This is a genomic window from Actomonas spartinae (assembly GCF_051209155.1).
Taxonomy (GTDB): domain Bacteria; phylum Verrucomicrobiota; class Verrucomicrobiia; order Opitutales; family Opitutaceae; genus Actomonas.
The window spans coordinates 1050388-1107675 of the sequence record NZ_JBPJGB010000002.1; the positions used below are offsets into that span (position 1 = coordinate 1050388).

48 protein-coding genes (2 of these 48 cut by a window edge) are annotated in these 57288 nt (G+C 64.6%); 12 read left to right on the forward strand and 36 right to left on the reverse strand.

The window, feature by feature from the left end; translation table 11 throughout:
* Together AC0MRV_RS11965 and rpiB are read right to left on the reverse strand one after the other, a co-directional pair.
* Positions 1–309: the 5' portion of an alpha/beta hydrolase gene (locus tag AC0MRV_RS11965; protein ID WP_472764705.1), read on the reverse strand. Its footprint begins 327 nt before the window's first position; the window shows 309 of its 636 coding nt (coding positions 1–309); it begins with the start codon at positions 307–309; its stop codon lies beyond the left edge, outside the window.
* 75 nt (positions 310–384) lie between these two features.
* A complete protein-coding gene (rpiB, locus tag AC0MRV_RS11970) occupies positions 385–825 on the reverse strand; it encodes a ribose 5-phosphate isomerase B (protein ID WP_472764706.1) in 441 nt (146 codons plus the stop codon).
* Positions 826–1078: 253 nt separating this feature from the next.
* Here rpiB and AC0MRV_RS11975 point away from each other — a divergent pair, with 253 nt between their 5' ends.
* From AC0MRV_RS11975 to AC0MRV_RS11985, 3 genes are read left to right on the forward strand one after another with little or no spacing between them, the layout of a single operon-like run.
* Positions 1079–3364 (forward strand): hypothetical protein, encoded by a 2286-nt coding sequence (locus AC0MRV_RS11975; protein WP_472764707.1) that lies wholly within the window; start codon positions 1079–1081, stop codon positions 3362–3364.
* Between the two features lie 52 nt (positions 3365–3416).
* Positions 3417–4025 (forward strand): DUF1684 domain-containing protein, encoded by a 609-nt coding sequence (locus tag AC0MRV_RS11980; RefSeq protein WP_472764708.1) that lies wholly within the window; start codon positions 3417–3419, stop codon positions 4023–4025.
* A gap of 1 nt (position 4026) precedes the next feature.
* Positions 4027–4980, forward strand: coding sequence for a hypothetical protein (locus AC0MRV_RS11985; protein WP_472764709.1), 954 nt, complete (start codon positions 4027–4029; stop codon positions 4978–4980).
* Between the two features lie 12 nt (positions 4981–4992).
* On the opposite strand, the gene AC0MRV_RS11990 is transcribed toward AC0MRV_RS11985, so the two are convergent.
* The 4 genes from AC0MRV_RS11990 to AC0MRV_RS12005 all read right to left on the reverse strand — a co-directional run bounded on the left by AC0MRV_RS11990 (position 4993) and on the right by AC0MRV_RS12005 (position 11183).
* The gene (locus tag AC0MRV_RS11990) at positions 4993–5679 is read right to left on the reverse strand and encodes an HAD family hydrolase (protein WP_472764710.1); all 687 of its coding nucleotides are present in this window, start codon (positions 5677–5679) and stop codon (positions 4993–4995) included.
* Positions 5676–7076, reverse strand: coding sequence for a dihydrolipoyl dehydrogenase (gene lpdA, locus AC0MRV_RS11995; RefSeq protein WP_472764711.1), 1401 nt, complete (start codon positions 7074–7076; stop codon positions 5676–5678). The genes AC0MRV_RS11990 and lpdA overlap by 4 nt, the downstream gene beginning before the upstream one ends.
* A 91-nt stretch (positions 7077–7167) precedes the next feature.
* Positions 7168–8415, reverse strand: a complete 1248-nt coding sequence (gene odhB / locus AC0MRV_RS12000) for a 2-oxoglutarate dehydrogenase complex dihydrolipoyllysine-residue succinyltransferase (protein ID WP_472764712.1) — start codon at positions 8413–8415, stop codon at positions 7168–7170.
* A gap of 17 nt (positions 8416–8432) precedes the next feature.
* A complete protein-coding gene (locus AC0MRV_RS12005) occupies positions 8433–11183 on the reverse strand; it encodes a 2-oxoglutarate dehydrogenase E1 component (RefSeq protein WP_472764713.1) in 2751 nt (916 codons plus the stop codon).
* Positions 11184–11397: 214 nt separating this feature from the next.
* On the opposite strand from AC0MRV_RS12005, the gene AC0MRV_RS12010 reads away from it, so the two are divergent.
* Both AC0MRV_RS12010 and AC0MRV_RS12015 read left to right on the forward strand, forming a co-directional pair.
* Positions 11398–11631, forward strand: coding sequence for a hypothetical protein (locus AC0MRV_RS12010; RefSeq protein ID WP_472764714.1), 234 nt, complete (start codon positions 11398–11400; stop codon positions 11629–11631).
* Positions 11632–11641: 10 nt separating this feature from the next.
* Positions 11642–12049: a translation initiation factor gene (locus AC0MRV_RS12015; RefSeq protein ID WP_472764715.1), complete on the forward strand. Its 408-nt coding sequence runs from the start codon at positions 11642–11644 to the stop codon at positions 12047–12049.
* Between the two features lie 9 nt (positions 12050–12058).
* Here the strand turns inward: AC0MRV_RS12015 and AC0MRV_RS12020 are convergent, their stop codons facing one another.
* The 6 genes from AC0MRV_RS12020 to AC0MRV_RS12045 all read right to left on the reverse strand — a co-directional run bounded on the left by AC0MRV_RS12020 (position 12059) and on the right by AC0MRV_RS12045 (position 18613).
* Positions 12059–12916 carry an SDR family oxidoreductase gene (locus AC0MRV_RS12020; RefSeq protein WP_472764716.1) on the reverse strand — a complete coding sequence of 286 codons (858 nt, stop codon included), beginning with the start codon at positions 12914–12916 and terminating at the stop codon, positions 12059–12061.
* A 31-nt stretch (positions 12917–12947) separates the two neighbouring features.
* Positions 12948–13826, reverse strand: a complete 879-nt coding sequence (gene metF, locus AC0MRV_RS12025) for a methylenetetrahydrofolate reductase [NAD(P)H] (protein ID WP_472764717.1) — start codon at positions 13824–13826, stop codon at positions 12948–12950.
* A gap of 224 nt (positions 13827–14050) precedes the next feature.
* A complete protein-coding gene (locus AC0MRV_RS12030; protein WP_472764718.1) occupies positions 14051–15196 on the reverse strand; it encodes a DUF4340 domain-containing protein in 1146 nt (381 codons plus the stop codon).
* Between the two features lie 46 nt (positions 15197–15242).
* The gene (locus AC0MRV_RS12035) at positions 15243–17120 is read right to left on the reverse strand and encodes a GldG family protein (RefSeq protein ID WP_472764719.1); all 1878 of its coding nucleotides are present in this window, start codon (positions 17118–17120) and stop codon (positions 15243–15245) included.
* A 19-nt stretch (positions 17121–17139) separates the two neighbouring features.
* The gene (locus AC0MRV_RS12040; protein ID WP_472764720.1) at positions 17140–17862 is read right to left on the reverse strand and encodes an ABC transporter permease; all 723 of its coding nucleotides are present in this window, start codon (positions 17860–17862) and stop codon (positions 17140–17142) included.
* 31 nt (positions 17863–17893) lie between these two features.
* Positions 17894–18613: an ABC transporter ATP-binding protein gene (locus AC0MRV_RS12045; RefSeq protein ID WP_472764721.1), complete on the reverse strand. Its 720-nt coding sequence runs from the start codon at positions 18611–18613 to the stop codon at positions 17894–17896.
* A gap of 267 nt (positions 18614–18880) precedes the next feature.
* On the opposite strand from AC0MRV_RS12045, the gene AC0MRV_RS12050 reads away from it, so the two are divergent.
* The gene (locus AC0MRV_RS12050) at positions 18881–20206 is read left to right on the forward strand and encodes an LTA synthase family protein (RefSeq protein ID WP_472764722.1); all 1326 of its coding nucleotides are present in this window, start codon (positions 18881–18883) and stop codon (positions 20204–20206) included.
* On the forward strand, positions 20203–21729 hold the full coding sequence (locus AC0MRV_RS12055) for a hypothetical protein (protein WP_472764723.1): 1527 nt from the start codon (positions 20203–20205) through the stop codon (positions 21727–21729). Before AC0MRV_RS12050 ends, AC0MRV_RS12055 begins: the two co-directional genes overlap by 4 nt.
* Here the strand turns inward: AC0MRV_RS12055 and AC0MRV_RS12060 are convergent.
* The 6 genes from AC0MRV_RS12060 to AC0MRV_RS12085 are packed head-to-tail and all read right to left on the reverse strand — an operon-like array spanning position 21684 to position 27066.
* Positions 21684–22109, reverse strand: a complete 426-nt coding sequence (locus AC0MRV_RS12060) for a GtrA family protein (RefSeq protein ID WP_472764724.1) — start codon at positions 22107–22109, stop codon at positions 21684–21686. The two genes, AC0MRV_RS12055 and AC0MRV_RS12060, sit on opposite strands and share 46 nt — an antisense overlap.
* Complete coding sequence (gene msrB / locus AC0MRV_RS12065; RefSeq protein ID WP_472764725.1) at positions 22090–22599, reverse strand: peptide-methionine (R)-S-oxide reductase MsrB; 510 nt, start codon at positions 22597–22599, stop codon at positions 22090–22092. The genes AC0MRV_RS12060 and msrB overlap by 20 nt, the downstream gene beginning before the upstream one ends.
* The gene (gene rlmN, locus AC0MRV_RS12070) at positions 22596–23711 is read right to left on the reverse strand and encodes a dual-specificity RNA methyltransferase RlmN (protein ID WP_472764726.1); all 1116 of its coding nucleotides are present in this window, start codon (positions 23709–23711) and stop codon (positions 22596–22598) included. The genes msrB and rlmN overlap by 4 nt, the downstream gene beginning before the upstream one ends.
* A 56-nt stretch (positions 23712–23767) precedes the next feature.
* Positions 23768–24088 (reverse strand): lipid-A-disaccharide synthase N-terminal domain-containing protein, encoded by a 321-nt coding sequence (locus AC0MRV_RS12075; RefSeq protein ID WP_472764727.1) that lies wholly within the window; start codon positions 24086–24088, stop codon positions 23768–23770.
* Complete coding sequence (locus tag AC0MRV_RS12080; RefSeq protein WP_472764728.1) at positions 24063–25568, reverse strand: glycosyltransferase; 1506 nt, start codon at positions 25566–25568, stop codon at positions 24063–24065. The genes AC0MRV_RS12075 and AC0MRV_RS12080 overlap by 26 nt, the downstream gene beginning before the upstream one ends.
* Entirely contained in the window at positions 25558–27066 is a 1509-nt protein-coding gene (locus tag AC0MRV_RS12085) for an ArnT family glycosyltransferase (RefSeq protein ID WP_472764729.1), read from the reverse strand. The genes AC0MRV_RS12080 and AC0MRV_RS12085 overlap by 11 nt, the downstream gene beginning before the upstream one ends.
* A 358-nt stretch (positions 27067–27424) precedes the next feature.
* Here AC0MRV_RS12085 and AC0MRV_RS12090 point away from each other — a divergent pair, with 358 nt between their 5' ends.
* From AC0MRV_RS12090 to AC0MRV_RS12100, 3 genes are all read left to right on the forward strand, one after another.
* The gene (locus tag AC0MRV_RS12090; RefSeq protein ID WP_472764730.1) at positions 27425–28138 is read left to right on the forward strand and encodes a response regulator transcription factor; all 714 of its coding nucleotides are present in this window, start codon (positions 27425–27427) and stop codon (positions 28136–28138) included.
* Positions 28139–28190: 52 nt separating this feature from the next.
* On the forward strand, positions 28191–29513 hold the full coding sequence (locus AC0MRV_RS12095; protein WP_472764731.1) for a sensor histidine kinase: 1323 nt from the start codon (positions 28191–28193) through the stop codon (positions 29511–29513).
* Between the two features lie 150 nt (positions 29514–29663).
* Complete coding sequence (locus tag AC0MRV_RS12100; RefSeq protein ID WP_472764732.1) at positions 29664–30785, forward strand: LptF/LptG family permease; 1122 nt, start codon at positions 29664–29666, stop codon at positions 30783–30785.
* Between the two features lie 19 nt (positions 30786–30804).
* Here AC0MRV_RS12100 and AC0MRV_RS12105 read toward each other — a convergent pair whose 3' ends face one another.
* The 15 genes from AC0MRV_RS12105 to dnaE form a co-directional block, all read right to left on the reverse strand.
* A complete protein-coding gene (locus AC0MRV_RS12105; RefSeq protein ID WP_472764733.1) occupies positions 30805–31290 on the reverse strand; it encodes a thioredoxin family protein in 486 nt (161 codons plus the stop codon).
* A gap of 185 nt (positions 31291–31475) precedes the next feature.
* Positions 31476–32255: a class I SAM-dependent methyltransferase gene (locus tag AC0MRV_RS12110; protein WP_472764734.1), complete on the reverse strand. Its 780-nt coding sequence runs from the start codon at positions 32253–32255 to the stop codon at positions 31476–31478.
* 133 nt (positions 32256–32388) lie between these two features.
* Complete coding sequence (locus AC0MRV_RS12115; RefSeq protein ID WP_472764735.1) at positions 32389–33522, reverse strand: RsmB/NOP family class I SAM-dependent RNA methyltransferase; 1134 nt, start codon at positions 33520–33522, stop codon at positions 32389–32391.
* A gap of 35 nt (positions 33523–33557) precedes the next feature.
* A complete protein-coding gene (locus AC0MRV_RS12120; protein WP_472764736.1) occupies positions 33558–35444 on the reverse strand; it encodes a S9 family peptidase in 1887 nt (628 codons plus the stop codon).
* A gap of 145 nt (positions 35445–35589) precedes the next feature.
* Positions 35590–37698 carry a response regulator gene (locus tag AC0MRV_RS12125; protein ID WP_472764737.1) on the reverse strand — a complete coding sequence of 703 codons (2109 nt, stop codon included), beginning with the start codon at positions 37696–37698 and terminating at the stop codon, positions 35590–35592.
* Complete coding sequence (locus tag AC0MRV_RS12130; RefSeq protein WP_472764738.1) at positions 37695–39863, reverse strand: response regulator; 2169 nt, start codon at positions 39861–39863, stop codon at positions 37695–37697. The genes AC0MRV_RS12125 and AC0MRV_RS12130 overlap by 4 nt, the downstream gene beginning before the upstream one ends.
* Positions 39860–41548, reverse strand: a complete 1689-nt coding sequence (locus tag AC0MRV_RS12135) for an ATP-binding protein (RefSeq protein ID WP_472764739.1) — start codon at positions 41546–41548, stop codon at positions 39860–39862. Before AC0MRV_RS12135 ends, AC0MRV_RS12130 begins: the two co-directional genes overlap by 4 nt.
* Positions 41545–42117, reverse strand: a complete 573-nt coding sequence (locus AC0MRV_RS12140) for a YfiR family protein (RefSeq protein ID WP_472764740.1) — start codon at positions 42115–42117, stop codon at positions 41545–41547. The genes AC0MRV_RS12135 and AC0MRV_RS12140 overlap by 4 nt, the downstream gene beginning before the upstream one ends.
* A 6-nt stretch (positions 42118–42123) precedes the next feature.
* Entirely contained in the window at positions 42124–44214 is a 2091-nt protein-coding gene (locus tag AC0MRV_RS12145) for a TonB-dependent receptor plug domain-containing protein (protein WP_472764741.1), read from the reverse strand.
* Positions 44215–44440: 226 nt separating this feature from the next.
* Positions 44441–45997: a methyl-accepting chemotaxis protein gene (locus AC0MRV_RS12150; RefSeq protein ID WP_472764742.1), complete on the reverse strand. Its 1557-nt coding sequence runs from the start codon at positions 45995–45997 to the stop codon at positions 44441–44443.
* 22 nt (positions 45998–46019) lie between these two features.
* Positions 46020–46427 carry a hypothetical protein gene (locus tag AC0MRV_RS12155; protein WP_472764743.1) on the reverse strand — a complete coding sequence of 136 codons (408 nt, stop codon included), beginning with the start codon at positions 46425–46427 and terminating at the stop codon, positions 46020–46022.
* A 22-nt stretch (positions 46428–46449) separates the two neighbouring features.
* The gene (locus AC0MRV_RS12160; RefSeq protein WP_472764744.1) at positions 46450–47658 is read right to left on the reverse strand and encodes a hypothetical protein; all 1209 of its coding nucleotides are present in this window, start codon (positions 47656–47658) and stop codon (positions 46450–46452) included.
* A gap of 299 nt (positions 47659–47957) precedes the next feature.
* Entirely contained in the window at positions 47958–48377 is a 420-nt protein-coding gene (locus AC0MRV_RS12165) for a hypothetical protein (protein ID WP_472764745.1), read from the reverse strand.
* Positions 48378–48419: 42 nt separating this feature from the next.
* Positions 48420–49610, reverse strand: coding sequence for a hypothetical protein (locus tag AC0MRV_RS12170; RefSeq protein WP_472764746.1), 1191 nt, complete (start codon positions 49608–49610; stop codon positions 48420–48422).
* A 205-nt stretch (positions 49611–49815) separates the two neighbouring features.
* Complete coding sequence (gene dnaE / locus AC0MRV_RS12175; protein ID WP_472764747.1) at positions 49816–53460, reverse strand: DNA polymerase III subunit alpha; 3645 nt, start codon at positions 53458–53460, stop codon at positions 49816–49818.
* A gap of 158 nt (positions 53461–53618) precedes the next feature.
* Here dnaE and rpsU point away from each other — a divergent pair, with 158 nt between their 5' ends.
* On the forward strand, positions 53619–53816 hold the full coding sequence (gene rpsU, locus AC0MRV_RS12180; RefSeq protein ID WP_221029862.1) for a 30S ribosomal protein S21: 198 nt from the start codon (positions 53619–53621) through the stop codon (positions 53814–53816).
* 240 nt (positions 53817–54056) lie between these two features.
* Positions 54057–54941 (forward strand): sugar phosphate isomerase/epimerase family protein, encoded by an 885-nt coding sequence (locus AC0MRV_RS12185; protein WP_472764748.1) that lies wholly within the window; start codon positions 54057–54059, stop codon positions 54939–54941.
* A 144-nt stretch (positions 54942–55085) separates the two neighbouring features.
* Here the strand turns inward: AC0MRV_RS12185 and AC0MRV_RS12190 are convergent, their stop codons facing one another.
* The 3 genes in view from AC0MRV_RS12190 to AC0MRV_RS12200 are tightly spaced (each overlapping or abutting the next) and all read right to left on the reverse strand, a layout consistent with a single transcriptional unit that may run on beyond the window.
* Complete coding sequence (locus tag AC0MRV_RS12190; protein ID WP_472764749.1) at positions 55086–55517, reverse strand: DUF420 domain-containing protein; 432 nt, start codon at positions 55515–55517, stop codon at positions 55086–55088.
* A complete protein-coding gene (gene cyoE / locus AC0MRV_RS12195; protein WP_472764750.1) occupies positions 55514–56422 on the reverse strand; it encodes a heme o synthase in 909 nt (302 codons plus the stop codon). The genes AC0MRV_RS12190 and cyoE overlap by 4 nt, the downstream gene beginning before the upstream one ends.
* Positions 56419–57288 carry the 3' portion of a COX15/CtaA family protein gene (locus AC0MRV_RS12200; RefSeq protein WP_472764751.1) on the reverse strand. It continues 90 nt past the right edge of the window, so the window shows 870 of its 960 coding nt (coding positions 91–960); its start codon lies off the right edge, out of view; its stop codon occupies positions 56419–56421. The genes cyoE and AC0MRV_RS12200 overlap by 4 nt, the downstream gene beginning before the upstream one ends.

Sequence of the window (57288 nt, forward strand, 5' to 3'; positions counted from 1 at the left end):
GCGGTCGATGCCGAGTTCGTCGCAGGCGGAGCTGAGGAAGGTCGCGAGTTCGCCGGTGCGGGTGCGCACGTCGTCGAGATCGAACACGCCCTCGGCGAACCGACGGAAAAAGCGATTGGCGCCGCGTTCGGAAACGTTGCCCCGCGGACTCAGCAGGGTGGAGCCAGGCGAGAGGCGCTGGGCGAGGGAAACGAGATCCTGTTCATTGCCGCCGGTGCCGTGCAGCAACAGCAGCGGAGGCGCCCCGGGATCGGATCCCGGGAGGTGGAGGTAGTGGTGTCCGGCGAGCCGGGCGGTCGTCGTTTTCATGCAACAGCTTAATAAGCGTTGCCGGTTGCGCAAGGGGGCCAGCGCGGTGACGCCGCCGGGGCAGGCCAGCGCACCTCAAGCGTCTATCTTTTCGATGCGCTTGGTGTGGCGGCCGCCTTCAAATTCGGTGGCGAGCCAGACCTTCACGATGTGCAGCGCCTCTTCGATCGTGACGGTGCGTTCACCGAGGGAGAGCACGTTGCCGTCATTGTGGGAGCGATTCCAAATGGCGACCTGCTCGTTCCAGCAGAGGCCGCAGCGCACACCTTTGACGCGGTTGGCGACGATGGCTTCGCCGTTGCCGGAGCCGCCCAGCACGATGCCTCGTTGGTATTCCCCGCGGGCGACGGCTTCGGCGACGGGGCGGATCCAGTCGGGATAATCGCAGGAGTCGGCGGAGTAGGTGCCCATGTCCTTCACCGTGTGGCCCTCGGCGAGGAGCATTTCGATGATCTTGCCCTTGTAGGCAAAACCGGCGTGGTCGGATCCAATGGCGATGGTGAAGGTTTGGGACATGGCGGAGGAGAGGAGAAACCACGAAAATCGCTAAAGACACGAAAAAACATGCTGCGGGGGGAGGGCTGGACCCAGGAGTTGGGCGCGGTCTGGACAAGTAGGGTGGTTTGGGATCGCGCGATGGACGCGATGGGTCAGCATGGCGCGATGTCGGCATAATTGGTTCCGGAAGCGGGGCCTATGGCGGCAGTTTTCTTCCTTCCTCAACATGTTGGCCGTCCCCCTGCGGCGCTTCGTATCCCACCCCGTTGCCATGAAATACTTCCGCTCGAACCTCCGTGCAGCGAGCCTTGTCGCTTGTTTGCTCGTATCGCTCCCTGCCCGCGCCGCGACGGGTGACGACATTCTGGCCCGGGAGGATCTCACGGCCTACCACGGCTGGATCAAATACCTGCAGTTTGAAGCGGGCGTGGCGGCGGAACGCTTCGGCGCCGATAGCCCGAAGATCGCGGAACGTCAGGCGCGGCTGGAGGAGTGGACCCAACGCATCCTGGCCAACCCGCGGGTGCTCAGTGAGCTGCGGGGAGTGCAGGAGTGGGCCTATCTTTCGCCGGCAGATGGCTCGGGGCAGCCTTTTCAGATCAACATCCCGACCGACTACGACCCGGCGCAGCCGGCTCCGGTGTCGATCTACCTGCACGGTTTTGCGGGCAACCACCTGGAGCATGCGTCCGGCTGGCCTGAGCAGACCGAGTGGTTCAACCTGTCCGTGTTGGGCCGGGCGCGCGGCGGGCGCTACCTCGGCCTTTCGGAAGCCGATGTGCGCGGCGTGCTCGACTATGTCGAAGCCCACTGGGCAATCGATCCGGATCGCGTTCACCTCAATGGCGGCAGCATGGGCGGCGGCGGCACGTTCTGGCTGGGGGCACGGTATCCGCATCGCTTTGCCACGGGCCGGCCGACCTGCGGCTACGCGCTGGATCGTCCGCTCGGCAACCTGCTGACGCTGCCGCTGTATGCGACCCACAGCCAGGACGATCCGGTCGTGCCGGTGCTGGCCTCGCGCGGCCCGCTGGCCTGGTTGCGCGAGCGCGGCGGTCTGGTGGTGGCGGATGAGACCAACGGTCTCGGACACGCGGCCTGGGATTATGCCGCGGGCAATGCTCGCAGCGACGCGTGGTTCCGCGGCAAGCTGCGGCCGGATTCCCGCACGGTGCGACACATCGACTACACCGCGATCGACGGCATCGCCATGCGGGGCTGGTGGGGTGAGGTCGTCGAATGGGGACCGTCGGCGCGCCCGGCGCGCTTCGTCTTGCGAGCAGGAACGGCCAACGACGTGCACGCAGAACTCTTCAACGTAAGCCGGCTGGCTTTGCGCATCGACGAGTCGCCGATCGATCCGACGAAACCGCTGACGCTGTCGGTCAACGGAGGCATTCCCTTCGAGGTGCGGGCTCCAGTGCCGGCGCGGCTGGTGCTGGCCGAGGGCGAAGCTGGGTGGCAGGTGCAGACCTCCGCCCCCGTGTTGCCCTACCGGTTGCACACCCCGGGCGGCATCAACCAACTCTTCAGCGGCGAGCCTCTGCTCATCGTGTATGGAACCGGTGGAGACGAAGCCACCAATGCCGCGATGAAGGCGGCGGCCGAGGTGGCGCGCGGCAACGCCTCTGGCGCGTGGACAAGCCCCAGCGGTGGCGAGGGTGTTGATGGCATCTCCCATACCCAATTGCTTTATGGTCTGCTGCGCACCAAGGCCGACACGGAGATCACGGCGGCGGACCTCGTGGGCAATCACCTCATTTTGATCGGGACGGCGGCGCAAAACGCGGTGGTCGAGGCGCTGGCGGATCGCTTCCCGGTCACCGTTGGCAGCGACGCGATCACCTTCAGCGATGGGCTGAAGGTGCCGGCCGCCGGCGCGGTCACGGGCCTGCTGCACTACCATCCGGATGCGACGGATCGCCTGGTCTTCTGGGTCGCGGCGGCGACGGCCGACGGGTATGCGACCGACTCGCCCCTGACCGCCATCATGGCCGGGCAGGGGGGCTTTCCCCGCAACATCGGTTCCGGGGTGGATTGCCTGGTGCTGAACCAGGCGCAGACCCAGGTCGTCGTGGCGCGCAGCTTCGACAGCCGCTGGCAGTGGTCGTCGGAGCGGGCGACCTCGCCGCTGTTGCCGGTCGGCGGGCTGAGTGGCACCGAGCTGGCCGATGCCAAGGCCGACGCGCTGCGCCGGGCGGTCGGGGCGGATTTCGGCGTCGCGAGCCGCAGCCAGGACGAAGTGGCCCAGCCCTATGCGCCCGGCCTTACCCGGGTGAGCGATCTGGCGGCGATCGATTATGCCGAGCCGATTGGCGTGATCACCGTCACCGGTGAGCGGATACGCGAGATGCAAGCCCGCCTGCGGGGTGCGCCGGTGTCGCTGCGCCCAGTGGAAGCCTGGCGCGATGTCGAGGACGGCCGGACCTACCGGATTGCGGTCGGCAGCGAGGAGCTGTGGGCCGTCATGGGCGCCACGATGGCCGAGGTGCTCGATTTTCAGTGCACCGACCTGACCACCAGTGATGCGTTGGAACGCTTCCTGGTCACGAACTGAGCCGGTTGCACCACCCGTTGACCCGAGCGCGCCGACCGTCTGATTTGATCGCATGAACCGCCGCCGTCTCCTCCGCCTGACCGTCTTCTTTGCGCTTCTTGTCGTGGGCTTGCAGGCCCAGGAAGCTTGGACGGCGGAGGGGGTCCTGGCAGCGCGGGCGGAGAAGGATGCATGGATGCGGGATGATCCGCAGTCGCCGTTCAACAACGAGAAGCATGTGGTGGCGTTTACGCCGCTGCTGTATTTCGCGCCCGACGCGTCTTGGGTCTTCCAAAGCAGGTTGCACCTCTATGCCGAACCGGAGCCAATCGTGATCTTCGACACCAAGGGCCGGGAGCGGAAGGGCGAGTTGTTCGGTTTTCTGATCTTCGAGCGTGAGGGGCGGAGTCACAAGGTGCGGGTCTATCGCATGCCCTTCGGCGAAGCGTTTTACTACGGCATCTGGTTTACCGATCGCACCACCGGCGATACGACCTACGAAGTCGGGCGTTACCTCGACTTCGAGCTCTCCGCGGACCCGGGGCACGTTTACACGGTGGACTTCAACGCCGCCTACAACCCCTACTGCGCCTACACGCCGGTCTACGGCTGCGCGATCCCGCGCGAAGAAGACTTCCTCGATCTGGCGATCGAAGCGGGCGAGAAGCGCTGGCACGACTGAAATGAATCGAAACGTCCACAATTTCCTCCGCCTCGTATGTTTGTGCGCGGCGATGGGAAGTATCGTCTGGGCGGGAGACTGGCGGCCGTTGCCATTGGGCACACTGCGGGCACAGGCAGACGTCGTGGTGGTGGGGACTTGTGAAATGGAGGAGGATCGCGGCGTCGTTCGCGTCGCCCGATGGTTGAAAGGAACCGGTGAGGACACCTTGGTGGTCGAGTCCTCCGATGCCGGCAGTTCGGCCAATCTCACACCGCTTTCCGGCGTCGGGGTATTTTTCCTGAACCAACGTCCATCCGGACGCTTTGTGATGTTTCATCCCGATTGTATCCAGACCATGGATGCCGAGAGAGCGCTGCGGGAGGTGGAGATGATGGAGCGCGATCTGACACCGTGGCTGGCCGTCCGGCCGGCGGATCCGGAGGTGATCGGCATCATCATGCGGGCGTTCTCCAGCCTGCGCATCGAGTGTGATGCTTCACCTGCATTGGCCAGTTGGCTGCAACGTCGCCCGCGATTCCTGGAGGCCGTAACTCCGTGGTCGGCGCGTCGCGCGTCATCGCTGACCTTTGTGCGGGTGCGACCGCACGACTACCAGTGTCTCGAAGCTTTGAACCTGGGGCCGATCGAGGGCCAAATTCGCGACGCGGTTTCAGGTTACACCCGGTCATATGGCCACACCCTGGCGGACCGCTTCACGATCTCCATTGACTTCGTGACGGTGGAACGGGCGGCGGAAATCGAGCGGGAGGAGGCAATCGACTACCTGCGTCAATGCGTTGCACGGGGCGACAGCGAGTGCTTGGAGCTGGCGCTTGAAGCGGCTTCGATCGTCGGAGATCGGGAATTCGCGGATTGGCTGGAGGAGGTCGACTCACGCCGTGCGGCCGGTGCCGAGGATCACCGGTTCTGGATCGAACGGTTCCGTTTCTGGACGGAGCGGGAATCGCCGTAGCGGCGGACCGCGTCAACCCAGCGTCCGCCAGAACGAGACGGCGTCGGCCAGGTCCTCCAGCACCGCGTCGGGCTGGTGAACGGCAAGCTCGTCACGCGAGTGGTGGCCCGTGCAGACGGCGAGGGTGCGGGCGCCGATGACTTTGCCGCAGGCGATGTCGTGCGGGGTGTCGCCGATGATCCAGACGTTCTCCGGCGCGAAACTGATGCCGGTGTGGGCGGTGGCGCGGTGCAGGGCGTGGGGACCTAGGTCGTTGCGCAGGGCGCTGTCGTCGGCGAAGGCGCCGAAGGGAAAGAAACGCCAGAGATCGAAGTGGCCGAGTTTGGTCGCGGCGCCGCGTTCCAGGTTCCCGGTGAGCAGGCCCTGATGCACGTCGTCCCGCTGCGCGACCGCGGTCAGGATTTCGATGATCCCCGGCAGCACGCGGGTCGTGCGGGCGAGTTCCTCCGGCAGGCGGATGATGTAGGCATCGAGCAGGCGCGAGACGTGCGCAGGGGTGTGCTCGATGCTGTATTTCTCGAAAATCTTCTGCGCGATCCAGCGATCGGTGCGACCGGCCCAATCGATGGTGGAAAGGTCGGCGGGCGCGTCGTGTAGGAATTCGGCGGATACGGCGCGTTCGAGCGCGCGCATGCCCGCGCCACCGGAGGCGAGCAGGGTGCCGTCGATGTCCCAGAGGAGCAGCTTGGGCGGGCTCAAAGGGCGTGAATCGCGCTTTTGCTGACAGCCAGCGCCGCCTCTTTCACGGCCTCACTCATGGTCGGGTGGGCGTGGATGGTGCGGGCGAGGTCCTCCGCGCTGCCGCCGTATTCCATGTGGGTGACTACTTCGCTGATGAGTTCGCCGGCGTTTTTGCCGAGGATCTGCGCGCCGAGTATTTTGTCGGTCTCGGCGTCGGCGATGATCTTCACGAAACCGTCCGCGCCGTCGTTGGCGTGGGCGCGGGCATTGGCGGCGAAGTTGAACTTGCCGACGTTGACCTTGCGGCCCGCGGCCTTGGCGGCGTCCTCGCCGAGACCGACGGTGGCGATCTCGGGATCGGTGTAGATGATGGCCGGCATGAGGTCCCAATTGATGTGACCCGCTTTGCCGGCGATCCACTCGGCGACGGCGGCGCCGTCTTCCTCGGCCTTGTGGGCCAGCATGGGCCCGTCGATCACGTCGCCGATGGCGTAGATGTTGGCGGCGGTGGTCTTCAGTTTCGCGTCGACCTTGATGCGTTTCTTGTCGGTGAGCTCGACGCCGGCTTTATCGAGGCCGAGCCCGTCGGCGTAGGGGCGGCGGCCGACGGAAACGAGGACCTTGTCGGCGGGAAACTCAAGGGTCTTGCCGTCACGCTCGGCGGTGAGGATGCCGTCCTTGAAGCCGGTGACTTTGGCGTTCACCTCGATCTTGAGGCCCTGCTTTTGCAGGATGCGGGTGAAGTTGCGCACGACGTCCTTGTCGGCGGCACCGGCGATCTGCGGGAGAAACTCGACCACGGTGACCTCGGAACCGAGGCGCGCCCAGACGGATCCCAGTTCAAGGCCGATGGCGCCGCCGCCGACCACGACGAGCTTTTTGGGCACCTCGGTGAAGGCGATGGCGTGATCGGAGGAGACCACGGTTTCGCCGTCGAATTTGAGGAAGGGCAGTTCGACCGGGGCGGAGCCGGTGGCGATGACGATATGCTTGGCGGTGAGTTTGGTGACGGAACCGGGGTCATCGACCCCGGCTACAGCGACGGTGGTGGCGTTCTCGAAGGTGGCGGTGCCATTGATGACGGTGACCTTACGCGCCTTGGCGAGGCCGGCGAGACCACCGGTCATCTTGGCGACAATGTCTTCCTTCTTTTTCAGCATCGCGCCGACATCCATCGACATGCCGTCGATCTTGATGCCGTGCTCGGCGGCGTGGTGCAGATTGAAGGCGAAGTGCTCGGAGGAGGCGAGCAGCGCCTTGCTGGGAATGCAGCCGACGTTGAGGCAGGTGCCGCCGAGGGTCTGACGTTTTTCAACGAGGCCGACCTTGAGGCCGAGTTGGGCTGCGCGGAAGGCGCAGACGTAACCACCGGGACCGGCGCCGATGACGAGGAGATCGAAGGACTGGGAAGACATGTTTTTAAACCGCGAAGATCGCGAAGAAGCGCGAAGGGTTGGCGCAGCAGGATCACTCTTCGCGAGCCTTCGCGCCCTTCGCGGTTGATGATTAGAGATCCAGCAGGAGGCGGGCGGGGTCTTCGATGATTTGTTTCACCTTCACGAGGAAGGTGACGGCTTCTTTGCCGTCGACGAGGCGGTGGTCGTAGCTGAGGGCCAGATACATCATCGGGCGGATGACGACCTGACCGTCGACTGCAACCGGGCGGTCGTTGATGGCGTGGAGGCCGAGGATGGCGCTCTGCGGCGCGTTCAGGATCGGCGTCGAGAGCATGCTGCCGAAGATGCCGCCGTTGGTGATGGTGAAGACGCCGCCTTCGAGATCGGCCAGGGTGATCTTGCCGTCGCGGGCGCGCTTGGCGACGTCGGCGATGCCGGACTCGATGCCGGCGAGCGAAAGGCTGTCGCAGTCGCGGATGACCGGAACCATGAGGCCCTTGTCGGTGGAGACGGCCACGCCGATGTCGTAGTAGTGGTTCTGAACGATCTCGTTGCCCTGAATGATGGCATTGACGCCGGGGACTTCCTTCAGCGCGTGCACGACGGCTTTGGTGAAGAACGACATGAAGCCGAGCTTGAAGCCGTTCTTCTTCACGAAGACGTCCTGATACTTTTTGCGCAGTTCCATCACCGCGCTCATGTCGACCTCGTTGAAGGTCGTGAGCATGGCGGCCTGGTGCTGGGCCTGGACGAGGCGCTCGGCAATCTTGGCCCGCAGGGGGGACATCTTCTTGCGCGTCTGGCGTTCGCTGCTGGAGCTGGCGGACGGGATCGAGGGCTTGCTCGGTTCCTTGGCGGGCGCGGGGGCAGGCTTCTTCTCGGTCGACTCGGATTTTTTGGGCGAGGAGTCCGCGGCCTTGGCGGCGGCGAGCATGTCGCCCTTGGTCACGCGGCCACCTTTGCCGGTGCCGGCCACGTCGGCCGGGTCGATGCCGGTTTCTTCCGCCACGCGGCGAACGGCTGGGGAAATGGCGTCGGACTTTTCGGCATCGCTGCCGGCGGTCGCCGTTTCCTCGGCGCCGGAGTCCTGTGCCTGCGGCGCGTCGGCCTTGGGAGGCGCGTCGCCGGCTTCGATCACGGCCACGACATCGCCGATGGCGACCTCGTCACCTTCAGCGACTTTGAGGCTGATGACGCCATCGGCCTCGGCCGTGCCTTCCTGGGTGATCTTGTCGGTTTCCAGTTCGAACAGGGCTTGGCCGGATTTGACCGTGTCGCCGTCGGCGACGTGCCACTTGGCGAGCACGCCGGAACTGATGGATTCGCCGAGGGACGGTATTTTGACTTCGGTGCTCATGTGGAGAAGAGAGGGAGTTAGAGGCTGAAAGCTTCCATGAGAAGCTGGGCGAGTTCGGCTTTGTGCTGGGCGATGGTGCCCACGGCCGGAGAGGCGGCGGCGTCGCGACCGGCGAACACGGCCTGACGGCCGAAGACGTCCTGCAGTTGCGGCGCGATGAAGGACCAGGCGCCCATGTTGGCGGGTTCTTCCTGGCACCAGACGAGCTTGGCGTCGGCGTGTTTGGCCGCGAGCTCACCGAGCACGTCGGTGTGCAAGGGATACAACTGCTCGACGCGCACAATGGTGGTGTTGGTGATCTCTTTCTCGCGGCGGTAGGCGTCGAGGTCGTAGTAGACTTTGCCCGAGCAGAGGATGAGCCGCTCCGTCTTCTCGGCCGGGGTTGGGTCGAACATGATCTCCTGGAAGGCGGTGCCTTCGAGGAAGTCCTCGACTTTGGAGACCGCCGCCGGGTGGCGCAGGAGCGACTTGGGCGACATCACCACGAGGGGCTTGCGGAAGTCGCGGTGCATCTGGCGGCGCAGCACGTGGAAGAAGTTCGCCGGGGTGGTGATATTGGCGACCTGGATGTTGTCCTCGGCGCAGAGCTGGAGGAAACGCTCGAGGCGGGCGGAGGAGTGCTCCGGGCCCTGGCCTTCGTAGCCGTGGGGCAGCAGTAACACGATTCCGGATACGCGTTGCCACTTCGATTCGGAGGAGGCGATGAACTGGTCGATCACGACCTGGGCGCCGTTGGCGAAATCGCCGAACTGGGCCTCCCATTGGCAGAGCATGTCCGGGTAGTCCAAGGAGTAACCGTAGTCGAAACCGAGCACGGCCGCCTCGGAGAGCAGGGAGTTGTAGACGCAGAGTTTGGCCTGGCCTTCGCAGACGTGGTCGAGGGGCGCGTAGCGTTCGCGGGTCTCGGCGTCGTAGAGATAGGCGTGGCGCTGGCTGAAGGTGCCGCGGCGGCAGTCCTGCCCGGAGAGGCGCACGGGGGTGCCCTCGGCGAGCAGGGTGCCCCAGGCGAGGGATTCGGCGTAGGACCACTCGATCGGGCCGCCTTCGCTGAAGGCCTTGGCCCGGTTGTCGAGCAGGCGCCGGATCTTGTTGTTCACATGAAAGTCCGGCGGGGTGGTGGTGAGGGCGTCGGACACGCGTTGGAGCGCGTCGGCATTGACGCCGGTCGGCACGATGGCGTGGCTGTAGCCGGGCTGGAAAATGGCGGTGGAGCCACGGAACTGGTCCTGTTCCTCCTTGCGCGCAACGCGGGCGGCGTCGCTTTCCTTGGCCTTCTCGAACGCGGCCTCCATCGCGTCGGTGTATTCCTGCACGATGGCGTCGGCCTTCTCCTGGGTGATGGTGCCTTCCTCGATGAGTTTGCGGGTGTAGATCTTGGAGACGAACTCGTGCGCGCGAATCGTCTTATACATCAGCGGCTGGGTGAAGGCCGGCTCGTCGGACTCGTTGTGGCCGTGGCGGCGGTAGCAGACCATGTCGATGACGACGTCGCGCTGGAACTTCACCCGGAACTCGAGGGCGAGTTGCGTCACGTAGCAGACGGCCTCGGGGTCGTCGCCGTTCACGTGGAAGACGGGCGCCTCGATGAGCTTGGCGACGTCGGTGCAGTAGCGGGTCGAACGGGCGTCGGCCGGATTGGTGGTGAAGCCGATCTGGTTGTTGATGACGAAGTGCACGGTGCCACCGGTGCGGTAGCCGGGCAGTTGCGAGAAGTTGAGCGTCTCGGCCACCACGCCCTGGCCGGCGAAGGCGGCGTCGCCGTGAATGAGCAACGGGCACACGCGGCGACGTTCGAGGTCCTGGCGGATGCGCTGGCGGGCGCGGGCCTTGCCCTCGACGATCGGGTTGACGATTTCGAGGTGGGACGGGTTGGCGGCGAGGCGCACCTCGACGTCGCCCCCGGTCTTGGTGGGTAAAACGGCCTCGTAACCGAGGTGGTATTTCACGTCGCCGTCGCCCGCCACGGTGTCGGGGATGTAGTTCTCCGAGAATTGGTCGAAGAGGACGTCGAAGGGCTTGCGCAGGATGTTGGCGAGGACGTTCAGGCGGCCGCGGTGAGCCATGCCCATGACGACTTCCTGCACGCCGAGCTCGGGGCATTTTTCGAGGAAGGAATCGAGCGCTGCGATCAGGGTTTCGCCGCCTTCGAGGGCGAAGCGTTTTTGGCCGACGAATTTGCGGTGCAGGAACTGTTCGAAGATCTCGGCCTTGTGGACGCGGCGCAGAATCTGGGTCTTGCGGAAGGTGTCGAAGGACGGCTGGTTGTTGCAGGCCTCCATCTGGGCTTGGAGCCAGTCGCGCGCCTCCATGTCGCCCACGTGCATGTATTCGACGCCAATGGTGCCGCTGAAGGTCTGGTGCAACGACGATACGATGTCGCGCAGCTTCATCTGACCGCCGCCCTTGTAGCGGGTGAGGGTGTAGGACTCGTCGAGGTCGGCCTCGGTGAACTCAAAGGCCTCGAGGGCGAGCTTCGGGTGAGGAGCCGGTGGCGGATTGAGCGGATCGAGGTGCGCCTGGAGGTGACCGTGGGACCGGTGCGCATTGATCATGCGGATGGCCATGACCTGCTTGCGGCTGTCGACCACGTGCACGCCGGCGGACGTCGCGGCGGCGGTGGTGAGCGGACCGCCGGTGTGGCCCAGCGAGAAACCTTGGAAGAAGGCGCGCCAGGTGGCGTCGACCGAATCGGGATTCTCCAGCCATTGCGCGTAGAGGGTCTCAAAGACCTCGGCATTGGCGCCGGTGGAAAGGGAAGAGGGATTCATGATGCGTTGCGCAGAAAAGGAAACCGCGAGACGTCGGAGGACGCTGGTCGCGGTTCGGCGTTTGAAAGATGCTCGAATATAAGGATTTGGTGCCGAGGGCAAAGGATCGGCCCGCTTTTCTCAAGCGTGATCCCGATTCGCAGCCGGGGGTTGCGTGCAAGTTTGAGAAGAGCTTACTCGGAGCAGGAACGGCATTAATATCCCTATTCGACCCATGCAGAACGAAATAAAGACCTCCCTGACGACCCTGATGGGCGCCATTCAGCGTAGCGACGGCGCGGTGATTGCCGCCGAAACGATCCGCTTGGACGACCTTCTGGCGCAGGGGCGGGAGACGCTGCCGCCGCGCTTGGTGCACTTTTTGCAGAACCGCAGTTACGCCAAGGCGGTGATGTTCCTCGACGGCGAGGGCGACATCCCGGCGGGGGTGTGCGGCGGCAAACACTGAGACCTTGGCCATGGCGAAGGATAAACGCATTTCGACCGACGGTGGATCCGACCTCGGGCAAAACCCGTTTGGCGCTCTCGGGGGCCTCGGTGATCTGCCGACCGGCCCGAGCGCTGCGGCGCCAAGTCCGGCACCAGTGGCGAAGACTTCCCAACGGGGTCAACCCAACAGGAATCGCGGTCGGGTTGAGATTCGTCGTCTAACCGGCGGCAAGGGCGGCAAGACCGTCACGGCGGTGTCTGGTTTCGTTGGCATCGGCGAGCCCGAGAAACAGCAGCTCGCGAAACGCATGCAGAAGGTCTGCGGCTGTGGCGGCACGGTGAAGGCCGGTGTCATCGAAATCCAAGGCGACAAGCGTGAACAGGTCGGCGAGATCCTGCGCGAAGCCGGTTTCCGACCAGTGATGGCAGGGGGCTGAAGCAGCCTTCTACCGACGGGGCGCCGCGGCCCGACGGGCGACGCGGTGGAAGTGCCAGCGCAGAATGGGGGCGATCAGGCTGTGGCCCCAGGCGAGGGCGGAGAGGGGAAAGCCGGGCGTGATGCTGAAGCGGCCGGCCGCCACTTGGCGCAGGATGTGTTCGGCGACGGCATCGGCTGACCAAAGACCGGCACCGGCGGTGATGGCTTTGGTTTCGGGCGGCTTGGTGGCGTTTTCGGCGGCGAGCTGCGGCGTGTCGGTGTCCGGTGGATACGCGATGTGGATGCCAACCCCAGTGCCGCGGTATTCCGCCTCCAATGATTCGGCCAGGCCGCGCAGGGCGAACTTGGACGCACCGTAGGCGCTGTAGCCGAAGAGGCCGAACAGGCCGGTGCCGGAGGAGATCAGCACCACCTTGCCCCGGCCGCGGGCCCGCATGGCGGGCAACACGGTTTTAGCCGCATAGAGCGAACCGAAATAATTCACCGCCATCAGTTGCTCGAACTGGTCCACCGGAGTCGCCTCAAAGGTTTGGGCGACGGCTTGGCCGGCCGAGGTGATGAGAAGGTCGACGGGACCGTGCGCGGCCATGGCGTCGACCAGTGCGGTTTCGACCTCGGCCTGTTGAGTCACGTCGGTCGAGCGCACGAACACCGACGGCAGCGCAGGGAGCTCGTCCTGAAGGTCGGCCGCGACGGCTCGCAGTTTGGCGTCGTCGCGGGCCAGCAGCGTCAGGCGCGCGCCCTGCCGGGCGAGACGCCGGGCCAGGGCCAGCCCAATGCCACTCGAACCGCCGGTGATGACGGCGTGTTGGCTTCGAGGCGTCGAGGGGGGGGCTGCGGCGGCGGGGTCGATGACGCCACGCAAACCGAAAACCGGCGCGGAGGGAAGACCGGGTTCAAGCCGCGAGGCCGGCGGCGAGGGCGAGGGCGGGACGGGCGCGGTTGAGGATGTAGAGGTGGTAACCCGGTGCGCCTTGGGCCACGAGATCGCGGATCTGATCCAACGCCCAGTCGATGCCGATAACCTCGACCACATCCGGATCGGCGGAGGCGACTTCAAGGCGACGGTTAAGCGCGGTGGCCAAGCTGGTGCCGGAGAGTTCGACGATGCGCTTGATTTGTTTGATCGAGAGCACGGGCATGATTCCGGGCACGATCGGGACGGTGATGCCGTGCGCGCGGCACTTTTCGACGAAGCGGAAGTAGATGGCGTTGTCGAAAAAGAGTTGGGTCGTCACGAAGTCGGCGCCGGCGTCGACCTTGCGCTTCAAGTTGTCGAGGTCGGCGTCGAGGGACGTTGCCTCGGGGTGCTTTTCGGGATAGCCGCCGACACCCAGGCAGAAGTCGGGGTGGCGATCCTTGAGCAGGGTCACGAGTTCGTTGGCGTAGCGCAGGCCGTCTGCCGCGGGCGTGAAGGTGGTCTCCCCTTTGGGCGGATCGCCGCGCAGGGTCATGATGTTGCGAAAACCGTCGGCATGGAGGCGATCGGCGTGCGCCTCCAGCTCGGCGCGGCTGTGGCCGACGCAGGTGAGGTGCGGCATGACGGTGAAGCCGAGGTCGTCCTTGAGCATGGCCGACACTTGGGCGGTCCGATCCCGGGTGCTGCCGCCCGCGCCGTAGGTCACGGAGACAAAATCCCAGTCGATCGTCCGCAGTGCTTCGGCGGTGGCGCGCAGGGCGGAGACCCCATCGTCACTCTTGGGCGGGAAAAATTCGAGCGAACGAAGGGGGCGATCGGCCGAAAAGAGGGAGGAGATTGCTCGGTCCTGGGTCATTACGGATCATCATATCGGCATGTAATGATACGAACTCAAGCGGTAACTTCACCCGAATCTGTTTAGGTAATTTGTAACCCAATAGGTGACAAATCCGAGCGCGCGTGGGCCGTGTTGCCATCGTAAAGTGGGGTCGTGGCGTGGGTTAAAAGTGTAACCTATTAGGTTACAATCGGGCGAAAAAGCGAAGGGGCTGGCGACGGCGAAACCCGAGGGAGAGAGGGCTAGGGGGCGTTTGGCGCGGGTGCAGCGGGGGGCGGCGCGGTGTCTTCGAAGAGGGCCTCGCGGTTCGCGGGGAGGCTGGTGTAGCTGTAGTCGGAGATCTTGAAGGAGAGGGTGTCGTTGAAGGTTGCGAGCGGCGCGAGGCTGGCGGGGCCAGTGACTTGGGCGTAGGTCGGACCGGCGGGGACGGTTTCGGTCAGGTCTTCGAGGACTTCGTCGGCGGATTCCGGCGTGGTGGCGCTTGCGGCTTCTGCCACCATTTCGGCGGCGGCGGCGGCGGGGTTGGCGGGCTCGGGAGCTTTGACGACGGTCTGCTCCGGGCGTCGGCCGATGGTGATGGTGAACTCCTCGCCGGCGAAGGTCTTGAAACTGAGGGTGCGGCTGTGGGCGGCGGCGTCGGTGGCGTCGGCCGAGCCGGCGGGTTCGGCTTCGGTGAAACGAAGGCTCGAGGCGGTGGAGAGCAGAGTGGAGATGGCGCCGGCCTTGACCTGTTTACCGGCCGGGAGATCGGCGGCAACCCAATCGGCGGTGGCGGATTCCCGGGTGAGGGTGAGCGGTGCTTCCGATGCGTCGGCGAACGTGAGGGTCATTGCCGCAATGTCGTCGCGGCCGGCGGCGACGAGTTTGGACTCGGTCCAGTTCTTCGGTGTGGTGTCGACGTAGCCGTTGAAGTCGGCGAGGTAGGCGGGGGCGTCGTCGGCATCCCCAAACCGCAGGTAACGGCCACCACGATCGGCGTTTTTGCCGAGGTCGAGCGACCACGTTTCGCCGCTGGTCGTGGTGAGATCGATCTCGACCGTGCCGAGTTCGAGGCGGGCGGCACGGGTCGGGTCGCGGGTGACGACGCGCTGGATTTTGGCCTCGGTCAGGCTCTGCACGAAGGTGCGAAGCTTGGTCACATTGGCGGGCAGGTCGTGGTAGTTGCTGACGCGCCACGTGTCGGCGTCGGCGGAGCGAGTAATGGTGACGCTGTTGCCATTCTGGGCGAGCGTGAGCGACTTAATGGCGTTGGCCAGGTCGGTGGTGAGCAGCGGCTGGTCGACGCGAGGGTCGGCGTCGGGCGGTGGCGTCGGACGATTGAGGAAGGCGGCGACGCCGGCGAGGGCGGCAAGGACGATGACGGCGAGGGTGAGGTTTTTGAGATTCATGTCCGAACGTGGAGACTCGGGTTGAAGGTCAAAGCGAGGGCCGGACTCAGTGGCGGCGGCGGCGGACTTGGTTGAACCAGATGCCGAAGCCGGCGAGCAGGAGCGGGGCGGTGAAGAGGTTGATGAAGATCAGCGAGTGTTTGAGCGAATCGATGTCCTCACGCAGGGCGCGGCGGATGTCGCGGCGCTCGCGGCGCATTTCGGCCTCCTGGGCTTGGTATTCGGCGATGCTGGCGGCGACCTCGGGCGAGGCGACGAGCATGCCGTTGTCGCCGACCTGCGACTGCAGTTGGGAGAGCTGGGCTTGCACTTCGCTGAGTCGGCCTTCGAGCGCGTCGAGTTGTTCCTGGTAGCGCTTTTGGGCAGCAGCTTCCATCTCACGCACGACGGTGAAGGGATGTTGCGAACTGCCCTTGGTGCGGATGGAGATGAGGTCCTGCGAGCCGGCGAGGAACTCAACCATGTTGGAGGCGAAGGCGAGGTTGTCGTTGATGGGCTCGGCAGCCTGCATGCCGAAGAGGTTGATGCGGCGCACGGAGTAGTCGTCCATGAGCCAGTCGGCGTCGGCGATGACGACGAGGGTGCCGGAACCGGAGGTCAATGGCGTCGCGGTGGCGACGGGCGGAGCCGGATTTTCATCGTCGCCTTCTGATGCCGGTGGGCCGTCGGGGAACGCGGTCTGGAAGGTGCCCGTGACCATGGCGGCGAGGGTTTGCCGTCCGGAGATCGAGACTTCGCCGGCGATGTTGGCGCCGCCGCCGAACTGGAGGGCGGAGGGCGGAATGTCGCCGGCTTCCTCGGAGGTCTGGATGAGCGGGGTGAACTCCAAGTCGCTGCCCGTGGCGAGGGCGAGGTGGCCGCTCTCGATGAGCACCATGCTGTTGAGCTGGGCGGTGGGCATGACCTCGGCGTTGAAGGCCTCGTGCGGCAACTGCATCCAGTGGGGGAAGGTGGAGATCTGGCCCATGCCGGTCTGGACCTGGGCGGCGTATTGGAGGTCGCCGGTGATGCTGCCGCTTACGTAGGTGATGCCGTAGGCGTCGAGCAGGGTGGGGAGATCGGAGCTGACGTTGGGGGCGCCGCCGCCCATCATCATCATCTGTGGGTTGGCCTGGCGCTTGAAGTGTTCGTTGGACGGGTCGAGGGCGAGGAAGACGGGCGTGCCGCCGAGCAGGGCCTGGTCGATGGCGTATTGAAGTTGTGGTGACAGGCCTTGCGGGTGGGCGATGACGAGCACGTCGAGGTTGGCGGGCAGCGCGGCGGCGGTGGCCTCGACGGGCACGATTTCAAAGGTGCGTTCCCACTCGCCGATGATGAACTGGTCGGGCGGCGGCCGCTGACCCATCTGCTGCATCATCGGGTTGAAGGGCGGGGACTGCAGTGGCAGCGAGCTGATGAGACCGAGGCGGCGTTTGTCGAAAACCTGCACGCTGTAGATGAGCTGCGAGAGATCGTATTCGAGGAACTGTTCACGACGTGGGTTGAAGGCGGGCATCGCCTCGGTTAGATCGGCCTGGGTCGCGGCGAGGCCGAAGTAGATCTGGGTGCCGCTGCCGGGGAAAACCTGCGGCTGCAGGCCGGCGCGGGCGGCGGCCTCCTCTTCGGGCGTATCCGGCTCGGGGTTGATGATGTTGAGGACGAGTTTGCCGCGGGCGGCGCGCTCATATTGACGCAACATCTCCTCGACGCGGGCGGCGTAGTTCTTGTAGTCGATGCGGACGCCCTCGGCGTTGCGGGTGTAGTAGAAGTCGAGGGTGACCGGCTCCTCAATTTTGGAGAGCAAGGACTTGGTGCCGGGGGAGAGGGTGTAGATGTTTTCGGCCGTGGCGTCGGCGCGGAAGGGCAGCTGCGACGCGAGGTAGTTGACGAGCACGAGGCCGACGAAGAGCAGGCCGATGGCGGTGACTTTGGCGCTGGGTTTCATGGCGGTGGGGCGATGCGGTTCAGCGTTCGAGGGCGACCACGTTGAGGAACAACGTGAAGCCGGAGAGGGAGAGGAAAAAGATCACGTCGGACGGATCGACGATGCCCTTGGTGAAGGGGTCGAAGTGGGTGATGAAGGAGAAGTTCGCGATCACGTCGGCGATGGCGACGGGCAGAAAGCTCTCCATCAAATCGCTGAAGATGCTCCAACCGAGCAGCAGCAGCACGAAGCAAACCGCGACGCTGAGCACGAAGGAGATGACTTGGTTTTTGGTGAGCGCTGAAGTGAGCGAGCAGACGCCGAGGTAGGCGCCCGCCATGAGCATGCTGCCCAGGTAACTCACCAGGATGACGCCCCAGTCGGGATCACCGAGGTAACCAACGGTGAGGGCCATCGGGAAGGACAGCGCGATGGCGGCGCAGAGGAAGGCCCAGGCGGCGAGGTATTTGCCGAGCACGGCCTCGAAGGTGGTGATGGGGAGCGTGAACAGCAGCTCGACGGTGCCGGTGCGTTTTTCCTCGGACCACAGGCGCATGCCGGCGGCGGGCACGAGGAAGAGGAAGAGCCACGGATGGAAGGTGAAGAAGCGTTCCAAGCTGGCCTCGCCGGCGTCGAAGATTTGGCCGACGAAAAACGCCAGACCAACGGAGGCGAGGAGGAACACGATGAGGAACACGTAGGCCACCGGGGAGCGGAAGTAGCCGAGGAACTCGCGTTTGAAGATGGGAATGACCTGCTGCATGGCGGGGGAAATCCTAAAGGGTTGGCGGGTCTCAGACGTCGGACTTGGTGAGGCTGGCGAAGATTTCGTCGAGACGGGCGCCGGGTTGGCGGGCCTGGAACTCGGCGGGGGTTTCGTCGACCACCACGCGGCCCTCGGAGATGAGGATGATGCGATTACAGATGGCGCCGACCTCCTCGAGGATGTGGGTCGAGAGCACGACGGCCTTTTCGGTGGCGAGCTCCTTGATGAGGGCGCGGACCTCGTTCTTTTGGTTGGGGTCGAGGCCGTCGGTCGGCTCGTCGAGAATGAGCACGGCGGGGTCGTGCAGGAGCGCTTGAGCGAAGCCGACTCGCTGCTTGTAGCCTTTGGACAGGGTTTCGATGGTCTGGTGACGCACCGACTCGAGGTGGGTGAGGCGGATGGACCGTTCCACCGGCGCGCTGCGTTGGGGACCGCGGAAGCCGCGGGCCTCGGCAATGAAGGTGAGGAACTCCTGCACGGTCATTTCGCCGTAGCTGGGGGCGCTCTCCGGCAGGTAGCCGACTTGGCGCTTCACGGCGACGGGGTCCTTCGTCACGTCGTGGCCGCCAACGATGGCGGTGCCGGCGGTGGGGCGCAGGAACCCCGTGATCATCTTCATGGTCGTCGACTTGCCGGCGCCGTTGGGGCCGAGGAAGCCGAGGATGTCACCGCGTTCGACGCGAAAACTCACGTCCACGACGGCGGGCTTGTTGCCATAGGTTTTGCTGAGACCTTTGACGTCAATCATGGGGATTTGAAAAGGGAACGAGGATGGGGAACAAACGCCGGCCGGGCGCGACTTCAAGAATCTACCCGCAACCTTTCGAAAATGTAATGGTTTCGCCGGTCGCCGATGGCGGACTCGGTGGATCGGCCTGTCGTGGAATTTGCGTTGCCCCCACCGGCACGTTCCCGAGCCTGCTGCACCAGAAATGTCTCACTTCGCTTTCGCATGTATTGAATGGGCTGCGACGCCACGCACGGTTGCGGCGAAAGTGCGAAACGGAGGAGGCGCGTGAAAGGTCCGGCGAATAATCCGCGATGGCCGGGCAACCTCGGCCTCGGGCTGTGGGTGGTGGCGGCGGTGTTGGTGGGCGTGACGACCTGGCCCCGCCAGGACTGGTTGTTGCTGCGCAATCGATTCATCAACTCGCAGGCGGTGGAGCGCCTGGGCTATGGCGGGTATTTTCTCTACGACCTCGTCGACACGAGCACACGGCTGTGGCGCCGGTCGCGTTTGGACCATGTGGATCCGGCGCCCTACCGCGCCTATCTGGCGGAGCGGGCGGCGACGCGGCCGGAGCCGGACCCGACGTGCCCGCGCAAGCACGTCATTTACCTGCAACTCGAATCGATGGATGGTCTGATGATCGGTGGACGCAAAGCGGGGCAACCGGTGATGCCTTTCCTGGAAAGTCTGGCGCATGACAACGTCTGGTTTGCCAACGCGATCGACAACACTGCCAGCGGTCGCACGACGGACGGCGAATTTCTGGTGCTCACCTCGACGGTCCCCTTGCCGCGTCCGCCGGTCTACGTGACGCAACACCTCGACCGGATCGCCTCGTTGCCGCGCGTCCTGGGCGCGGCGGGTTACCACACGATGTCGTTGCATGGTTTCAATCGCGTCTTCTGGCATCGAGGCGAAGCGCACGCGGCGCTCGGCTACGACGAGATGGTGTTCGAGGACGACCTGGACCTGGGCGACGAGATTGGCTGGGGTTGGTCCGACAAGGCCATCCTTGGGGAGGCGGCGCGACGGGTGATCGCGGCGGATGCGGCGGGCACGCCGCTGTTCCTGCACGTCATCACGCTGACCAATCATCATCCCTACACCTACGTGGCGAAGTCGCAGGGGGTGCAGCCAGGGCGGATCGAAGCCGAGTTTCTGCGCTCGGCGCGTTATGTGGATGATGCGTTGAAACAGTTTTTTGGTGAGCTGAGCGCCGCCGGGGTTCTGGACGACTGCCTCATCGCGATCTATGGCGACCATGACAGCGCGATCGACGACGAGTTGATGGTCTACCTCGACCACTACGAGCCGCGGGCGCTCGACGATACGGTGCCGCTGGTGATGGTCGGATTCGATCGGCCGGCGCAACGGGTCAACGGCATGGCGGGGTTGCAGGATGTGCCGGTGATGATGCTGGAGGAGCTGGGGCTGCCGGTGCCCTTCACCTTTACGGGCAATGGCTGGGGACAATGGGGGCGGACGGTCGGCGCCCAGCATGGCGCGGTCGAGAATGCCGCCGACGGAACCTGGCAGGCATGGGAGTCGGGCGTGAATCAGGACACGCTGACGCGCCTCGTGATCAACCACTCGGAGAAGCTGCACGAATGAGGACCCGGCGAATGCTCTCGTGGTGGTGGCTGCTCCTCGTGGGGCTGGGCGGGATGGCCGCGGGCGGGTGGGCGCAAAGCGATGCGCCGATGCGGGCGGCGGACCTGCGGTTTGATTTTTCCCGTGGTCCGGTGGACTCGCCGCGCTCGGCGGCGATCAATGGCGCGCATTACGCGGTGGAGGCGGAGGCGAGCTATGACCCGACGATCCAGCGCCTCACCGTCACCGGCGCCTATGAAGTGAACGAACCTTTGGTGGAGGGGGCGCTGCTGTCGTATCAGGTTTATGACGACAAGGGGGAGCTGCTGCGCTTGGACGGCGCCCGCCTGCAGTGGGACGAATCGCGCCTGCGGGCCGAGTTTGAGCTCATCCTCATAATGCTGGACGAACAGCCGGCCCGCCGGGCGCTGCGGGTGCAGTTCAACGCCGTGGTGGAGGGGGAGTATTGGTATGGCGATCGATTCCCGGAGGTGCCGTTTGCGGCGATCGAACTGGTCAACCTGCCCATGCGGGATCACTACCGGCCGGGCTGGACATGGATCCCGGGCATCCTGCCGGCGCAGAGTCGTGGCCGGATTCCGGTGTCGTGGGAGATCGGATACCGTGACGAGGAGCACAGCGGCTACGTCGCCTCGATGGATTTGGTCAACCCGGCACGGACGGATCGGGTCGACTCGCGGCGCGTGCCTTTTGGCGAGCTGAGCCAGGGCAGGGGCAGGGTCATGGTGTGGCTCCCGCTCGAACCACTCGAGGTCGGCGTGGTTGAGATGCGGCCGGGATTGGTGTGGGAGAACGTGCGTTGGTATGACGCGGAGGATTGGTTCAACTACCAAACGGTGCGGGTCGTGCCCCCTTTGTATTACTTGAGTGGGGTGATGGGCTTGGCCCTGGGTTTGGGACTGGGCTGGGCCTGGTTGGCGCGGCGGCGCGGGGCACTGGTGCGGGGAAGCGGGCGGGTCTTGGTGGTCGGCGCGTTGATCTGGCTGGTGGCCAATCTGGTCGTGTCGGGCTACGTGATGGTCCTGGTTCTTTTGGCGGCGGTGGCGGCGGTGCGAATGGTGGAGTGGCGGCGCGCGGGCATGGCCACCTACGCCGTCGTTTGGCTCATGCTGGCCTTCCTGGAATATTACTGGGGCTGGATGAACAGTGTGCTCAACGTGCGAGCGGGGGCCACGGTGTTCGCGATGGCCGTTTGGGCGATCGCGCTGCTGCCGCTGGTGTTCATGCGCCGCAAGTGGCTGCGTCGCAGTTTGGGGTTTGCGGTGGTGGCGAGCTGGACCCTGGCGTCGACTGGCTCCGTGATCTACTACCAGTTTTTTCAGGATTTCCCGTCGGTGGAGAATCTGCTCTATGCTGGCCAAGTCGGAGAGCTGGGCGATTCGATCACCAGTCTCGTGGAGCAGCGGCACCTCATTCCGCTCTTGGTGATGAGTTTCGCGATGCTGGTGTGGTGGCTGCCAGGATTGGGTCCGCTCCCTCAGCGAAAAACCCAGATCGAGAACGCGAAGTATTTGGCGAAGTAGACCGCTGCCGACACCACGGCGATGGCGACGAGGTAGTGGATGCCGAGCGGCCCGATGGCCCACGAGTAGAGCGCGAGTTCGATGATCCGGAACGAGATGGCGGCAATCAGAAAACGCATGGCTTGGCGGGCGGGTTCGCCGGTGCGGCCGGCCGGGAAGACCAAGCGGCGGTTGGCGATGAAGTTACCGGCCATGACGAGCATGATCATGACGCCGTAGGCGAGGCGTTCATCGAACTGCGCCCATTCGTGGAGCGCGAAAACGCCGAAGGTGAGCGCCACGTAACCGGCGAGACCGACGGCGAGGAAGATCCACCAGCCGCGCCAGGATCGGTTGGTCGCGGGCGCCTCCTGCGGCGGCTCAGTCGGCGTCGGCGTCATCGTCGGGGATGAAGCGCAGTGACGTGGCGTTGATGCAGTAGCGCTGGTCGGTCGGGGTGGGAAAGCCTTCGCCTTCGAAGAGATGGCCGAGGTGGCCGTGGCAGCGCGCGCAAACGACCTCGACGCGCTCCATGCCGAGCGACGAATCGCGGTGCAAGGTGACGGCATCGGAATCGGCCGGATCAAAGAAGGCCGGCCAGCCGCAGCGGGCGTCGAACTTGGTTTCGGAGGTGAAGAGCGTGGCGCCGCAGCCGGTGCAAACGTAGGTGCCGGAGCCCTCGTGTTTGAAGCGTTCGTAGGCAGCGCCGAACGGGCGATCGGTGCCGGCCTCACGCAGGACGTGAAACTGGGTCGGCGTAAGACGTTCGCGCCATTCGGCGTCGGAGAGCTGGGTGAAATCGGTCATGGCGGGTGGGGAGACGGTATCGTTCGCGGCGCGTGCGGTGCAGGCGAGGACAAGGAGCAGGAGGACGGAAACGCGGCGGCTCATGACGAGGCGAGTTCGCGTTCCTTTTCGGTCTTGAGGCGGAGCTGGCCGCAGGCGGCCTCGATGTCGTGGCCCTTTTCGCGTCGCAGCGTGACGGATACACGGACCGCCCGGAGGATGTTGGCAAAGGCCTCCTGGCGGGCGATCGAGGGGCGTTTCCACGGCAGGCCCTCAACGGTGTTGTAAGGGATGAGGTTTACGTGCGCGTGCAGGTCGATGGCGATGTCGCGCAGCTTCTCGGCCTGTTCGAGGGCGTCGTTGATGTCCTCGATGAGGATGAACTCCAGCGTGACCATGCGGCCGTGTTTTTCGCTGAAGGTCTTCACCGCGGGCAGAAGCTTGGCCAGCGGGTAGGCTTTGTTGATCGGCATGATCTGGCTGCGCACCTCATCGGTGGCGCCGTGCAGCGAGATGGCGAGGCGCAGGCCGAGCGGGGAGTCGGCGAGTTTCAGGATGTTGGGCACCAGTCCGCTGGTGGAGAGGGTGATGCGGCGGGCGCCGAAACCGAGGCCCCACTCGGCGTTGACGATGGTGAGGGCGGTGTGGATGGCCTCAAAATTGGCCAGCGGCTCGCCCATGCCCATGACCACGATGTTGTCGAAGGACGCCAGTTCCTGGCGGGCCCGAGGCGTGCGGGCGTCCTCACGGTAGCACACGTGGAGCAACTGGGCGACGATCTCCCCGGCGTCGAGGTCGCGCTTGAGGCCCATCAGACCGGAAGCGCAGAATTTGCAGCCCATGGCACAACCGACCTGGGTGGAGATGCAGATGGTCTTGCGCGAATGTTCGAGGCCGACGCCCTCCTGCGGCGCGCGGATGATTACGGTCTCGATGAGGGAGCGGTCGCCGAGTTCGAGCAGGAGTTTGTCCGTGACGTCCAGCGACTGCTTGCCGTGGATCAGGGCGAGCGGTAGGAGTTCAAACGTTTCCGCCAACCACGCGCGCAGGGACTTGGAGAGGTTGGTCATCTCGTCCCAAGAGCGGGCGCGCTTCTTGTAGAGCCAGTCGAGGATCTGCTTGGCGCGGTAGGCCGGTTCGCCGTGTTCGCGCAGCCGCGCGGTGAGGGACTCGAGGGTCTCTCCGGTGAGCGGCGGTTTGGCGGGCGTGTATTTCATACGGACAACGGGCGGTCTGATTCCGTCCGACGTCCGACCCGGTGGCAAGAGCGCTCCTAGTTCGGCGCGGCAGCCGGCCGCAGGGAGCGGCGGTGGCGGTGGTCGAGCAGGAGATTGTAGGAGGCGATGAACGACGGCATGAGGTTGGAAAGGATGCCGACCGAGTCATTCTTGCCCCAAATAAAATAGGTAAGCAGGCAGACGCTGCCGAAGAGGCTCATATACCAGAACAGGCGCGGAAAGGTCGGCTTGCCCTCGAGGGTGGAGCCGACCAATTGCACGATCCATCGACCGGCAAACAGACCGACGCCGAGGTAGCCGACGAGTTTCCAGGGCGTGACCACCCAGCTGTTAATGGTGAACAACACTTCGTGCATGGGAAACAACGGGAGGGCGCAGGGCGAGTTGGCGGCGCAGTAGCCAGGATACGCCGACGAGATCGTGGATGCCGACGAGTCCGCGCTGCCAATTGGTGTATTTGGAAACCCCGGCGCTGCGCGGACGATGATTGACGGGCACTTCCTCCAGCGTGAGGCCGGCCTGGCGGAAGAAAGCCGGCAGGTAGCGGTGCAGGCCTTGGAAGGGCGGCAGCAGGTTGGTGGCGTCGCGGTGGAAGAGCTTCAGGGAGCAACCCGTATCGCGCACCCCATCGTGGAGGAAGAGTCGACGGACCCGATTGGCGAAGCGCGAGGCGGCCCGCCGGCTCCACGTGTCGCGCCGGTTGGCGCGGAATCCGCAAATGACGTCGGCCGTGCCTTTCCGCCATGCCTCGAGCAGGCCGGGGATGTCGGCGGGATCGTTCTGCCCGTCGCCGTCCATCAACACACAAAACTCGCCGTGGGCGTGACGCAGGCCAGTGAGGATGGCCGCGCTCTGACCCTCGTTGAGGGGATGGCAGAGGCCGACTACGGCGGGGTGGGTGCGGATGCGTTCCCAAGTTCCGTCGCGGCTGCCGTCGTCGACCGCGACGATCTCCGCGTCGGGGAGTGCGGAACGGATCTCCGCCAGCACTTCCTCGACGTTGGACTCCTCGTTGTAGAATGGAACGATGACGGAGATGAGGGGCCGCCGGGAGTTTTCGCGGTCGCGGAGGTAGACCGTCCGGTCGATGCAATTGACCCGGCCATGCAGGTAGGCGGCGGAGATTGGCTTGGCCGTGGTGATGTTCGACAGCGAATCGGAAGCGGCGGCGAATCGCGCGGTCAGCGACCAGGTCAGGTGGGCTGTAATCCACACGATGAGCCCGGACGCGATCACGTCACTGAGGAAGTGTCCGCCCTGCATGATGCGAACGACGCCGATGGCCAGTCCCGCCGTCGTGCCAACCCAAAGCGCGGCGATGGCCAGGCGGCGATGGCGCTGCCGTAGGAAAAAATACGGTGCGGCGAGAAAGAAGCCCATCGAGGCATGGCCCGAGGGAAACGATCGGCCGCGATCACCCGCGCCCGCCTGGCCCGGGGGCTGGTAAGCCACGGAGCCGTCGAATTCGACGATATCGCGAGGCCGCGGTCGATCGAAGTTCTGCTTGAATACGCTGTTCACCAACACCCCCGGGCCGAGGGCCATGGTGGCAAACAGGAACCATCCGATGCGGCGGTAGCGGCGGAGGCGGGCCCACACCGTGGCAAAGATCGCAACGAACAACCCCGCGATAGCCAGCGTGAGCGCAGGTAGCGGACCGCAGTGATAGGCCAGTTGAACCCAAAAGTTGGCGTCCCAATGCCATCCCGTGACGGGGTCGAAGAACTGGCGCGAAACCGCGAGTTCCCAGTCGGGAAACAGGCGGATCAGCACAATCGCGAGTAACGCGGTCGCCAGCCCGATATCGATATATCGAGAGAGGCGGTCAGTCGTCATGGGACGCGAAGGAGAAGTGGCGGCCGAGGTGGAGCTCATAAACGCGTTCGCGGCCCGCCCCCAAAGGGACGCGCACAGTCTGCAAGGGCTCGACGGCGGCAAAGGCCGCGCGGAGTTCGGTCGGGAGTGCCGGGGCGCGTGCGTCGACCTGATGCACGATCAGAGCGTTCGTCCCGGCATGCTCCTCCAGCCCGCCCCAGACTTCATATTGCGAGTCGATCCGCCCGGGAGCACTGGGCCAGCGCATCACCGACGGATTACCGGCCAAGTGAAATGCCAGTTGGCTGGTCACGTAGCGATGGCCCACGGTCAAAACGAACACGGGCTGAGCGGAACCTGCGCGCTGCAGGCTCAGGTTCGAATCGACTTCCGCGGCGAGGGACTCCCAGCCGCGCAGCCGGGCGGTGAGATCAAGCTTGGTGCCGGCAAGGCCCAGGGGTTGGACGGCGAGCGGATACGCGCTGGCGATCACCGTCAGCGTGGCCGAGACGCCCACGCCCGCTTTGAGCCAGCGGCCGATCCGGAGTCGGCGGTGCCCGTGCGATCCGGGCAGTGACCAATGCACGGCCAGCAGGATGAGCGGGGGCAGAAAAACCAGCGGCCAGTTGAGGTTCACGCGCTGGCGCAACGCCATGCCGGCCATCGCGAGGATCGCGGGGACGCTGAACCAGAAAAGGAGACGCTCGGCGGCCGTGAGTTCGCGGCGCAGCATCCGTCGCACGGCCGCCGTGGCGGCGAAAACGGCGATGAGCCCGATCAGGAAACCGGTGAGCGCGACTTCACCGACGACGAAGGCCGCGACCCGTCCCACCGCTTCGATCCAGGAAAACGGCGCGCCCTCAAAATGGTGCGCGGTGTGATGGATCATGATCCATCCATGGTGGGCGTTCCATACCAGCAACGGCACGAGGCTGACGGCGCCGAGGCCGACGATGCCCCAGAAACCGGGTTGCCGCAGGCGGTGGCGATGTTCCGGGCTGGTCGCCAGATGGAGGGCGGCCAGCAGGGGAAACACGGCCATCATCTGTTTGGTGAGGAGGCCGAGGCCCAGGCAGACGGCGAGGGCGAGGCCCCATCGCCGGCGGGATGATTTTTCCCCGGCGCCGAGCCACCGCGAAAAACACCACAAGCCGGCGCTCCAACAGAACAGGAGCGGCGCATCGATCGTGAAAATGAGGTTTTGGGCCAAGGCCGCTGGCGCGAGCGCCACGGCAGCCACAAACCAGGCGCCGGTGTGCGCGCCAAACAGGTCTCGCGCCAGCCGGTAGCCGAAGAACAGCGAGCCGGTGTTGAGCACCACGGCGAGCGTGCGAATCGTTTCGGGGTGGTGCCCGCCGAGCGCGGTGGCGGCGGCGATGAGCCACGCCACCATGGGCGGTTTGCTGTAGTAGCCCCAGGCGGGTTCACGGCTCCAATCCCAGTAATAGGCCTCGTCGCCCACCAGGCCAAGGGGCACCCACCACAGGTAGGCGAGGCGGAAGGCGGCGACCAGTAGCAAGAATGTGAATACAACACGGTCCGTGCGGTTGTCCGGTCCGGTTGCCGGTGACACGGTCATGGCCGGCGCGTGCGCGACAGCCCCGGCGCGAGCACCTGCGATCGGGCCAGTCTCGTGCGGCCGCGAAGCCGACGGTTCAGATATCAATGCCGCGTCCCTTGGTTAAACCACACCGGCCCAGCCTACGCCGGCAGGCGTGAACGGATCGTGAGCCGAACGTTAAAGAAACGCCAAATCACGCCAGCGTCCGCATTGCGACTTTCCTGCAACGCGCTGGTTGAAATGGCGGCGGGTTTCGTGCAGCAAGGTCGGACGCTGCGCGGACGATGGCGTGGTTCCGCCCCGTGCGCTTCTTCGGATGATCGACGCTCCCCACACTCCCGTTCTCCTGGTGGAGGACAATTTCGACTTGGCCAGTAACATTCAGGACTACCTCGAACAACGAGGATGGACGGTGGACTATGTGCCCAACGGAGCCCTCGCGCTGCACCGCGTGAACGAGCGCACCCATTCGGCGGTGATTCTGGATCTTCGTCTCCCGATCATCGACGGGCTGGAGGTTTGCCGTCGTTTGCGGGACAGCATCGCTCCGCGGATTCCGGTGCTGATGCTGACGGCCGCCGACTTGCTCGATGATCGACTGACCGGATTCGCGGCCGGAGCGGACGACTACATGGTCAAGCCGTTTGCGCTACCGGAACTGCTCGCGCGGTTGCGTGCGCTCGTGCGTCGGAGTTCAGCGTTGGCTCAGTCCTCGGTGCTCCGGCTGAGCGATCTCGAATTGAATCCCTCGACCCGCGAGGTCCGCCGGGGCGAGCGGCGGTTGGTGCTCACCCGCATGGGCTATTCCATCCTCGAATGTCTGTTGGCGCGATCCCCGTCCGTGGTCTCTCGCCGGGATTTGGAACGTCATCTCTGGGCGGATGACCCGCCCGGCAGCGACGCGCTGCGCACGCATATCGCGACCTTGCGGGCCGAGGTGGATCGAGCGGAGCGCATTCCGCTGCTGCACACTCACCGCGGAGTCGGTTATCAGATGGCCGTGATCGAGCCCGCGCCCCGCCATGACTGAACCAACGAAACGCCCGCCCGGTCGCCTGGCCTCGCGGATTCGCTGGCTGCTCGTGGGTCTGGCGGTTTTGCAGGCCGCGGTCTTCGCGCTGGTCGGCTGGTTGCTGCTGCTCACCGCTGAAGAGCGCGTCCAGAACCAGCATTATGCGCACCTCCTCGAACGGGCGGCTCAGGCCGGACCGATGGCGCCGCTGCCTCCTGGGGTGATCCGTTATACATCCAAGGAATCAATCAGCGCGGCGCTGGGGCTGGCGACGCCGCCTCGGGAAAGCGGTCTGTATTCGGCATTTGGTGACAGCGCGCAGCATCGGGCCGAAGTGATGCACGGGTTCCTCGACTACCTCTATTGGACCGACTGGATGGGCTGGGATGAGGAATATGTGATCTGGGTCGATGCCCCGGGGGCGGGGCAAGCCGTGACTTGGCTCGTCAGCCCGGTCGACGATTACACCGACGAGATTGGCGGGTCGCTGCACGTCGCGCTGATGGTCGTGGCGCTTCTCGTCATGGTCGTGGCGTTTTCCGTCGGTTCGCTCATCGCCAAGTGGGCCTTGAAGCCGGTCGTCGCTCTCGCCGAGCGGGTGCAGCAACGGCATCCTGACATCAAGGCTGAGGCACTTTCGCCGGAGCGGACGGCGCGCGTTGATCACGACGAGGTCGGTTTTCTCGAGGGCGCGATGGAAGCTTACGAAGTGCGTCTGCGCGAGTCGCTCGCCCGGGAGCGGGACTTCCTGGCGGACTGCAGTCATGAGTTGCGCACGCCGGTGGCCACTTTGAAAGGGGCGGTTGCCTTGCTCCAGACGAGCACGGAGGAGGTCGAGCGAGCCCGTTATTTCGGGCGAATCGAACGCTCCGTGCATCGCATGGAACGACTGATAGAGATCTTTTTGATGGTGGCGCGGGAAGGCCGCAACCGGACGCCGACGCAACCGGTCGCCGCCGCCGTCGTCCTCGCCGAGGTGGCGGACGAAATTCGCGCGCTCTATCCCACGCACCCGCTGCGGATTCAACTGTTCGCCGACCAAGACGTGAAGATCGTCTGCCACGAAGAAGTGCTGGCCGTGTTGTGCCACAACCTGATCGGCAACGCATTCACCCATCTGCCCGGTGGCGAGCTGGGCGTGCGACTGGATTTGGTCGATGGCGAGGCGCGTCTGCGGGTTGAGGACAACGGTCCGGGACTACCCGAGTTCAGGGATTTCGCCGCGGCGCCGGCCCCAGGGCATGGGTATGGCCTGTCGCTCGTTGAACGGCTCTGTCGCTCCCATCGCTGGCGGCTGAACATCACGCCTCGAGAACAGGGTGGCACGTGCATAGAAGTGAGTTTTCCCCGGTCGCGAAGCGGAGGCGCTGATCAGTTCGATTTGATGGAGTGAACGCTGCCTCAGGACCGCGAGGCGGCACCCCGGAGCAGCCGGTCGGCATGGTCGGGGCGACCGGCGGAACCCCGGAGCGAATCCGGGCGTGGTCGTGAGTGATTCTTTGCGTGTGTTTCGGGGGTTTCGTGGTTTCTACTGCGACGTCGAATGAACTTATTACAGCGCCATTTGTTTTGGAGCGTCGCCGCGACGTGCTTTGCCGCGGTGGGGCTTTTTGCGGCGGTGCTGATTCTCGGCAACGTGCTGAAGGACATGATGGCCTACGTGCTGGCGGGGCAGATCGAGCCGGGGACGTTCTTGTTCCTGGTCGGCTTGCTGATCCCTTACGTGGCCGCTTACGCGCTGCCGATGGGCATCCTGACGGGGGTGCTGTTGGTGCTCGGGCGCATGTCGGCGCAAAATGAAATCACCGCGATGCGGGCGGCGGGGATGAGCATGGGCACGATCATGCGGCCGATTGTGATCCTCGGATTTCTGAGTGCCGGATTAGCGGCGGTGGTGAACTTCGAGTTCATGCCGCGATCACGGGCCGCGTATAAACAGATCCTCGCCGACGCGGTGCAGGCGAATCCGATGAGTTTCATCGTGCCGAAAACGTTCGTGCGCGATTTCCCGGGGGTGGTGTTTTACGTCGATGAGAAGAACGGCATGGAGCTGCGCGACATCTGGTTCTGGCGTTTGGATGACGAGGAAAAGGTGCGCGAGTTTGGTCGGGCGGCGGCGGGCGAGGTCACCTTTGACGAAGAGGAGGGGGCGCTCAACGTGGTGTTGCGCGATGTGTCGGGCGAGGTGCGTGGGTTAAAGGACCCGGAGAACTACGCCAAAGTGCTCGGTAACACGACGGTGGGCGAGATGCCCTTCACCTTTCGGGTCGACGATCTGTTTTCCAAGCGCAAGGCGCGCACGAAATACGCGTGGATGACCTACGACCAACTCAAGGCGGAGCAGGCGCGGCTGGTGGCGGCGGGCGACCAGGAGGCACAACTCAAGTTGTCGATCGCGATGAACGAGAAAGGCTCCTCGGCGATCGCGGTGCTGGCCTTCGCCCTGCTCGCCGTGCCGCTGGGGATCAAGGTGTCCCGCAAGGAAACCTCGGCCAACCTCGGCGTCGCGCTCCTGCTGGTGATGGGCTACTACTTTTTGCAGGTGGTGGTCTCCTGGTTGGAGAACTCCCCGCAATTGCGGCCCGACCTGTTGATGTGGGTGCCGGCGGTTATTTTTCTCGGGTTGGGTGGCTGGTTGTTCCGGCGGGTCGACGCGGTGCGCTGAGGCGCGAAGGGGCGAGTGCTCAGCGCGCGGGCGCCCACATTTTAAGGAAAGCGAGCACCTTGGCGGGATCGTGGGCGGGGCCTTCCTCCAGCGCGCCGGTTTCCTGCGTGTGGAGGCGGCGGCCGGAAGCATCGAGCACGACGAGCACGGGCAGACCGTGCTGAGTGGGATTGCCGTAATATTCATTCACGCCGGCGTTGCGGTCGACGCCATTGCGCTTGTTCACGTCGATCATGACCGTGATGAAGCTGCGCTTGAGCTCGGTGCGCACGCGGGGGTCGGTGGTGAACAGCTGGTGCAGGCGATGGCACCACACACACCAGTTGGCACCAAAATCGAGCAGCACATGTTTGTTCTGCTTCTTCGCCAACTCGAGGGCCTGCGCGATGGTCGGCGCGGCGTCGGCGGTGGTGTTGTAGATGTCCGGGCCCATCTGCGGATACTCCTGCGGCGAGGCGATGACAGCGGCACAGGCGAAGAGGAGGACGGAGAACAGGCGCTTCATGTGGAGAAGTTTTTACAGGAGAAAACGGAGGGCAACAGAGCCAATCCGATGAAACGATTTTTTACAGAAGGGAACGAAGGAAACCCAAGCCTTCAGCCTGATCACCTTCGTTCTCTTTGTTACCTTCTGCAGAACTGCATCCTGGCGGCTCTGTTTCCCTCTGTTTCCTCCTGTGAAAAAGCACTTTAGGCATGGGCGACCCAGAAGCGGCATTCGTCGGAGAAATCGCGGACAGCGCGGGACTCCTTGGCGATGTCGCGACGCATGGCATCCCAGGTGTGGATCCAGCCGGTGGCCTTGAGGTCGGCGAGAATCTCCTCGCGGTCGGGCAGGTGCATGAAGGTGCGGCCGAGGTCGTCCTCGAAGTAGCGGTCGCCGAATTCGACGAGGATGGGGTCCTGTTTGCCGGCGGCCCACTGTTTGGCCTCATACCACCAGGCTTTGCGCTCGTGCGGTGAGTGGTCGCGGTCGTGGGTGGTGAAGATGAAGGGCGCGCCGGGGCGGGCGAGAGCACGCAGCGACCGCATGGCTGCGCGGCGGTTGCGGCGGCGCGGGATCTGCATGAGTCCGTTGAACATGAACAGCACCGCATCGAAGCGTTTGTCACGTAGGACGTGACAAGAGGCGGCGCGGCGGGCGTCGGCGTGGAAGAGGGTGATGGCGTCGCCGGTTTCGCGTTCGAGGAAGAGCGACTGGGCCATGGCGCAGAGTTCCTCGGCGAAGTCGAAGGCGTGGAGGTTGCGATAGCCGGCTTCGAACAGGCCCATGGTGACCCGGCCGGCCCCACAGCCGGCCTCCAGGATCGGCGCGGTGGGGGCGGTGGGTAGGAACTTTTCGAATACAGCTCGCTCCGAAGCCCAGAGCCCCAGCTTGTGCGCGGCCCGGGTGTAGTGAACCACGGCGCGCAGGTCGTTGAAGTCGGCGCGAACCTGGCGGAACGAAATCTTGGCGGAGTGAGTAGGCAAAGTGGTGGGTATTTTTACAGGAGGAAACAAAGGGAAACAGAGCCACTCCGCCGTCGCCCATAGTATTGTTACCTCCGGTTAAAAGATGTTTGGGCTGACGGCTCTGTTCCTCTCTGTTTCCTCCTGTAAGAAATCAGCGGTTGAATGCACGTTTCCAGCCGGCGAGGAACATGCCGTTGGCATTCCATTCGGACAGGCCGATGGTGGCTTGCGGGCCCTGGTCGAGGAGGGGGAGGGGTTGGAGCTCGGGATGGGCGGTGGTGAAGGCGTCGGCGATGGCGGTGGTTTCGCTGCGGGTGAGGGTGCAGACGGCGTAGATCAACTTGCCGCCAGGTTTGAGCGCGGGCAGGGCGTGCTCGAGGAGCTGGCGCTGAATGACCGCGAGCTCGGCGACGTCGGTCGCGCTGGTGGTCCAGCGGGCGTGAGGATTGCGGCGCCAGGTGCCGAGGCCACTGCAGGGGGCGTCGATGAGGATGCCGTCGAATTTGGTTTTGGTCGGCAGCTTGGCGCCGCCCTCCCAGGTCGCGATGCGGAGGTTGAAGACCTCGGCCCGGGCCGCGCGTTGTTTGAGTTTCTGCAGGCGGCCGGTGTGGCGGTCGGTCGCCCAGATGAGGCCCTTGCCCTCGAGGAGCTCGGAGAGGTGCAGGGTCTTGCCGCCTTCGCCGGCGCAGGTGTCCCACCAGGTTTCGCCGGGTTGGGGCGCGCAGGCGTGGCCGACGAGCTGGGAGCCGAGGTCCTGGATTTCGAGGTGGCCCTGCTGAAAGGGTTCGGTGCGGAAGATGTCCTGATTCCCTGAATACAGCAGGCCGGTGCGGTCGGCCGGGGCGGGGGCGGGGGTGACCTGTTTCAGGAAGCGCGCGATACGTTGGGTGTAGGCAGGGCGGGTGCGCAGCCAGAGTGGCGGCGGCGTTTGCAGGGCGCGGAGATCCTCGGGCGAGAGATCGACCTCGGCCTGAGCCCAGTCGGGCAGGGCGAGGGCGGCGAGAGCCTGGGGTTTGATGTTGGCGGGGTTTTGTTCGAAGCGCGCCTGCAGTTGCATGGCGGCGGCAATGCGAACGGGCAGGGCGGCCTTGGGATCAAGCCAGCGGTGCCAGCGGGCGGAGGCGAAGACGGCCTGGACGATGGCGCTCTTTTCGTCGGGCGACAGGCGGCGCTGCCGGGCGAAGGCTTCGCGCAGGACGGCGTCGGCCGGCTGGCCGGGTTTGCCGCCGGAGAGCAGATGGGCGGCACGCTGGGCGGTGGCGTCGAAGGTGGAGGGACGAGGCATGGTGACGGAGAGCGGCGATTCGGCGCCGCATCCGGTCACTTTGCCAAGTTTTTCTCCAGGAAGGCGAGCAAGGCCTCCGTGTAGGCTTTTTGATCGGGAAGTGCGAAGGACCCAGAGGAATTGGTTTCACCGAGGAACACTTCCACCGGAGTTTGGTTGTGCTCCAATATCTGCCGAAGTTTGGAGATCTCTTCGTTGCTGTGGGAGCGGGTGCGCTTTTGGTCGGCGAGGAAGACGCTGCCGGTGATCCGGTCGGCAAAGTCCAAGGGCTTGAGGGCCGGCACGGCAGTGGCCTCATCGAAGCCGGCTTGGTCCAACCGCGACCGGTAGTAGCGGTAGAGGCGGGGGTGGAAGACGCGGAAGCGTCGCACGGCACGGTCGAAATCGAAAATCGCAAAGGAGCTGTGGGTGCAGCGAAAGAGCTCGGGGGCGGTGACCGAGGCGCCCATGGCGAGAAAGCCGCCGGTCTTTTCGCCCAGCACGGCGATGCGCTGGGGGTCGATGATGCCGGTCCGGGCGATGCCGCGGGTGGCGGCGATGATATCGGCGACGCTTTGATCGAAGTTCCATCTTTCGGTGATGCGGTCGGGGATGAGGTAGGCGCTGACCGCCCGATGATTCGGTTGCAACACGGCGTAGCCGCGCGAGGCCAGCAATTGGACGAACGGGCCGTAGCGCCAGGTGGCGTGCGAATCGTCGGCGATGACGATGAGGGGCGGCGGGTTTTCGCGGGAGCTGCCCAGCGGCAGGGTGAGATAGCCTTCCAGCGTGAGCCCATCGGCGGCGGGAAAGCGGACGGGCTGGGTTTGAGCGCCGGGGAAGTCGGCGAGGTGCGGGGCGCGTTGGGCCACGACTTCAACGGAACGTTTGTCGAGGTCGACCAACATGAACTCACCGGGCTCGGTTGCGCTTTCACTGCGGAAGAGGAAGCGGCGTTCGGCCTCGTCGGTTTCCAGGAGCAGGTTTACGCGCTGGGGGCGTTGTTGATGGACGGCAGTGTGGGCCAGGGCGTAGTCATCGTCGAACCAGCGTTGGGTGGGGCGGTCGCGGTGGTAGCTCACGCCAACGACGCGCGCGGCGCGGCGGGAGTAGAACAGGTGGGCATGATCGAGGCTGTAGGTGTCGTCGGTGAGGAGCGGTTCCTCCCAGGAGGCGGTTTCGACGTCGTAGCGACTGAGTTGGGCCACGCCGTCAATCGTTTGCGCCGCCCAGATTTTGCGGGCGCCGTTTTCCACCAAACGGATGCGAGTGAAGTCGGGATCGAGGTGCACGCGGGTGGAGGCCTCAGTGGCGGGATCGTAGTGGTAGACGACGTTTTCGCCGCGCAGGAGTCCGATCAACAAGGTGGGTTCGCCGGACGGGTCGCTCCAGTAGGACCAAATGTTCGCTTCATCCGGCAGGGCAAAGGATCGCGCCGGGAAGAATTCTCGCGCTTGGCCGAGTGGGTGGGTTTCGCGCAATGGGTTGCCGGAATCGACCTCGAAGAGTCGTTCGATGCGGCTGTCGGTGACGGCGCGATGGCTGACCACGAGGTGGCCGGGGCGAGCCCGCGGGTGACCGACGAATGACACCTCGCGGCCGGATACCAAGGGTTGGGGATCGCGCAGCGGATCACGGTCGACGACGAAGAGCGCTTCGACGCCGTTGTCGGTGTAGGAGCCGAAGAGGGCGAGGTGTTCGTCGTCGAACCATTCGACGCGGTCGAAACCGAAGGAGCGTTTGGCGCGCAGGGCGGTGAGTTTGCCCGTTTCGAGGTCGGAAACGACGAGGTTGCGGCGGCCGTCCGCGTCGCGATTGATCGCGGCCAGGTAGCGGCCGTTGGGCGACAAGCTGGGCGCGTTGATGGTCCAGGGCCGCAAGTAGTCGGCCACCGGAATGGGCTGGGGTTTGTCGGCCGCAGGCAGAACTGCGGGGATCAGCATGAGGGCGAGGAAGCCGGCCAGCTGGCCTCGCGAGCGCCATCTCTGCAAAAGGATGGATGCCATGGATCTCCCCATGACGGAATCCTCCGCGATGGCGAAACCTAAGTGGCGGGCGGGCCGATTTGTAACGTCGACCGACGGAGGATCAGACCTCGTCGGTGGGCTTCAGGAGCTGGCGCATGCGGCGGAGCAGTTTGCCGATGTCGTAGGGCTTGAGCAGGAGGGTGCAGCGCTCGAGCAGTTCCTTGGGCGCGGCTTCCTGCACGAGGGCTTCGGAGTAACCGGTGGCGAGCACGATGGGCAGGTCGGGGCGCAGCTCCAGCAATTCGGTGGCGAGCTCGGTGCCGCTCATGCCTTTGGGCATCACCATGTCGGAGAAAACAAGGTCAAAGCCGCCGGCTTCGTGCCATTTCTGCAGAGCGGCGGGGCCGTTTTCGGCGGTGGTGGTGTCGTAGCCGTGGCGACGCAGCACGCAGCTGATGAGTTGGGAAACCACGGCGTCGTCCTCGACGACGAGGATGCGTTCAGTGCCGCGGAGTTGATTGGAGTCGGCAGGGATGCCGGTGACGGGAAAATCGGTCGGCGGCGGCTCTTCCTGGACCTCGGTGACGGGGAGCAGCAGCGAGAAGGTGGAGCCGTGGCCGACGCGGGTCTGCACGTCGATCCAGCCGCGGTGTTGGCGGGCGATGCCATAGCTGGTGGCGAGGCCGAGGCCGGTGCCTTCGCCGACGGCTTTGGTGGTGAAAAACGGATCGAAGATGCGCGGCAGGATGTCGGACGGGATGCCCGGACCGTTGTCTGACACGCTGACCTTCACGTAGGTGCCGGCGCTGGCGTTGGGGTGGGCGGCGGCGGTGGAATCGTCGATCTCCACGACGTCACCCGACAGCTCGATGCGGCCGCCGCGCCCGAGGGCATCGCGGGCGTTGCTGACGAGGTTGAGGATGACCTGCTCGACGTTGGCTTGGTCGGCGCGCACGGCGGGCAACTTGGCGGGGCAGTTGAAGACGAGTTCGTAGGCGCTGCCCACGAGTTTGGTGAGCAGGGGCTGCAGGTCGCCGACGACGGCGCACAGGTGCAGCAGTGATTCCTGCACGACCTGTTTGCGGCTGAAGAGGAGCAACTGGCGGGTGAGGGCGGAGGCGCGCTTGCCGGCGGCCAGCACCTGTTCGAGATCGGCGCGCAGGTCGGGGGCGAGGTCTTCGCGTTCGAGGGAGATCTGGGTGAAGCCCTGCACCGCGGTCATGACGTTGTTGAAGTCGTGCGCGACGCCGGCGGCGAGTTGGCCGATGGCCTCCATCTTCTGCGACTGGCGCAGTTGGCGCTCGAGTTCCACCTTGGCGGTCTCTTCCTGGAAGATCCAGATGCAGTGCGGTTCGTCGTTGATGATGATGCGACGGGCGAAGTAGCGGAAAAAGCGGGTGGGCAGCGAATCGGTCGCGGCCACCTCGGCCGAGTCTTCGATGGATTCGCCTTTGGCGAGCCGCGCGAGGCCTTGGCGCCAGGTTTGTTTGTCGCCGATGCCCGGAAAGGTTTCCACATCGAGACCAATGGCTTGCTCGCGGCTAAGGCCGAACAAGGTGACGTAGGCTTCGTTGACGTCGACGATGCGACCGGCGGGGAGGGTTTGGATACACTGGGCGAGGGGGCTGGCGCTGAACGCTTCGGAGAAGCGTTCTTCGGCGACTTTCAGTTGGTCGGTGCGTTGGCGCACGGTCGCGCCGAGATCGGCGACACGGGCCTCGGACTCGCGCGAGAGGTCCCACTTGCGAATGAGCGCGTGAGCGAGCTGAACCACCTCGATGTTGTCGAAGGGTTTTTTAAGAATGATCAGGCTGTCGGAGGTGCCGAGGGAGCGCGTGAGTTCCTTCCACGAGTAGTCGGAGTAGGCGGTGCAGATGACGACCTGCAGGCGGGGATCGACTTCCCACAGGCGGCGGATGGTTTCCACGCCGTCCCAGCCGGGCGGCATTCGCATGTCGACAAAGGCGACCTGAAAGGGCGTATCGGTGACGATACTCTGTTTCACCTCCTGCAGGGCTTCCTGGCCCTGGTAGGCATGGCTGAGTTGAAATTCGGGCAGGGTGTGTTGCTCGTCCTTGGCGTCGCCAAACATGGCGGCCTCAAGGTCGTCGATGGCGGCCTGATTCGAGCCGGCTCCCGGAATGAGAATTTTCCGGAAGTCGTCGTGAATATTAGGCGTGTCATCCACGATGAGCACACGCCTGGGGCCAGTGTGGGCGGAGGCGCTCATGTGTCTTGGACCGAGAATGCGGTAGGACGAAGGGACAAATGTCGATGCAGGAAGGTGACCAAGGCGTCGGGATTCACCGGTTTGGCAATAAAATCATCCATGCCGGCTTCGAGGCAGTCGTTGCGTTCGGCGAGCGTGGCTCCGGCGGTGAGGGCGAGAATGGGGGTGCGGGGGGCACCTCTCTCCGTTTCGTAGCGACGGATTTCCCGGGTGGCGGCGAAACCGTCGAGCACGGGCATCTGGCAATCCATCAGCACCAGGTCGAATTCGCCGTCCTTGAAGCGATCGACGGCGGCCTGGCCGTTGGCGACCACCTCGGCGCTGAGATGAAGTTTTTTGAGCAGGCCGCGGGTGACCTTTTGGTTCACGAGGTTGTCCTCGGCCACGAGCACGCGGGCGAGGGGGGCGACGTGGGCTGCGGGTGGGGCCGAGGGCACGATGCGGGCGGCGTTCTGGTCGCGCCAGTGGGCACGCAGCAAGCGGTCGAGGAGGACCTGCCGGCGCAGGGGCTTGGAGAGGCAACCGATGAGACCGAGCTCGCGTTGTTTGGCTTCGTCGGGGTGGAAGCCGACGGAGGTGAGGAGCAGGGTGGGCGGAGGTTGGGCCAACTCCTTCCGGATACGGCGGGCGCACTCGAGGCCGTCCATATCGGGCATCTGGAAGTCGAGCAGGACGAGGTCGTATTGGTTGCCGGCGGCGCTGGCGCGGTGGAGTTCGGCGAGGGCTTTGTCGCCGCTGGTGACGTCGTGGTGTTCGATCTGCCACGTGGCGAGCAGACGGGTGAGCAGCTTGCGGTTGGTGGCGTTGTCGTCGACGACGAGCATGCGGCGACCGGCGAGCGGCGAGGGGTCGGCGGCGGAGTGGGTCTGGACGGCGGGGTCCTCGGAATCGGGCAGGGGCAGGGTGAAGCGGAAGGTCGAGCCGCTGCCGGGGGTGCTGGTGGCGTCGAGCTGCCCGCCCATGAGCTCGACCAGGCGGTGGGAGATGGAGAGGCCGAGTCCGGTGCCGCCGAAACGGCGCGTGGTGGAGGCGTCGACCTGGGTGAAGGGCTGGAAGAGGCGGGCGAGGTCGGCCGCGGAGATGCCGATGCCGGTGTCGGAAACGCGGAAGTGGAGTCCGCCACCGTCGGCGCGGTGCACGTGCAGGGTGACCTCGCCTCGGGCGGTAAATTTGATGGCGTTGCCGACGAGGTTGAAGAGGACCTGGCGCAGGCGGGTCGCGTCGCCGGTGACGGAAGTGGGCAGGTCTTCGGCGAGATCGGCGACGAGCTCGATCTGTTTTTCGGCGGCCTTGGGGGCGAAGAGGTTGATGACGCTGGCGATGGCCTCGTCGATGAGGAAGGGCTGGTTTTCGAGCTCCAGTTTGTCGGCCTCGATCTTGGAGAAATCGAGGATGTCGTTGAGAAGGGCGAGCAGGGTCTCGCCGCTGCTGGCAATGGTTTCGGTGTAGTCGCGCTGGGTCTCGTCGAGCGGGGTTTCCATGAGCAAGGCGCACATGCCGATGACGCCGTTCATGGGCGTGCGGATTTCATGGCTCATGTTGGCGAGGAAGGCGCTCTTGGCGTGGTTGGCTTGCTCGGCGGCTTCGGCCGTGCGGGCGAGTTCGGCGGTGCGCGAGGCGACGATGTCTTCGAGGTGCTCGAGTTTCAGGCCGGCGGCGCGGGCGAGGCGCCACTTTTCGGAGAGGGCGCAGGCGAGCTGCAGGACTTCGATGTTCTCAAAGGGTTTCTTGAGGATGATGAGTTTGTCGCTGCGCCCGAGCTCGGCGGTGATGGTGGCCCAGGAGTGGTCGGAGAAGGCGGTGCAGATGACAATCTGGAGGTCGGGGTCGAAGGCCCAGACGCGTTTGATGGTCTCGAGTCCGTCCCAGCCCGGGGGCATGCGCATGTCGACGAACGCGACGGAGAACGGGCGTTTGTCGGCCACGCTGCGCGCCACGAGATCGGCGGCTTCCTGGCCCTGCATGGCATGAATGAGCTCAAAAGTCTCGCACTTGAGGGGCTGGGGCGTGGGCGCGGGTTCGTCGTCGAAGAAGGCCTGTTCAAGTTCGTCGAGCGAGCGGCTGGCCGTATCGTCGGCGGGGCCGAGGATTTTGCGGAAGTCTTCATGGATCGACGGCATATCGTCGACCACGAGAATGCGGGCGGTGGGCGCGGAGTCGCTCATAGCTGAGAGGAGTCGATGGACGCGGAGGGGCGGTGGGGCCGGGACGCAGGAGCTTTGGCCAGGGTGGCACGAGGGCTCTTCGGCAAGGTGAGGGTGAAGAGGGCGCCGGTGCCGAGGCCGTCGCTGTGCACAGTGAGGGAGCCGCCCATGCGTTTGGCGGCGAGCGCACCGCTGTGCAGGCCGAAGCCATGGCCGTCCTCGCGGGTGGTGAAACCGTGTTGGAAGACGCGGTTGAGGTTCTCGGGAGAAATACCGACGCCGTAGTCGCGCACGGTGAAGGAGATGGAGCCGTTGACGAGGTTGCTGCCCAGCACGATGCGGCGGCGGGCGGCTGCTTGGATTTTGACGGCGTGAACGGCGTTGCTCACAAGGTTGACGAGGATCTGCAGGGTGTTGTGGCGATCGGCCACAAAGCGCAGGTCGGGGGTGTAGTCGGTCTCGAGTTGGACCTCGTGGCGTTTGATCGAGGCGACGTGGATGCGGATGGCGTCGTCGAGCAGGTCGGAGGCGACGAGGTTTTCCTCCACGCCGGCGCTGCGGGCGAGGCTCTGCTGCGCGGCGACGACCTCTTTGATGTGCTCGATGTTGGTGTTGAGGGTGAGCATCTCCTCGCGCAGGTGGCGGTTTTCCTCGACGAGGTTTTGGTTCAACTCACAGACGAGTTTGGGCAGGAGTTTGGCCTTGGGGTTGGTTTGGTAGAACGCGGTGGGATCGTCGCGGTGGGGGGCGAGGAGTTCGGCGGTGCGCTGGAGGGTGGCGAGGCGGGAGCCCTCGAGGCGTTCGCGGATGAGTTGGGCGGAGACATTGACGCTGTTGAGCACGTTGCCGACGTTGTGCAGCACGCCGGTGGCGACCTCGGCCATGCCGGCGAAGCGGGAGGATTCGACGAGGGCTTTTTCGAGGCGGGCGCGTTCGGCGATCTCGTTGTTGAGTGCGGTGTTGGTGGTGCGCAGGTCGCGGTCGGCGAGCTCGAGCTTGTCGAGCATCGCGTTGAAGGTGCGGGTGAGCTGGCCGACCTCGTCCTGGCCGGCGTCTTCGGCGCGCACGCGGTAGTCACCGGTCTCGGCGATGTGGGCGGCGCTGGCGGCAAGGCGTTTGAGCCCGGTGAGGAGGAAGCCGGCGAGGAACCAGATGAGGGGCACGATCACGAGCATCGTGATGGCCAACAGGGTGAGCAGCGCGGGCAGGAAGTTGCGCAGGGTGTCGTAGAAGACCGGTCGATAGTCCGCGACCATGACCATCTGGCCAAAGTTCTCACCGCGGTAGCGCAGGGGCTGGCGGATGACAAGTTGCCAGCCCACGAAGAGGGAACGTTCGTCGGTGTCGAGGTTGTGCGTCTCGTCGAGGTCGCTTTCGCCGAAGCGGTGCAACACCTGACCGTCGAGGTTGATGAGCTCGGCTTCGGTGACCTCGGGGCGGGATTGCAGGACGGCGAGGGCGTCGCGCATGCCGTTGTCGTCGCCAAAAGAGATGGGCGCGACGGCGTAGTCGGCGACGATGCGCGAGAGGGCCTCCATGTCTTTGCGGAACTGCGAGCGCTGGTGGAATCCCTGATGGGCAAAGAGCGCGAGGGAGGCGACAAGGATGGCCAGCAGGCTGGTGCCGGCGACCGTGAGCAGGATCTTCCCGCGCAGGGAGGCGTGATGCGGGGTGGTGGCGATGCCGTGTTCGGGCGGGGCGCTCATGGTTGATCCTTTACGACCTCGGCCAGGCGGGCGAGCTGGCCACTGAGGTTGAGGCGGGCGCGGTGGGCGGCGGCCAGGTTGATTTGGAAACGAAGGGTGTCGCCGCGGGGCACGAGTCCGATGGTGCCGTAGCGGCTGGCGAATTCGGGTGATTCGCCGACCAGCAGCACGCTGTGGCGGGAGAGGTGCTCAAGGAGTTCGGCGGCGAGGGGCTCGGCGCCGCTGTGGACGAAAAGGACATGGGGCGGGGCACTGGCGGGATCGTAGGGAAACACCGCGATCGGATGGCCTGCAACCTCCTTGCCCGCCAGCGCGTCGGCGATGGCGCCAAAGGCGTGCTCCGGGGCCCAAACGGCGATGCGCAGCGGCACTTGATCGGGGAGGACTTCCGGCGGCCATTCGACGAATTTGGCGAAATTGAAAATGAACGCCGCCTTCACGCGATATTCGAGACCTTGGGCCTGAGTGCCGAAGGGAAGGCAACCGAGTGCGATGGCGGTGCACAGCATCCGCAGCCAGCGGGGGAATCGCTGGCGGATGCGGAAGGTGGCTGCAATGGGCCGAGGCATGGCGGCTTAGCGGGAGAAGGTGACCCGCAGAAAGAGGCTGCGGCTCAAGTTGGCCTCGGTGTCGCGAGTGATCGGGTCGGGGTATTCGCGGTGGATGGATTCGAGGAGGTCGCGACCGATAAGCTCGACCTGCCAGTCGGGTCGGGGACGCCAGGCCAACCGGGCGTGCAGGCCGGTGTAGGCGGGGATGCGGCCGGCTTCGAGGGAGTCAGCGTGTTGTATCGCGAGGTCAATCGCGAGGTCGTCGTGGGGTTTCCAGTTGAGCTCGCCCCGGGTGATGCGGGCGGGGCTGCTGATCGTATAGAGATCGAGCGAGAACTGCGTGGCCTCGGTGGTGGTGGCGGCGTTGTCCCTGAGGTCGTGGTCGATCCAGGAATGGGAGGCGCCCAAATGGAGTGTGGGTGAAGCGTGCCAACTGACGTTGAACTCCCCGCCGGTGGTGTGGCCGGAGACGGTATTCACGGTGAGCACGTCGATGTCGAAATACGGGATGGGCGCATTCAGGACCGGCGTGACGGCGCTGTTGGTGAAACCGCGGACGTCGGAGTATTCGTTGAAGAACACCGTGGCCTCCACTTGGAGACGAGGTTCCGGCGCGAAACGGTAGCCCAATTCGAAGGCTTCGAGATGCTCGGATGAAAAGTCTTCGGAACCCCGAACGTTGACCGCGATGGGCAGCGGGATGGCGGGGGGATTGGCCGGCTCGACGAAACCGAAATAATCCACGCCGTTCTCCGCTCGGCTCGGGGTGCGGGCCGCTTTGGAATAGGCCGCCCACACGCGGTGTTGGGCATGCGGCGCCCAGATCGCGCGCAGCGACGGTTGAAACTCCCAGCCCGAGTAGGAATTGCGCTCGATCTTGGTTCCCGCGCTGACGCGCAGTCGGTCGCGGATGAGTTCGAATTCGTCCTGCAGGAACCCGCCGAAGAAGACCACCGCCGCCTGAGGCTGTTGGAAGCTGAAGATGCCGTTGGACGAGAGCTCGTCCTCCGTGCGTCGGTAGGTGAGACCGGTGAGGACCTCGTGTCCGGGCAGCGGTTTCAGTTTGGCTTGCAGGTCGATGAGAGCGGTGTCGCGCGTTTCGCGCAGGGAGTCGCGGTTGTCCCGCACGTGGTCCACACTGGCGAAGGCCTCGAGTTTTCCCTCCCAGATTGGCAGCGGTTGCTGCCAGCGCGCAGATAGGTTGGTGGACAGGGCGGCGCGGGACTCGGTGAAAGCGCGGCGATAGGGCGGGGTAAATTGCGGCAGGGAGGCGAGCCCGGTGGTGTCCAGGTCGCGCCATTCGGCGATCACGGTGAGGCGACGCTTGTCGTCGACGCGGTGGTCCAATCGGGAGCCGATCAAGCGGGTGTCCCAGCGATGGGTGCCGATGAACGGGCGAGTGCCGGGGGCGGATTCCTGGTGCTGGGCTTTTGCATACCAACGGATGGCGGTTTGGTCGCCCAACTTGGCGCCGTAGCGCAGTTCGGCCAACTCGAGCTGGTTTTTGCCGACGGCGACCGCGGCGTGGCTGCCGAGGGTGTCGAAGGCCGACTTCGAAACGATGTTGATGAAGCCGTTCATCGCGTTGGCCCCCCACAGGGACGCGCCCGGGCCGCGCAGCACTTCGATCCGCTCAAGGTCGCCGAGGATCAGGTCGTGCATGCCCCAATTGGTGCCGGAGAACGTTCCGTCGAGCAGGGAGCGTCCGTCGGATACCACGAGGAGCTTGTTGGCGCTGTTGTCGTTAAACCCGCGCACGCTGATGGCGTAGTTGAAGGTGTCGGCTCGTCCGATCTGCATGCCAGGCACACCGCGCAGGGTTTCGGGCAGGGTGGTGGCACCGCTGCGCACAATGTCTTCGGTGGAAAGGACGGTGGCGGCGGCCGGGTAGTCGACCAAGGTGTTCTCGGTGCGGCCAAGGGTCGTGGTGCTCACCAGCGAAAGCTCCTCCAAGCCGAGCGTCGTAAAGTCAGTGAATTGGGCACGCAGCACCGTTGTGATGGCCCCGAGCGCCAGCACCAAACACCACGCGCGAATCGGTCGAACGTGGGAAACCGTCGACCGGTCAGGTCGGCGGCCTCGAATGTGGAGGAATTGCATCTTAGAGTGACTCAACGGCGCAGGGGAAAGGGACTTTAGGGAAGTTGCTCGGGTCGAGGCGGCGCAAAGGGTGAATACGAGTTAAGTGTGTTCATTTTTAACCTGATACAAACGCGGCGCAATTGGGGAAAACACGAACCCGAGCATCCGGACATCTGCGCCCTCCGGGGCGATGAAACGAAGACACCCGCCCGGTGCAAACCGGAGCGGGTGTCAATCAAACTGTCCTGATCTCAGGACCTCATTCGAAGCCGACCAACTCGGTGGCGGGAACCTTGCCCGATCGAGCCCGGGCGGCTGGTGCCCGATGGGTTGACGCCGGAGCCGGTGCGGCCGTGCGGTCGCGATCGCCAATCAGCGTGCGGAGGCGGTCGACGGCTTCGTTGAGCGCGGTGGACTGCTGGTTGAGGTCGCCGGCGGCGGCGGCGGTTTCCTCGGCGTTGGCGGCGTTGGACTGGGTGACGCGGTCCATCTGCGAGACGGTTGTATTCAGCTGGTCGATACCCTGGGTCTGCTCGGCGGCGCTGGTGGCCTGGCCGGCCACCAGGTCGGCGAGCGTGCGGATCTGGCCGGAGATGTCGTCGAAGTTCTTGGCGACCTCGTTGCTGAGGTTCACCCCTTCGCGGCTCTTGCTGACGGAGACCTCGATCTTCTCGGCGGTTTCGCGGGCGGCTTTGGCGGAGCGTTGGGCGAGGTTGCGGACCTCGTCGGCGACGACGGCGAAGCCGGCGCCGGCTTCGCCGGCGCGGGCGGCTTCGACGGCGGCGTTGAGCGCGAGGATGTTGGTCTGGAAGGCAATCTCGTCGATGGTCTTGAGGATGGCGGTGACGTCCTCGCAGGCCGACATGATGGCGCCCATGGCGCCGTGCATGGCCTGCATGCGGGCGGCACCGGAGTCGGCGGCGTGGCGGGTCTTCCGCGCGACCTCCTCCGCCTGTTTGGCGGAGTCGGCGTTGTTGCGGGTCATGCCGGCCATCTCTTCGAGGGAAGCGCTGGACTCCTCGAGAGAAGCGGCCTGTTCGCTGGAACCTTCGGCGAGGGCTTGGCTGGCGTCGACGAGCACGGCGGCGCGCTGGCTGACGATGCCGGCCGATGAGGTGAGCTGGTCGCTGGTGCTGCGCACCAAACGGGAAACGGCGCGGAGGCTGAAGACCGCGATGACGAGTCCGGCCAAAGTGCAGATGGCCAGGCCCACTCCGGTGGTGAAGTTCATGCGCGCGGACGTGGTGATCGAATCGGCCGTTGCGTGGCTGGCGGCGGTTGCGGCCGTGAGCATGCTGCCGGACATGTCCCGCTGCTCCGCGGCGACCTTGGCGAGGGCGGCGGTCACATCGCGGTCGAGGGTGGCCATGGCCGTCTCGAACTCTCCGGCCCGCAGGGCGGCGTGGAAACGACCGGCGGCGGCACCGTAGGCGGCAACGGATTTACGGAACTCGCCCATGTGGCCGAGGGTGGTTTCGTTTTTGACCAAGGTTTCGAGCTGCTGGAGGTTTTGCTCGACCAGCTCCAGGTCCTGGGTGAAGTCCGCCTGGAGGCTGTTCATCTTGGCCTCGTCGCCGGCCATGGCGAATTTGAACAGGGCGGCCTCGCTGTGGAGGGTGGCCCGCTCGATCGCGCTGACGGCGATGAGGTTGGGCAGGTGCTGCTCGGTGAGCTCGATGGTCGTGGCGGTGCCTTGAGCGGAATAATGACGGGCGATGCCGACGACGGCGATCGCTCCGAGAAAGACCACGGCGAACGAGCCTGTGACCAGGCTGATCGTGCGCCGCAGGGTGATGCGTCGAGTCGGTTTGTTCATCGGAATCGGGAGCGAAGGAGCGTTAGGATTGGCTGAGCACCGGCAGGCTGCCGGCAGCGGCGGAATCGACGATGCAGATGGCACCGGGAGTTTCGGCGGCGAGGGCGATGGCCTCGGCTTCATCGGCGACGACCTTGGGGGCGGAGCCGCCGCCGGTCATGAAGAGGCGGCGCCAGTGGTTCTGAAACTGGCCGGAGTTCATGCCGACGACCTGTTTAAGGAAGTCGTCTTGAGCGGCGCTGTCTTTGGCGACGATGATGACGACGCGTTCGGCGCCGAGTTTGACGTTCTTGCCGAGCAACACGGCCTTGGCGGCGTCGGCGTCCAGGGCGTTGCCGGCAAGACCAGCGTGGCCCACGATGGCGGGCGCGGCCTGCGAGGAGACCGCCAGCGCGCAGAGAAGCGTAATAAGAGCGAAGAATGATTTCATGATCGCAGGAGCGCTGGAGGTTTTAGAACGAGTAGGTGGTCTTGAAGGCGAAGAGGACCCAGCTCTTGTCCCGATCATCGTAGGGCTGCGGTTTGGTCGGGGTGGTGAAGATCTTGCCGGCGCCGTCGAGGTAGTGGACCTCGGCCTTCACCAGCCAATTGTAGTTGAAGGCGTATTTGGCGCTGACGGCGTAGTCATGCTGGGTCAGCACCGGGAGATAGAAGTCGAAGCCGATGGGCGTCTGCGTTTCCTCCGAGTAGCTGTAGTAACCACCGAACTCCCATTTTTCGCCCCAACGGCGGGAAGCCGCGATGTAGCCGAAATCGAGCGTGGTATCGATGGATTGGGTGGAGGGAAACCCGACGGTGCCGATCGCGTAGTCGGCGGTGTCGTTGCCGGCTTCGACGGCGAAGGTCCAGTCGCCGGTCATGTATTCGGCCGACAGCATGTGACGGTCGTATTGATCGGTGTCGCGGTAGAGGACGGCGGTGAAACCGGGCACGGCAATGAGGCGATCCGCGCCAAAGTCCTTGAACGAAGAGTAGGAGTAGCCGACGCGCAGGCCCGCGATGGGAGTGTTCCAGAACAGCGTCCCGCCGATGGCCGATTCCATGCCGATGGCGACGTTCGGGAACGGGGCGTCGTTGTTGAAGTAGTCGTTGGCGCCGGAGCGAACCTTCATGGGCACGTCACCGTAGAAAACCTTGTAGTCCAAGCTGCCGCTATCGCCGAGACCCACGTTGCCAAAGACCATGGCGCCGTCGAAGGAGGCGTTGAAGTCGCGCAGGCGGGCGTCGTAAACGCTCTGAGGCAACAGCACGTAGGGACGAATGGCGTCCACATCCAAGGCTTCGTTGTAGAGACCCCGCGGGGACTTCACCCGACCGGCGCGGATGCCGAACCACTGTTGGGGCTGCCAATCGATCGTGGCCCAGTCGAGGATGATACGGTCATCGCCGTAGTCGCCCAGCTTCTGGCCGAAGGCCTGCGCGCCCACGCGGAAGCTGCCGGTGGCATAGGAGGCGTTCACGGCGTATTCGCGGAAGTCGAAAGTGCCTTCGCTGGATTCGCCAAAGTAGTCGTTGTCACCGGTGTTGACCAGGTAGCCCTGGCTGACAAAGCCGCCGACCTGGATGTCCTGCCAGGAAACGGCGCCGTGGGTTAAGGTGGTGGCGGCGGCGGCAATCAGGCCAGTGAGAGTGCCGCGGAACGAAGTGAGTCGAGTAGTCATAATAGCGATGCGTGTCAGGTTTGTTTGCAGAGATTGAGGTGTGGGTGCCATCGTCTCGCGGCGGGGAAAGTTAAGGGCTTCCCGGCCAACTACGTAATTCTCCGGACGACGTGTTTGCCGGAGAGGGCACAACTGATTTGGGCGATGCAGACATGAAAAAGAATCGGCCCGGCGACGGCGGTTGGAGGCGGTTGGCGCGCCGACCGTTGACGGTGAGGAAAGGAGCGGCTGGCGCTCCGTGTTTGGAGGATGGTGCGGTCCGGCGAGCGGGATTCGGGCGGGCGTCGGACCCGCAGCAATCAGGAACTGCTCAGCACGGCGAGGTCGCCGGCGGCGGCGGCATCGACGATGCAGATGGCGCCGGGGGTGGAGGCGGCCAGAGCGACGGCCTCGGCTTCATCGGCGACAACTTTGGGGGCGGAACCGCCGCCGGTCATGAAGAGACGACGCCAGTGATTCTGAAACTGGCCGGAGCTCATGCCGACGGTCGCCTTGAGGAAGTCCTCCTGGGCGGCGCTGTCCTTGACGACGATGATGACGACGCGTTCGTCGCCGATTTTGACGTTCTTACCCAGGAGCACGGCCTTGGCGGCGGACGCGTCGAGCGTTTGGCCGGACAGGCCGGGGTGTCCCGCGAGGGCGGGAGCGGCGTGGACACCGACGGTGCCCAACGCGATGAAGGCGATCGCGAGCAGGGAGGACTTGAGCAGCGTTTTCATGCTGGGTGGATGATGTGGTTATGGGCAGGCTGCGGCGCTGGCTCAGAACACGAAGGTGGTCTTGAGCACGAGGGCGGTCGAGGTGTCGTCCATCGACGGATTCGGCGTCCGGGCGGTATTGAAGACGTTGTAGAGCCCCTTGCCGAAGTGACCTTCAACCTTGGCGAGCCAACGGTCGGAGATGTCGTAGCGGGCGCTGGCGACCCACTCGCGGTAGTAGGTCATGAGGTTCGGCGTGCCGGGGGCGGCGTTGTCGTTCTCCTGAACACTGTAATAGGCGCCCAGCTCCAACCGGTCATTGATGCGACGCGCGGCGGAAACATACCAGTTGATGGTCTCGGCGTCGGACGCGACGGTGCCGAACGGGGAAGAGACCTCGAACAGGCCGCCAACCACGGACACTTCAGCCGCGAAGGTCCAATCGTGGTAGAAGTATTCGGCCGAGAGGATGTGGGTGTCGTAGGCCTTGCCGAGAAGCGAGGCATCGACGATCGGGTAACCGTTCAGAGGGCCGGTGCCGTAGAGGTCGTTGATCTGATTGAAGGAGTAGGCCAAGCGCAGACCGAGCACGGGGGTGTTCCAGTTGAGTTGGCCGCCCCAGATCGCGTTCATGCCCAGGTCGTTGATGTCGCTGGCGAAAATCGACGTGGTGTTGAAGTAGTCGGCGACGCCCTGGTCGCCGTCCATGCGGATGTCCCCGTAGAAAACCTTGTAGTCCAACGAACCGGCGGTGCCGAGTTCGAGGTTGCCGTAGACCATGCCGCCGTCGAAGGACGAGCTGAAGTCACGCAGCACCGAACTGTAGAGGCTGGAAGGCAGGGAGGCAAAGGGGCGGATGGCGTCGACGTCGAGGGCTTCGCCGTAGAGGCCTTTTGGCATCTTGACGCGGCCGGCGCGCACACCGATGGAACGGTTGAAGCTGTAGTCGACGATGGCCCAGTCGAGGATGGGCTTGTCTTCCCCGTAGTTGCCGAGGCGCTGGGCGTAGGCCTGGGCGCCGATGCGGACGTTGCCGGTCGCATAGGAGGCGTTGATGGCCATCTCGCGATAGTCGAAGGTGCCGCCCTTGGCTTCAAAGGGGACGTTGTTGCCCCAGTTCTCAACGTAGCCTTGGCTAATGAAGCCGTGGACCTGGATGTCCGCAGGCGTGAAGGCGGCGGCGATGCCCGCGGAGCCAATGGCGATCGTGAAGGCGCTGAAGGAGCGAAGTTTGCGAACGAAGGAGAGGTTCATAGTTTTTCGAAGTGGCCCGGGAGAGGGCGCAGTTAGCCAAGTGTTCGCCTCCTGACTTCGGTGCTTCGGTCCGGGGACTTAAGCCATGAACCTGCGTTTTCGTAATAATACGAACGGGTGATGTATTGGGGGAATGTCCCCCATCTCTAGGACTAATGGTCGCGCGGTTGCGCGAATTCAGCGCCGCGTGCGGACTGACGCAGGTCTAGCGCCGTTTGCCCCAACGCGCATTCTGTTTCAGCTCCAGCGGCGAGGTTTCAATCTGCACACCGACCACGGCGGGGTGGTTGCGCAGCACCTGAAACACTTCGCCGGAGAGCTTCCAATCCAGGGCGGTCGACACGTCGGCGACAGCGATGGCGCGGTCGGGGCCGACGAAGCCGAGGCTGGTCGAGGTGGGGCCGGACTGGCCGTCGAGGATGGGGCGCAGGCTGCGCAGGAAGGAGCTGTTGTCGGGGTTGGCCGGGTCGAGCAGCCAGGTGACCTGCTTGACGTTCGATGCAACGTAGTTGGGCAGGGGATACGCCTCGCGCACGTTGAGGCGGGCGCCCTCCTCGTTGACCATGACGGTGCCGCAGATGACGACCGGGGCGTTCTCGCTCAGCACCTCGCCGTATTCCTCGTAGGCGTTGGCGAACATGTTGAGCTGGAGCGTGGCCTGCTTGGTCGCGAGGGAGAAGGCGACCCAGGGGCGATTGTCCTTCTTGGAAAGCTTCTTCTGCAGGCCGCCGGCGATGCCGCAGATACGGAAGGGCGTGCGGTCCTCCTGCTGAAGCAATTCGTCGAGGTCGAAGGTGTCGAGCGCGTCGGCCAGACCGATGTAGGTGTTCATCGGGTGACCGGAAACGTAGAAGCCCAGCAGCTCCTTTTCGAAGGCGAGTTTTTCGGCCGAAGTGAAATCGAGGACGTCGTCGGATCTTGGATGTTTGATTTCGGATTTTCGATGGCTGGAAGGTTTCGGCGGCTCCGGTTCGGCCAGCATGTCGAGGAAGTTGTTCTGGCCGGCGGCGCGGTCACGGGCCTGCTCGGCGGCGGCGGACATCGCGGCGTCGATGCGCTCGAAGATGGCTTTGCGCGGTTCGCCGGAAAAGTCGAAGGCGCCGGTTTTGATCAGATGTTCGAGCACGCGCTTGTTGGCGGCCTTGCCATCCACGCGGGCGACGAAGTCGTCGAAGTCTTCGAAGGGACCGTTGGCCTCGCGCTCTTCGATGATCTTCAGCGACGCGGCTTCACCCACGCCCTTGATGCCGGCGAGTCCGAAGCGGATCTTGCCGCCGGCGACGGGGGCGAAGTTCTCGCGCGACTCGTTCACGTCGGGGCCCTGCACCTCGATGCCCATGGCGAGGGCTTCGTCGATGAAGTGGGACACCTTTTCAGCGTTGCCGAGCTCGGCGGTGAGCACGGCGGCCATGAACTCGACCGGGTAGTTGGCTTTCAAATACGCCGTTTGGTAGGCGACGACGGCGTAGGCGGCGGAGTGCGACTTGTTGAAACCGTATTGGGCGAACTTGTTGAGGAGGTCGAAGATCTCGTTGGCCTTCGCTTCGGCGATGTTGTGCTTCTCCTTGGCACCCTTGATGAAGATGAGGCGCTGCTGGTCCATGGCGGCCTGGTCCTTCTTGCCCATGGCGCGGCGGAGCATGTCGGCGCCGCCGAGGGAGTAACCGGCGATGACCTTGGCGCACTCCATCACCTGCTCCTGGTAGACGATGATGCCGAAGGTTTCCTGCAGGACGGGTTCGAGCAGCGGATGCGGATACTGCACCGAGGCGGGGTTGTGTTTGCCGCGGGCGTAGTCGGGGATGAACTGCATCGGGCCCGGCCGGTAGAGAGCCGAGATGGCGTTGATGTCGTCGATGTTGGAAATGCCGACCTGGCGGGCGGCGTTCTGCATACCGGGGGATTCCAGCTGGAACACCCCGACGGTTTTGCCGGCGTTGAGCAGTTCGTAGGTGACGGGGTCCTCGAGCGAAACGTCGTCGATGTTGAACTTCGGGTCCCGGGTGCGGCGCACGTTCTCCACCGCGTCGGAGATGACGGTGAGCGTCTTGAGGCCGAGGAAGTCCATCTTCAGCAGGCCGAGTTTGTCGACGGCCTTCATCGAGAACTGCACGGTGACGTCGCCTTCCTGCAGGGTGAGGGGGACGAAGTTCTCCAGCGGCTGGTCGGTGATGATGATGCCGGCGGCGTGTTTGCCGGTGTTGCGCACCATGCCTTCAAGCACGAGGCCGGCGGTCACGATCTTCTTGGCCATCGGGTTGCGGTCGATCTCGGTGCGCAGTTCGGCGGACTTCTCGATGGAGTCGGTGAGCGAGATGTTGAGCTCGTCGGGAATCATCTTCGCCAGGCGGTCGGCGTCGGCGAAGGCGAGGTCGTGCACGCGGGAGACGTCGCGGATGACCATCTTGGCGCCGAGGGTGCCGTAGGTGATGATATTGGCCACGCAGTCGCGGCCGTATTTCTCGCGCACGTAGTCGATCACCTCGACGCGGCGGCGCATGCAGAAATCGATATCGAAGTCGGGCGGGCTGATGCGTTCCGGATTGAGGAAACGTTCGAAAAGCAGGCCGAACCGCATCGGGTCGATGTTGGTGATGCCAAGCAGGTAGGCGACGAGGCAGCCGGCGCCGGAACCGCGGCCCGGGCCGACGGGGATGTCGTGTTCCTTGGCCCAGTTGATGAAGTCCCACACCACGAGGAAGTAATCGACGAAGCCGGTGACGTTGATGATGGCCTGCTCGTAACCGAGGCGCACGGCGAGCTCCTGCGGCTGGTCGAGGCCGGCGTAGTCGGGTGGCTTGGGCTTCTCGCCCTCGGGGCGGTTGTTGAGCAGGTCGAGGCGCGCGGCGACCTCGGGGTGGGCGGCCACCGTATCGTAGTCGACGCCGTAGCGGCGCTGCAGGCCCTCGACACAAAGCTGGTGCAGGTATTCGGACGGTGAATACTTCGAGACTATCTCGGGTGGCAACGGATACTTGGGATAGCGCTCGGAGCCTTTGGGGAAGGGAATGGCGAGGTCGCACATCTCGGCGACCAACTGGGTGTTGAGGATGGAGTCGGGGAACTCCGGGAAAACCTGCTCCATCTCGGCGCGCGACTTGAGGTAGAACTGATCGCCGCTGAAGCGCATGCGGTTCTCCTCGGCGAGCTTGGCGCCGGTCTGGATGCAGAGCAGGGCGTCGTGCGGCTGGGCGTCGTCGGCGTTGACGTAGTGCACGTCGTTGGTGGCGATCAGTTTCAGGTCGAATTCCTCGCCGAGTTTGATGAGGCCCGGGATGATCTTCTTCTGCTCCGGGATGCCGTGGTCCTGGATTTCGACGAAGTAGTTTTCCTTGCCGAAGATATCGACGAACTTGGCGCAGGCCTCGCGGGCCTCCTCCTCGCGGTCGTGGAGGAGGAGCTGGGGAACGAGGGAGGCGAGGCAGCCGGTGAAGCCGATGAGGCCTTCGGAATATTGGGCGAGTGTCTCGAGATCGGTGCGCGGCTTGTAGTAAAAACCGCGCAGGTGGGAATCGGAGACCAGTTTGAGCAGGTTCTGGTAGCCAGTGAGGTTTTTGGCGAGCAGGCCCAGATGGTAGTAACTCTTCCCGTCCTCGGCCCGGCCCTTCTTTTCGAGGCGCGAACCGGTGGTCATGTAGAGCTCGCAGCCGATGAGGGGCTTGATGCCGGCGGCCTTGGCGGCGTTGTAGAAAGCAATGGCACCAAAGAGGTTACCGTGGTCGGTAAGGGCCAGGGCGGTCATGCCCAGCTCCGTGGCCCGACCCATCAGGCGGTCGATCCGGCAGGCGCCGTCGAGCAGAGAGTAGTCGGTGTGAACGTGGAGATGGGCGAAACTCGGATCAGCGGGCACAAGGTTGAGTCAAAGTAAGAAGTGCGAAGTAAGAAGTCAGAAGTGGGGGGAGGAGGCGCCTTTTTGGCGCAGTGGGGGCGGGGCAAAATTGCCGTTGACGCGGGGGCAGGGGTTTGGCGCTATGACCCTTTTTCCCTTTCAGAAACACGTCCAACGACATGCCCATCGAAATCAAAATCCGCAAAAGCGAGCCGGTCGACCGCGCCCTGCGTCGCCTGAAGAAGAAGCTCGAACGCGAGAACATCATCAAGGGTGTTCGCGCCAAGCGCTACTTCGAGAAGCCCTGCGCGAAGCGTCGCCGCAAGGAGAAGGTCATGGCCTTCACCCAGATGCTGCGCCGCCGCCACGAGGGCTGATTCCCGTGCTCGTTTCCGTCCCGCTCAACGGGACGCTTGAATAAGCCTTTCCAACCGCGCCGGCCGAACCATGTTCGGGGCGCGGTTTTTCGTGCCTGTTTGCTTGTTTACTGCAAGCGAGTGACGATTTGATTCGATCACCTTCTCCCTCCCTCCCGCCCCCATTTTAAAGACTTCGTGAAGCCGACCCTGGCGCTATCAACCTGCTGGAACTCATTCCGTCATACCGACGGATACGCGATGCTCACCGAGATCCGGGACATGGGGTTTGAATACGCGGAGTTAAGCCACGGCACGCGCATCGTGTTGGTCCCGGGGATCCTGAAAGCGGTGGAGGAGGGCGTCATCAAGATCAGCTCGACGCACAACTTCTGTCCGCTGCCGACGGGCATTAACCACTCGGCGCCGAATCTCTTTGAACCCTCGGACAGCTCCAGCAAGGAGCATGATCAATGGCTGCGGCATACCCTGCGCTCGATCGACTTCACCGCGCAGGTGGGCTGCGGCGCGATGGTGACGCACTTGGGCAGCGTGCACTTCTTCTGGAGCAATCCCTACCGCAAGGTGAAGGCCTACCGGCGGGCGAATCCCGACATCGATCCGGCGACGGACGCCGGTTACCGCAAAGTGCTTGAGAAGGCCTGCACGAAGCTGCGCACTCGCATGACGCCGTATTGGGAGCAGGTGCTCTCGAGCTTGGAGGAGATCCGCGAAAAGTGCCTCGAGCGCAAAGTCGTCATCGGCTGCGAGAATCGGGAAAAGTTTCAGGAGCTGCCGCTCGACGACGATTTCCCTGCCTTCTTCGAAGGACTGCCGACCGAGACGCACTGTGGTTACTGGCACGACACCGGCCACGCGGAGCTCAAGCAGAACATGGGGCTGCTCAATCACCGCGAGCACCTGGAGAAGGTGGCCGATCGTTTGGTCGGGTTTCACCTCCACGATGTGGCCGACGATGATGACCACCAGCCGGTGGGTTACGGTCAGATCGATTTCGAAATGGTGAGCTCTTTCTGGAAACCACACCACCGGCTCACCCTGGAGCTCAGTCCGCGCACGACGCCGCATCACGTCGAGCAGTCGCGCGACCGGGTGAAGGCGCTGCTCGAAAAGCGCTTCGGGTGAAGCAACGGCCTTGGAGCGGCGACGGACGCCGAACGGCGTAGCGGCAACGCAGCGCCCGCAAGCGGACTGCCTACGGTGCGGGTTCGAACCCGGAATGTAGGCGGGGCGCTGGCGCCCGCTTGCAGTGGGGAGGGCTTCTCCTGCTCAGCTGGATGGCCACCAACGGTAGAGGAAGAAATACACCAGGACGCCGGTAACGCTCACGTAATACCAAATCGGGAAGGTCCACTTGGCCCAGGCCTTGTGCCGCTCGTAGTTACCCTTGATCGCGAAAAGGAAGGTGCGCGGCACGAGGTAGGCGATCGAGATGGCCAGCAGGATGTGCGAGATCAGCATCGTGTAATACACGCTGCGGATGAAGCCCTCGCCACCGAAGGGCGTGTGCACCCCACGCACGAGCGCTTTGTGGGTGACGTAGCCGATGAGAAAGATCGCGGACACCACGCCGGCCGAGAGCATGGCTTTGCGGTGAGCTTCCCGGTAGCCGGCTTTGATGAAGATGAACCCGGCGGTCATAAGCAGGGTCGCGAGTCCGTTGAGCGCCGCGTTGAGCGCGGGAATGTCTTGAATCGTCATACCAGGAAGAGGCGGTCGATCACCAGTGCACCCAATTGCAACGGAAGCCAGCCGATGGAGGCAAAAAACAATCTCCGGGCGGCTTGGTCACGGCCGTCCTTGCGCAGGAACGCGCCCGCCCGCAGCAGGAACCACAGCCCGAGGACCACGGTCACCCCGAAGTAGATCCAACTCGCGTCGCCCATGAAGGAGGGCAGGGCGCTCACCCCGACGAGGGCCACGGTGTTCACGAGCGACCATTGCGCCACGACTTTGCCGTCGCGATCCCGCACGGGCAGCATGGGAAAATCAACCGCGCTGTAATCCTCCCGGTAGGTCCAGGCGATGGCCATGAAGTGCGGGATCTGCCAGAAGGCCAGGATGCCAAACAACACCCAGCCCAGGGGCTCCATGCCGCCATGCGCCGCGGCGTAGCCGATGAGTGGCGGAAACGCGCCGGCGATGGCACCGATTTCCGTGCTCCACTTCGAGCGGCGCTTGGCCGGCGTATACCACGCGAGGTAGGTGACGATCGTCGCCAAGGCGAAGACCGCCGCCAAGGCGCTGGCCGTCGCGAAAAGCAGGAAGCAGCCGCCGAAACACAGGCCCCAGCCCAGCACGAACGCCGCACCGTCGGGCACCTTGCCCGAAGGAATTGGCCGGTCGGCCGTCCGTCGCATCTTCGCGTCGGTGTCGCGCTCCATCCACTGATTGAGCGCCGCCACGCCGCCGGCGCAGGCCGAGGTGCCGATCATGGTGGCGAGGAAATGTGACCAGTCCCACGGTGCTTTCACCACGAGGTAGCCCACCATCGCGGTGATGACGGAAAGCATGCTCAGCCGCGGTTTGGTGAGCTCAAGGTAGTCGCCGAACTTTCCGCCGCTGGCGGTGGTTGAGGGCGCGTTACTGGACGATGCCTCGCTCATGCGCTGACTGTGCCTTCCCGGCGCATCGTCCACAACGTGGTGCCGTAGGTGGTCGCCAGCAGCAAGGCGCCGACCAGCACGTGGCCGGTGGTGACGTAGGGATCGCGCGTCATCCAAATCACCGAGGCGCCGAGCGCGACTTGGGCGAGCAGGAGCGTGGTGATCGCGGCGCCGGCCTTGCCGAGTTCGGCCTTCACGAGTTTCACGGCAAAAGCGATCAGCACGACGGTGAGCACCAAGGCCATGACGCGGTGGGCAAAGTGAATGCCGACGCGGAAATTCCATAGTGGCGGCAACAGGTCACCTTCGTGGGAGCTGAGCGGAAAGGTCGGGATGGCCATACCGGCGTAGCTGTGCCGCATGACCGCGGCGATCGCCAGTTGCAGCAGCAGCAGCCCGCAGCACCAGCGTCCGAATCGCGACAGCGCGGCGAGACCGTCCGCGCGTTTGGCGGCTTCGATCCAGCGCTTCGAAAGGGCCAGGCCGATCGTGAGCAGCGTGCACACGTAGATTTGTGCGAGCACCGCGTGCAGCATGGCGAAGAGCCGGCCCACGCTCACCGAATCGAGGAAAATGTGATCGAGCAGCACGCGCAGGCCGCCGACCAGCGCCTGCACCAAAACCAGCACGACCGCGAAGATCGCCACGTGGCGCACCCAGGCCCGGGCCTCATTTTTCCAGACGGCCAGCGCGATGGCGATCGTGATGATCGACATCATGCCCGCGCTCAAGCGGTGCGAATGCTCGGCGAACATCATGATGTCGTTCAGCCAGCCCTCGGGGTTGAGCGAGCCGTTGGAGAGCGGCCAATCGAGAAAAATCATCCCTGCGCCGATGCTCGTGGTGAACGCGCCGAGCATCACCAG

Bases quoted from the DNA above. Each gene is read 5' to 3' on its own strand.
- AC0MRV_RS12090 (WP_472764730.1), top strand. From the start codon at position 27,425: ATGATCGACGCTCCCCACACTCCCGTTCTCCTGGTGGAGGACAATTTC.
- AC0MRV_RS12115 (WP_472764735.1), bottom strand. From the start codon at position 33,522: ATGCCTCGTCCCTCCACCTTCGACGCCACCGCCCAGCGTGCCGCCCAT.
- AC0MRV_RS12150 (WP_472764742.1), bottom strand. From the start codon at position 45,997: ATGAACAAACCGACTCGACGCATCACCCTGCGGCGCACGATCAGCCTG.
- AC0MRV_RS12190 (WP_472764749.1), bottom strand. From the start codon at position 55,517: ATGACGATTCAAGACATTCCCGCGCTCAACGCGGCGCTCAACGGACTC.
- AC0MRV_RS12005 (WP_472764713.1), bottom strand. From the start codon at position 11,183: ATGAATCCCTCTTCCCTTTCCACCGGCGCCAATGCCGAGGTCTTTGAG.
- AC0MRV_RS12185 (WP_472764748.1), top strand. From the start codon at position 54,057: ATGCTCACCGAGATCCGGGACATGGGGTTTGAATACGCGGAGTTAAGC.
- cyoE (WP_472764750.1), bottom strand. From the start codon at position 56,422: ATGAGCGAGGCATCGTCCAGTAACGCGCCCTCAACCACCGCCAGCGGC.
- AC0MRV_RS11985 (WP_472764709.1), top strand. From the start codon at position 4,027: ATGAATCGAAACGTCCACAATTTCCTCCGCCTCGTATGTTTGTGCGCG.
- AC0MRV_RS12045 (WP_472764721.1), bottom strand. From the start codon at position 18,613: ATGATTGACGTCAAAGGTCTCAGCAAAACCTATGGCAACAAGCCCGCC.
- AC0MRV_RS12105 (WP_472764733.1), bottom strand. From the start codon at position 31,290: ATGAAGCGCCTGTTCTCCGTCCTCCTCTTCGCCTGTGCCGCTGTCATC.
- AC0MRV_RS12125 (WP_472764737.1), bottom strand. From the start codon at position 37,698: ATGAGCGCCTCCGCCCACACTGGCCCCAGGCGTGTGCTCATCGTGGAT.
- AC0MRV_RS12030 (WP_472764718.1), bottom strand. From the start codon at position 15,196: ATGAATCTCAAAAACCTCACCCTCGCCGTCATCGTCCTTGCCGCCCTC.
- AC0MRV_RS11980 (WP_472764708.1), top strand. From the start codon at position 3,417: ATGAACCGCCGCCGTCTCCTCCGCCTGACCGTCTTCTTTGCGCTTCTT.
- AC0MRV_RS12100 (WP_472764732.1), top strand. From the start codon at position 29,664: ATGAACTTATTACAGCGCCATTTGTTTTGGAGCGTCGCCGCGACGTGC.
- lpdA (WP_472764711.1), bottom strand. From the start codon at position 7,076: ATGTCTTCCCAGTCCTTCGATCTCCTCGTCATCGGCGCCGGTCCCGGT.
- AC0MRV_RS12060 (WP_472764724.1), bottom strand. From the start codon at position 22,109: ATGACGCCGACGCCGACTGAGCCGCCGCAGGAGGCGCCCGCGACCAAC.
- AC0MRV_RS12075 (WP_472764727.1), bottom strand. From the start codon at position 24,088: ATGCACGAAGTGTTGTTCACCATTAACAGCTGGGTGGTCACGCCCTGG.
- AC0MRV_RS12140 (WP_472764740.1), bottom strand. From the start codon at position 42,117: ATGCCTCGGCCCATTGCAGCCACCTTCCGCATCCGCCAGCGATTCCCC.
- AC0MRV_RS12055 (WP_472764723.1), top strand. From the start codon at position 20,203: ATGAGGACCCGGCGAATGCTCTCGTGGTGGTGGCTGCTCCTCGTGGGG.
- AC0MRV_RS12080 (WP_472764728.1), bottom strand. From the start codon at position 25,568: ATGACGACTGACCGCCTCTCTCGATATATCGATATCGGGCTGGCGACC.
- AC0MRV_RS12010 (WP_472764714.1), top strand. From the start codon at position 11,398: ATGCAGAACGAAATAAAGACCTCCCTGACGACCCTGATGGGCGCCATT.
- AC0MRV_RS12165 (WP_472764745.1), bottom strand. From the start codon at position 48,377: ATGAAAACGCTGCTCAAGTCCTCCCTGCTCGCGATCGCCTTCATCGCG.
- AC0MRV_RS12155 (WP_472764743.1), bottom strand. From the start codon at position 46,427: ATGAAATCATTCTTCGCTCTTATTACGCTTCTCTGCGCGCTGGCGGTC.
- AC0MRV_RS11975 (WP_472764707.1), top strand. From the start codon at position 1,079: ATGAAATACTTCCGCTCGAACCTCCGTGCAGCGAGCCTTGTCGCTTGT.
- AC0MRV_RS12135 (WP_472764739.1), bottom strand. From the start codon at position 41,548: ATGAGCGCCCCGCCCGAACACGGCATCGCCACCACCCCGCATCACGCC.
- rpsU (WP_221029862.1), top strand. From the start codon at position 53,619: ATGCCCATCGAAATCAAAATCCGCAAAAGCGAGCCGGTCGACCGCGCC.
- rlmN (WP_472764726.1), bottom strand. From the start codon at position 23,711: ATGAAATACACGCCCGCCAAACCGCCGCTCACCGGAGAGACCCTCGAG.
- metF (WP_472764717.1), bottom strand. From the start codon at position 13,826: ATGACCCAGGACCGAGCAATCTCCTCCCTCTTTTCGGCCGATCGCCCC.
- AC0MRV_RS12015 (WP_472764715.1), top strand. From the start codon at position 11,642: ATGGCGAAGGATAAACGCATTTCGACCGACGGTGGATCCGACCTCGGG.
- AC0MRV_RS12130 (WP_472764738.1), bottom strand. From the start codon at position 39,863: ATGAGCGACTCCGCGCCCACCGCCCGCATTCTCGTGGTCGACGATATG.
- AC0MRV_RS12120 (WP_472764736.1), bottom strand. From the start codon at position 35,444: ATGCTGATCCCCGCAGTTCTGCCTGCGGCCGACAAACCCCAGCCCATT.
- rpiB (WP_472764706.1), bottom strand. From the start codon at position 825: ATGTCCCAAACCTTCACCATCGCCATTGGATCCGACCACGCCGGTTTT.
- AC0MRV_RS12170 (WP_472764746.1), bottom strand. From the start codon at position 49,610: ATGAACCTCTCCTTCGTTCGCAAACTTCGCTCCTTCAGCGCCTTCACG.
- odhB (WP_472764712.1), bottom strand. From the start codon at position 8,415: ATGAGCACCGAAGTCAAAATACCGTCCCTCGGCGAATCCATCAGTTCC.
- AC0MRV_RS12035 (WP_472764719.1), bottom strand. From the start codon at position 17,120: ATGAAACCCAGCGCCAAAGTCACCGCCATCGGCCTGCTCTTCGTCGGC.
- AC0MRV_RS12160 (WP_472764744.1), bottom strand. From the start codon at position 47,658: ATGACTACTCGACTCACTTCGTTCCGCGGCACTCTCACTGGCCTGATT.
- AC0MRV_RS12040 (WP_472764720.1), bottom strand. From the start codon at position 17,862: ATGCAGCAGGTCATTCCCATCTTCAAACGCGAGTTCCTCGGCTACTTC.
- msrB (WP_472764725.1), bottom strand. From the start codon at position 22,599: ATGAGCCGCCGCGTTTCCGTCCTCCTGCTCCTTGTCCTCGCCTGCACC.